Here is a 56,997-nt window from a genome sequence, read left to right on the forward strand (position 1 = left end):
CGTATCCTCGCTACTAGGCTGGCCGCGTAGATCATTTCAAATACACCCTCTCAGGCCAGCGCCGCGCGCGGCGCCGCGGCCGTGGCCCCCGTGCCGCTGGCGATAGGCCGAGGGCGTGCAGCCGAAGGCCGCGCCGAACGTGCGTGTGAAATGCGGAATGTCCTGGAAGCCCCAGCGCAGCGCGATGGCCGAGACCGGCCGCCGGTCCGCGGGGTTCGCGAGGTCCTGCGCGCAGCGTGCCATGCGCTGCGCGCGGATCCACGCGGCCGGCGTGCTGCCCTCGTGCGCGAAGGCCAGGTGCAGGTAGCGCACCGAGACGCCGAAGCGCCGCGCGATCGAGGGCACGTCGAGCTCGGGTGAATCGAGCGCCTCGAGCACATGGGCCTTGACCCGGCGCACCAGCAGCTGCCGGTGCGCATCGCGCATGGGCGGCGCGGCGGCCACGCCGGCATCCGCCGCGCGCGCCGACTCGGCCACCAGTTCGCACAGCAGCACCGCCAGCCGCTCGGCCGCGGGCCCCGCGGGCAGCCCGCCGCCCTCCATCAGCGACTGCATGAAGCCCGAGGTCGCGCGCCCGATGCCGGCCGGCCCGCCGAGCGTGCGCGCGAACAGGGCGCGCGGCTCGCTGACGCGTGGCAGCAGCAGCTCGCGCGGCACGCGCAGCGACAGCACTTCGAAGCGCTCGTCGAAATGCAGCGTGTAGGGCCGCGCCGTGTCGACGATGCTGAAGGCGCCGGGCGTCACGCGCGTCTCGCGGTGGCCCTGGCGCACGATGCCCTGGCCCGCGACCTGCAGGTTGACGAACAGCCGGTCCTGCGGATCGCGCCGGATCTGCGAGAAGTCGCGCACCACGGTGTGGGCCTCGGCGCGGATGCGCGCCACGTTGATGGCGCCGATGCCCTCCATGTCGACCCGGCTCGCGAAGCCCGCGCCGCGCTCGGCCGAGCGCGGATCGAGTGCCGCGAAGGCCTCGCACACCACCTCGCGCCAGTAGGCGAACTGCTCGGGCGCGGCGACGGCTTCGGTGGACCAGGACTTCATGTGCGCACCTGTGGGCGGGCGGTTGGGATACGCATCATCGCGACGGCACGCGGGCCTTGCAAGCCGCGCGCCCGTGCTGCGCGATCCGGCAAGGCGCCGTGCACGAAACGACAAGGCCCCACGAGGGTGGCGCGGCCAGACTGCGGCCCCACCCATCACTCGACCGGATTTCCCATGACCATCGACTTCACCCTCGACCCCGCGCGCCGCGCGCTCCAGCTCGATGCGCGGCGTGCCGCCAGCGAGGTGCTCTCGCAGGTGCGCGCCGCCACGCGCGCGCTGCACACGCCCGGCGAGCGCTTCCGCGCCACGCGCCCGATGTACGAGGAGATCATCCGCCGTGGCTTCCTGCGCCGGCTCATGCCGCAGCCCTTCGGCGGCGAGGGCACGGGCATGGTCGACCTCGCGATCGTGGCCGAGGAGTTCCATGCGGTCGACTGCAATGTCTCGCTGACGCTGTTCGCCAACCTGCTGGGGCTGGCGCCGCTGTTCATCGCCGGCACGCCCGAGCAGCACCGGCGCCTGCTCGCGCCCTTCCTCGCCTGCGAGGGCGCGCCGCTGGCCGCGCTGGCCAACAGCGAGCCCGGCGGCAGCGCGAACTTCGCCGCGCCGCGCCCCGGCGAGGGCGTGCGCACCACGGCCGAGCGTGGCGAAGGCGGCTGGCGCATCCACGGCACCAAGCAGTGGGTGTCGGCCGCCACCGGCTGGGACGGCGAGGGCGCCGACCTGCTCAGCGTGGTCTGCCGCACCGACCCCGAGGCGCCGCCCGAGGCCGCGCTCTCGATCCTCGTGGTGCGGCGCGGCGCGCCGGGCCTGGTGCCGCTGCACGACATCGATGCCATGGGCCACCGCGCGCACCTCGTGCCGCGCTTCCGGCTCGACGGCGTGGCCGTGCCCGACGCCGACGTGGTCGGCCCGGTGGGCGGCGCGCGCGACATCGTCGAGGCCAGCTTCTCGGGCACCGCGGCGCTGGTCGGCATTATGGGCGTGGGCCTGATGCGCGCGGCCTTCGACGTGGCGCTGCGCTTCGCGAAGACCGAGTGCCGCGGCGGCGCGCTGCCGATCGTCGAGCACCAGGCCGTGGGCTATGCGCTGGCCGATGCCAAGACCACCATCGAGGCCGCGCGCGCCCTGGGCTGGAAGGCTTGCGATGCGATCGACCGCCAGCTGCCCGGTGCGCTCGAGCTCGCGCTGCAGTCGAAGATCTTCGGCTCCGAAGCCGCCGTGCGCGTCATCACCGACCTGATGCGCGTGGTGGGCATCGACAGCTACGACCACGAACTGCCGCTCGCGGGCCTGCTGCAGGATGCGATCGCGCTGCCGCTGTTCGACGGCGGCAACATGGGCGTGCGCCGGCGGCAATTGCACGCGCTGCTGCGCGCGGCGGACTACGACCCGCTCACGGCCGCCGGCATCGCCTGACAAGGTGTGAGCGCGCCGGTCAGCTTCGGCTGGGCATGGGGCCGCAGAATCCCGTCACCAAGAAAGCGGGAAGCAAAGCACCATGCCCAATGTCGTCAAGACCGTCCGCGCCTTCAACGCGGACCGCGATCCCGAACGCCTGGCGATGAAATACGCCAACCTGCGTTCGAGCCCCTTCGTCTTCCTGCGCGGCACCTGCCACCTGTTCTACGACCGCCTGCCCTCGGGCGCGCTGTTCGCCAAGGCGCCGCTGGCTTGGCTCTGTGGCGACGCGCACCTCGAGAACTTCGGCAGCTACAAGGGCGACAACCGGCTGGTCTATTTCGACCTCAACGATTTCGACGAGGCCGCGCTCGCGCCCGTGACCTGGGAACTGGTGCGCTTCCTCACGAGCATCCTCGTGGCCGGCGATGGCTTGAGCCGCAGCGCCGCCGAGTCCGCCGCGCTGTGCAGGGTCTTCCTCGACGCCTATGCGGGCGCGCTCGCGCTCGGCAAGGCCCGCTGGGTCGAGCGCGACACCGCGACCGGCCTGGTGCGCGAACTGCTCGACACCCTCAAGGCGCGCACCCGCCCCGCCTTCCTCGACCGGCGCACCGAGCGCAAGGGCCGCCGGCGCCTGATCCGCAGCGACGGCAAGCACGCGCTGCCGGCGAGCGACGCGCAGCGCGAGCGCGTCGTCAAGCTGGTCGATCGCTTCGCGGCCTCGCAGCCCAACCCGGGCTTCTTCGAGGTGCTCGACGTGGCGCGGCGCATCGCGGGTACCGGCAGCCTCGGCGTGGAGCGCTACATCGTGCTGGTCGAGGGCAAGGGCTCGCCCGATGCCAACTACCTGCTCGACCTCAAGCAGGCGCTGCCGTCCTCGCTCGCGCCGCACCTGAAGAAGACGGCGCAGCCCGCCTGGGAATCGGAGGCGCACCGCGTGGTCGCGCTGCAGCGCCGCATGCAGGCCGTGTCGATGGCCTTCCTGCATCCGATCGTCACGCGCAAGAGCTCGTACGTGCTGCGCGGCCTGCAGCCCAGCGAGGACCGCGTGAGCCTCGACGCGCACCGCACGCGGCCCGCCGACATCCGCGCCGTGATCGACGACATGGGGCAGCTCATGGCCTGGGCGCAACTGCGCAGCGCGGGCCGGCAGGGCTCGGCCATCGCGGACGCCCTGGTCGACTTCGGCGCCTCGGCGAAGTCATGGCGCGCGGACCTGCTCGACGCCGCGCAGCAATGCGCCGCGCAGGTGGCGAAGGACTGGGCGGTGTACTGCGAGGCCTACGACGCGGGCGCGATGGCCGTACCATCCTGAGTTCCAACACACGCAGGAACCCGATTCGAGGTTCGGTGCGAAGACGAGAGAGAGGGATCGGAGATGGAGTTTTTCAGCGGTTTTTTCTTCTGGGTGCTGCTGTGCGTGGGGGCTGGCTACTGGGCGTCCCACAAGGGGCGCACCGGCGTGGGCTGGTTTTTCATCAGCGTGATCGTGAGCCCCGTGATCGCATTCATCCTGCTGTTGATCCTCAAGGATCTGCCGAAGGAGGGCAAGGAGTCCGCCGCGGCAAGCGCCGCCAGGCAGCCGCCGGCCGAGCCTCCCGGCCCGACCGACGACGACTATGCCGTGGCGCTCGAAGAGGTGAACGGCGGGCAGCGCAAGGCCGGCATCTGGGCCCGGGCTTTCACGGATGCGGTCGGCGACAACGACCGCGCCGTGGCCTTCTACACGGCGCGCCGCGCGCAGGACCTGGCCGACGAGCGCCACCGCCTGATGGTCGATGAACTGCGGCAATCCGAGGAAGGCCGGGCCCTGCTCGCGAAGCAGGCCTACGACGCCATTCCCAAGGGCACCTGCCCCAATTGCCAGGCGGTGATTCCGCTCGATTCGGCCGTGTGCCCCATGGCCAAGTGCGGCGCCTCCTTCGACGCGCCCGACGGCTGGCGCATCAAGCCACTGAGCCCCTGATGGCTGCACCCGGGCGGGCGCGGCGGTTCACCCGACCAGCCCGACCACCGAGCGCACCACGCTGACCGCCGCCAGCGCGATCAGCAGGTTCAGCACATGCCGCCTGAACTGCTCGGGCGACACCCCCTTGAACGAGCGCTGCCCCCACCAGATGCCGGCCAGCATCGCGGGCGCGAGCCACAGCGCCCACTTGAAGGTGTCGGGCCCGAGCAGCTTGCCGGTGGCATGCGCGGCCGGCATCAGCGCGGCGCTCGCGAGCGACACCACGTCGCTGAACAGCAGCAGTGCGATCAGCGTGGCGCGCAGCGCGGCCGGCGCCATCGCGGTGGTGCTCAGCAGCACGGCGATGGCGATGCCGCCGATGGCCGCCACGCCGTTGATGAAGCCCGAGGCCAGGCCGGCGCCGAAGCGCACCGCGCGCGTGGGCACCAGCGTGGCACGCGCGCCGCTGCGCAGCAGCAGCGCGGCGGCCATCAGCAGCGCGCCGATCAGCAGGCGCAGCGGAGTCTCCGGCAGCCAGGCCAGCAACGCCACGCCGAGCGGAATGAACAGCAGGTTGCCGAGCATCAGCCAGCCCAGCCAGGGCATGTCGACGTCGCGCGCGATGCCGCGCAACTGGCTCAGGCTCGCGAGGATCTCGAGCATGAAGATCGCGGGTACCACCAGCGCGGGCGAGACCACGAGCGACATGCCGGCCACCGTGATGGCCGAGAAGCCGAAGCCCGCGAAGCCGCGCACCACGCCGGCCGCGAACACCACGCACAGGCTGTAGGCGAGCAGCAGCGGCGCCAGCGGCGGCGTCAGTAGGTCGGCCGGGTTCATGCCGCGAACAGCGGCAGCAGCTTGAGCCGCTGCACCTTGCCCGAGGGCCCGCGCGGCAGGTCGGTCACGAAGCGGTAGTGGCCCGGCGCCTTGTAGCGCCCGAGCGCCTCGGCGCTGAAGGCGCGCAGCTCGTCCTCGCCGCAGGCGCAGCCCTCGCGCAGCACGATGCACACGCCGACCTCCTGGCCGTAGTGGCGGTCGGGCACGCCGACGGCCGCGGCCTCGAGCACGGCGGGATGCCGCAGCAGGGCCTCGTCGATCTCGCGCGGCGCGATGTTCTCGCCGCCCTTGATGATCAGTTCCTTGATGCGGCCGGTCACGAAGAAGAAGCCGTCGGTATCGCGGTGGCCGAGGTCTCCGGTGCGCAGCCAGCCGTCGGGCGTGAAGCTGGCACGCGTGGCCTCCTCGTTCTTGTAGTAGCCGCGCATCACGTTGGGCCCGCGGATCGCGAGCTCGCCGGTGCTGCCGTCGGGCACTTCGGCGAGTGCCGCGTCGATCACGCGCGCCTCGCAGCCCGAGGCGCGGCCGACCGAGCCCAGCTTGCGCCGCGCCGGATCCAGCGGGTTCGAGAACGAGGGCGCGGCGGTCTCGGTGAGGCCCATGGTCTCGACGATGCCGATGCCGAACAGGCGCTCGAAGGCGCGGTGGTGCTCGGGCGGCAGCGCGGCCGAGGCCGAACGGCAGAAGCGGATGGCGGCCGTGCGTTCGCGCGCGGGTGCCTCGCCCTCGAGCAGGTACGAGATCATGGTCGGCACCACGTTGATCCAGCTGCAGCCGGCCTGCGCGGCCTGCGCCCAGAAGCGGCCGGCCGAGAACTTCGGCGGCATCGCGAGGCTGCCGCCGTGCGCGAGCGGCGCCAGCATGGTCACGCAGAAGGCGTTGATGTGATAGAGCGGCAGCACCGCGAGCACGCGGTCGGCGCTTCCCAGTTCGTGCTCGGCGCTGATCGCCTGCGCGTTGGCCGCGAGGTTGCGCTGCGTGAGCATCACGCCCTTGGGCTGGCCCGTGGTGCCCGAGGTGTACATCAGCAGCGCGACCGCATCGGGCGAGGGCGCGGGAAGCGACGTCGCTTCGCCTTCCCCGGGCAGCGCGAGTCCGTCGGGATCGGCCACCAGCACCGACACCGGCCGGCCGCTGTCCACGAGCATCGCGCGCACGCGTTCTTCCCACTCGGGCGCCACGCAGACCACGCGGCAGTCGGAGTGCGCGAGCACGTAGCGCATCTGCTCGAGCTGCGACAGCAGGTTGACCGGGTTCACGATCATGCCCGCATGCATGGCGCCGAGCAGCAGCCGCAGCGTCTGCAGTCCGTTGGGCATCACGACCGAAACCGTGTCGCCGGGCCGCGCGCCGGCCGCCTGCAGCGCGCCGGCCACGCGGCGGCAACCGAGCGCGAGCGCGGCGCAGTCGATGCGCGCCTCGCTCTCGGTGGACAGCGCATACACCGCGCCCGGCTGGCGCGCGGCGGCCTGCTCGATCAGGCCATGGACGGTGTCGCTGTCGCCCGCCGCCATGCTCAGTGCGCTCCGTGCTGCGCGAAGAAGGCGCCGAAGATCTGTTCCTCGCTCGGCACCTGCTCGGCGATCGGCCGCGACACGCGCGTGATGTTGAGGTAGTGCCGGTAGTTCATGTTGTCGGAGAAGTTGTTGCGGCCCCAGGTGCCGCAGCCCATCGAGAGCGAGAACGGCAGGCCGTTGTCGAAGCTGCCGCCGGTGGCGATGCAGTGCGCCTGGTCGACGATCACGCGCGACACCGGCAGCGTCAGGCCCAGCTCGAGCGCGCGCTCTGGCACGGCCGAATGCAGCCCCACCGAATGGCCCGCGCCCTCGTAGCCGTAGATGCGCTCGACGATCGAGGCCGCATGCGCGAAGTCGCGCGCCGCATAGATCGCGAGCACCGGGCTGAGCTTCTCGCCCGAGAACGGATGGTCGTGGCCCACGCCGTCCTCGACCACCATCAGGATGCGCGGATCGGCCTCGGCGATCGCCTGCCAGGCCGCGCGGTTGGCGCCGTCGACCTCCGCGGCGCGCTCCGCGATGGCGCGCGCCGACTGGCCGATGACCGCGGCCGAGAGCTTGCCCTCGGGCCACATCAACTGCTGAAGGGTGGCCTTCTGCGCCTCGCCGAGCATCACGGCGCCGCGGTCCTTGAGGGCCGCGAGCAGGCGCGCGCGCACCGCGTCGACGACCACCAGGCTGTTCTCCGACGAGCAGCTGGTCGCGTTGTCGAAGGTCTTCGAGCGCACGATGCGATCGGCCGCGGCCTCGGTATCGGCCGTCTCGTCGACGATGCCCGCGACATTGCCGGCGCCCACGCCGAAGGCCGGCGTGCCGCTCGCATAGGCGGCGCGCACATTGGCCTGCGAACCGGTGGCCACCACCAGGTCGCACAGCCGCATCAGTTCGGCCGTCGACTGCTTGTTGACGGGTGCGGGCAGCAGCTGAACCAGGTCGCGCGGCGCGCCGATGCGGTCGAACTGCTGGTGGATGAATTCGATCAGCCGCGCGGCGGTGCTCCAGCCCTTGGGCGAGGGCGCGACGATCACCGCGTTGCGGCCCTTGAGCGCATTGATGATCTTGTTGGCCGGCGTCGCGCCCGGGTTGGTCGAGGGCGTGATCGCGCACACCACGCCGACCGGCCGCGCGATCTCGACGATGCCGCGCGCCGGGTCCTCGGCGATCACGCCGACCGAGCGCGCGCCCTGCAGGTCGCGCAGCAGGCCGAAGGTCTTGCGGTGGTTCTTGCGCACCTTGTCCTCGACGTTGCCCACGCCCGTGTCGGCCACCGCCAGCTCGGCCAGTTCGCGGTTGCGCGCGGGTTCGATGAGGGCCCAGCCGGCGGCCGTCACCGCCGTGTCGACCTGGGCCTGCGACCAGGTCTCGTAGATGCGCTGCGCCGCGCGGGCGCGTGCCACCAGTTCGACGATGGGGCCCGAGGCTTCTGAGTAGGATGCGGAGGTGTTCATGGAAATCGCTCGGCGCCCGTGGCGCCGTTCATCAAGAAGAGAAGAAAAAACTAGTCGACGCGGATGTTCGCTTCCTTGGCGAGCTTGCTCCAGCGCACGAGTTCGGTCGAGACCACCTTGCCGAGCTGCTCGGGCGTGCCGCCCACGCCTTCGCTGCCCTGGGCCAGCAGCTTGTCGCGGATGTCGGGTTCCTTCACCACCGTGTTGATCACACGGTTGAGCCGGTCGATCGCGGGTTGCGGCGTCTTCGCGGGCACGAACACCGCGTACCAGGAGTCGACGTCGAAGTCGGGAATGCCGGCCTCCTGCATCGTCGGCACCTCGGGGAAGGCGGCGCTGCGCTTGGTGGTCGACACGGCCAGCGCCTTGAGCTTGCCGGCCTTCACGAACTGCGCCGCGGCGGGAATCGATACCCACAAGAGCGGCACCTGGCCGCCCATCACGTCGGTGACCGCCGGGCCGCCGCCGCGGTAGGGCACGTGCGTCATCTGCGTGCCGGTGCGCAGTTTCAGCAGCTCGCCCGCGAGGTGGCCGGGCGAGCCGTTGCCCACCGAGGCGAAGGAGATGCTGTCGGGCTTGGCCTTGGCCATCGCGACCAGCTCGGCCACGGTGCTGGCCGGGAACTGCGGGTTCGCCACCAGGATCTGCGGCAGCGAGGCCACCAGGCCCACGGGCGCGAAGTCCTTCGCGGTGTCGAACGAGAGCTTGTTGTAGATCGCGGGGTTGATGGTGTGCGAGGACAGCGTGAACAGCACCGTGTAGCCGTCGGCCGGCGACTTGGCGACCAGCTCGGTGCCGATCGAGCCGGCCGCGCCGCCGCGGTTGTCGATCACGACCGGCTGGCCCAGCAGCGTCTGGAAGCGCTCCTGCACGATGCGCGCGATCACGTCGGTGCCGCCGCCGGGCGGGTAGGGCACGATCAGCTTGATCGGCTTGCTGGGGTAGTCGCTCCCGTTCTGCGCGAACGCGGCCAGCGGCGATGCCAGCGCCGCGGCGGCCAGCAGCCCCGCGCGCAACCAGGGGGCGGACAAGGACAGTCTCATGCAGGTCTCCTTCTCGTTGGGGTGGCGGGGGCGGTGGCGGGGCGGTAGCCCAGCGTGGCGCTGGCGTCGCGCGCGCAGGCCATGATGCGTTCGGAGAGTTCGCGCGCCTGGGTGCGCGCGAAGCGGATGGAGGGCACGCTCATGCCGACGGCGGCCACGGCCGTGCCGCGCGCGTCGAACACCGGCACGCCGAGGCCGCAGACGCCCAGGCGCCATTCCTCGCGGTTCTCGGCATAGCCGCGCGCGCGGCTGCGCTCGAGCTCGGCCTGCAGCGCATCGAAGTCGACGATGCTGTGCGGCGTGTGGGGTTGCAACGTGCCGAACAGCGCCCGCAGCGCGGTGGCGTCGAGCCGCGCGGCCGCGAGCATTGCCTTGCCCGAGGCCACGCAGCAGGCCGGCGCGCGGCCGCCGATGCGCGAATAGGCGGCCACGGGCAGCGGACTGTCGAACTTGTCGAGGTAGACGATCTCGGCGCCGTCGAGCACCGCGAGATGGATGGTCTCGCCGCTGGCCTGCGCCAGTGCCGCGAGATGCGGGCGCAGCAGCGCGCCGATGTCGGCCGCCTCGGAGACCATGGCGCCGAGCTCGAACAGGCGCAGGCTCGGCCGGTAGGCGCTGGTGTCGGCGTCCTGCACCGCCCAGCCGCATTCCACCAGCGTCTGCAGCGTGCGATGGGCATTGCTGCGCGCCATGCCGAAGGCAAGGGCGACGTCGGTCACGCGGCAGGCGCGTGCCTGGCGTGCCATCCATTCCATGACGGCGAGGCCTTTGGCGAGCGTGGAATCCATGCGTCTCCGTTGTCCCGACGCTTTCTATAGATTCCAAATATTGGAACAGCGTTCGGATAATTGAAACTCAATGTACAAACGCCGATGGCGCTTGTCAACGCGACACTTTCGGCTGACATGGCGCGCGGGCCATGCGGAACTCAGTGCCGGTGCCGCCCCGCCATCAGCGCGATCACCTCGCGGAAGATCGCATTGCCCGTCGAGGCCGCGAGGTCCAGCACGTGGCTGTGGCTGTAGTAGGGGCTCAGGTCCAGCCCCACGCCGATGCCCGCGATCGCGATGTCGCGCTGCTGCTCCTGGCGCGCCAGCACCTCGCGCAGGTGGTGGTCGAGGTAGTGCGGATCGTTGGCGAGATGGGTCGCGCTGTCCATCGGCGAGCCGTCGGAGATCACGAGCAGCAGCTTGCGCTCCTCGCTGCGCGCGCGCAGCCGCGTACAGGCCCAGTCCACGGCCTCGCCGTCGATGCCCTCGCGGAACAGCTCGGGCCGCAGCAGCGCGGCCATCGGCGCGCGCGCGCGGCGCCACGGCGTGCCCGCGGCCTTGAACACCAGGTGGCAGCGCTCGTTGAGCCGGCCCGGGTGCGCGGGCCGGCCCGCGCGCAGCCAGTCGCGCTGCGCGCGGCCGCCGTTCCAGGCGCCGGTGGTGAAGCCCAGCACCTCGCTGGCCACGCCGGCCTGCTCGAGGGCGCGCGCGAGCACGTCGACCAGCATCGCGACCGATTCGGCATGCTCCTTCATCGAGCCCGAGCAATCGATGAGGAAGCTGACCACGCAATCGGCCAGCGGCTCCTCGCGCTCGATGCGGAACAGCCGCCGCTCGGCCGGCGAGGCCACGAGCTGCGCGAGCCGGCGGCCGTCGATGCGGCCTTCCTCCTGGCCGCCGTCCCAGCCGTCGCGCTCGGGCACGGCCAGCAGCGCGCGCAGTTCGCGCGCGAGCCGCGCCAGGTTCACGCCCTGCGCCGCGATGCGGCGGTCGAGCCGTTCGCGCAGCTCGGCCAGCAGCTCGCGGCGCACCAGCGTGGCGGCCTCGTGCTCGCGGTCGTGCTCGGTGGTGAATACGCGGTAGGCGGCACCGGCCTCCTCGAGCAGCCGGCTGCGCCCCGACTGCGCGCTGACGTGCTGCTCGACGATCTCGCGGTCCATCTCGGCGACCAGGCTGAACACGCTGCGCTTGTCGTCGGTGTCGTTCTGGCGCGTGTCGGGCGCTTCGTCATCGCCGCCGGCCTCGTGCAGCATCGCGGCGACCGTGCGCGCGATCGCCAGCGCATGCACGGCATACGCGGCCTGGTCGAAGCGATCGCGCCGCAGCCCGCCGAGCGCATGGCCGATGCGCGGCGCGAGCGCGAAGCGCGTGGCCTCGAGCATGTCCTCGGTTTCCTCGACCACCTGCTCGCCGCTCACGCGGGCACGGCAGATCTGCGCCACCGCGTACAGCAGCAGGCCGCGCGCGGTCTCGGTCAGGCCCGAATGGTGGAAGGCCAGCGACCACTGCGCGTGGCGATGGCGCAGGTTGCGCCGCATGCCGGCCATGGCCTCGGGCACCAGCGCCTCGGCGCGGAACTGCTCGAGCATCTCGAACAGCATGCGCTCCACCGGCTCCTCGGGCTGCAGCGTGCAGTGCAGCGCGGCATCGGAGCCGGCGATGCGCAGGGCGAGGCCGTCGGCCACGCCGCGGAACGATTCGAAGTCGTCGGTCTCGGGCGAGGGATGCAGATGCGGCGCGAACCACGGCAGCGGCACGCGGCCGCGGTGCAGGCGCCGGCCGCGGAAGTGCAGGTCGCGCTCGCCGCTGAAGGCGCGCACCACGCCCGCGCAGAGCTCGGCGACGCGTTCCTCCTGCCGAACCTTGCGGATGTCCTGCTGCGTCATGGCGCGCCGCGCTCAGCCGTCCGCGAGCCGGTGCGATTCCGCGAGCTCGTGGTCGAAGCAGCGCTGGAAGTACTCGGCCACCAGCGGCCGCTCGGCCTCGTCGCACTTGTTGACGAAGGAGAGGCGGAAGGCCAGCGCCACGTCCTTGAAGATCTCGAGGTTCTCGGCCCAGGTGATCACGGTGCGCGGCGACATCAGGGTCGACAGGTCGCCGGCCGCGAAGCCCTTGCGCGTGAGGTCGGCCACCGCCACCATCGCCGCGACCGTGGCGCGGCCCGCCGCGTCGGCCAGCGAGGGCACGCGCGCCTGCACGATCGCGATCTCCTCGGCCGTGGGCAGGTAGTCGAGCGAGGCGACGATGTTCCAGCGGTCGATCTGCGCATGGTTGAGCCGCTGCGCGCCGTGATACAGGCCGTTGAGGTTGCCCAGGCCGACCGTGTTGGCGGTGGCGAACAGCCGGAAGAAGGGATGCGGACGCAGCACCTTGTTCTGGTCGAGCAGCGTGAACTGGCCGTCGCGCTCGAGGATGCGCTGGATCACGAACATCACGTCGGGCCGGCCCGCGTCGTACTCGTCGAAGATCAGCGCCACCGGCCGCTGCAGCGCCCAGGGCACCATGCCCTCCTGGAACTCGGTGACCTGCTTGCCGTCGCGCAGCACCACCGCGTCCTTGCCGACCAGGTCGAGCCGGCTGATGTGGCCGTCGAGGTTGAGCCGCACGCAGGGCCAGTTCAGCCGCGCCGCCACCTGCTCGATGTGGGTCGACTTGCCGGTGCCGTGCAGCCCCTGCACCATCACGCGCCGGTCGCGCATGAAGCCCGCGAGGATCGCGAGCGTCACGTCGGGGTTGAAGCGGTAGACCGCGTCGATCTCGGGCACGTGCGCATCGCGCTCGGCGAAGGCGGGCACCTGCAGGTCGGCGTCGATGCCGAAGGTCTCGCGCACGCCGACGAGGCGCGTGGGGTGGAGGGCGGCGATGTCGTTCATGAGGCGGATGGGTGTGGAGGTGTCAGGCCTGGGCGCGGCGCGCGGGCGTCGCATCGGCGTCGATGCGGCTCAGCGCGAGCGCCGCCCGCTGCAGCGCGGGCAGCAGCGTCTTCGCCTTCGCGATGTCGAGCCGCATCACGGGCGCCTGCACCGCGATGCAGAGGTTCGACGGACTGTCGCCCGTGGTCGGCACCAGCGCGGCGATGCACAGCAGGCCGGGCAGGAACTCCTCGTTGTCGATCGCGAAGCCGTTCTTTCGCACGCGCTGGATCTCGGCCTCGAGCGCCGCGGCATCGGTCAGCGTGCTCGCCGTGTAGGCCTCGAGCGAGGCATTCGCCAGCAGCCGGCGGCGCTGCGCCTGGCCCATCTGCGCGAGGAACATCTTGCCGCTGGCCGAGCAGTGCACCGGCACGCGCGAGCCCGGGTGCAGGTAGAAGCGCAGCGGCGCCGCGGTCTCCACGCGGTCGAGGTAGACCACCTCGCTGCCCGACAGCGCCGTGAGGTTGCAGCTCTCGCCGATCTCCTCGACCAGCTGGCGCAGCACCGTGTGGCGCGCGCCGTGCAGGCTGTCGTTGAACAGCAGGTTCTCGGCCAGCCGGCGCAGCCGCGTGCCCATGCCGTAGTGGCGCCCGTCGCCCTCGCGCTGCAGCAGGCCCGCACCCTCCATCTGCTGCAGCATGCGGTGCAGCGTGGGCTTGGGCAGGCCGGTCTCCTCCACCAGGCCCTGCAGCGAGTAGCGCTGGTCCTTGGCGGCGATCACCTCGAGCAGCGCGAACAGCCGCATCGCCGGGGTGTCGGCGCCCGGGGCCTCGGCGGAAGGCGGGAGCGACTTGACGATCTTCATGGCGGCGGATCATAGTCCTTTTGCAAAAAATAGAACATTCCGTACCGTTTTTTGGAATTTGTTTGACGCCGCACGGCACCCGTCCTATAGTCCGCCCGATTCGCCAACCCCGAAATACGGAACTTCCCGTTCCGGCTTTTTGCAGTCCGCCGTCCAGCCCTTCATCCGCAGGAGACACCGACCCATGAGCAAGCAACCCACCCGCGAAGCCGTCACCGGCGTGCAGAAGATGACGCCCTCCGAGGCCTTCGTCGAGACCATGGTCGCCAATGGCGTGACCGACATCTTCGGCATCATGGGCTCGGCCTTCATGGACGCGATGGACATCTTCGCGCCCGCCGGCATCCGCCTCGTGCCCGTGGTGCACGAGCAGGGCGCGGCTCACATGGCCGACGGCTATGCGCGCGTGTCGGGCCGCCACGGCGTGGTGATCGGCCAGAACGGCCCCGGCATCAGCAACTGCGTGACCGCGATCGCGGCCGCCTACTGGGCGCACAGCCCGGTGGTGATGATCACGCCCGAGACCGGCACCATGGGCATGGGCCTGGGTGGCTTCCAGGAGGCCAACCAGCTGCCGATGTTCCAGGAGTTCACCAAGTACCAGGGCCATGTGAACAACCCCAAGCGCATGGCCGAGTACACCGCGCGCTGCTTCGACCGCGCCATCTCCGAGATGGGCCCGACCCAGCTCAACATCCCGCGCGACTACTTCTACGGCGAGATCACGACCGAGATCCCGAAGCCGATGCGCGTGGAGCGCGGCGCTGGCGGCGAGAACAGCCTCAACGCCGCGGTCGAGCTGCTGGCCACCGCGAAATTCCCCGTCATCCTCTCGGGCGGCGGCGTGGTCATGGGCGATGCCGTGGAAGAGTGCAAGGCGCTCGCCGAGCGCCTGGGCGCGCCGGTGGCCAACGGCTACCTGCGCAACGACTCCTTCCCCGCGAGCCATCCGCTGTGGGCCGGCCCGCTGGGCTACCAGGGCAGCAAGGCCGCGATGAAGCTGATCGCGCAGGCCGACGTGGTGCTCGCGCTCGGTTCGCGCATGGGCCCCTTCGGCACCCTGCCGCAGCACGGCATGGACTACTGGCCCAAGGACGCGAAGATCATCCAGGTCGAGGCCGACCACACCAACCTGGGCCTGGTGAAGAAGATCACCGTCGGCATCCACGGCGATGCCAAGGCCACGGCCAAGGCCCTGCTCGAGCGCCTCGCGGCCAAGACCCTGGCCTGCGACGCCACCAAGGCCGAGCGCGCCGCGAAGATCAAGGCTGAGAAGGAGGCCTGGGAGAAGGAACTCGACGCCTGGACCCACGAGCGCGACCAGTTCAGCCTCGACGTCATCGAGGAAGCCAAGGGCGAGAAGACGCCCACCGGCGGCACTTACCTGCATCCGCGCCAGGTGCTGCGCGAACTCGAGAAGGCGATGCCGCCGCGCGTGATGGTCTCGACCGACATCGGCAACATCAATGCCGTGTCGAACAGCTACCTGCGCTTCGAGGAGCCGCGCTCCTTCTTCGCGCCGATGAGCTTCGGCAACTGCGGCTACTCGCTGCCCACCATGATCGGCGCCAAGTGCGCCGCGCCCGACCGCCCGGCCGTGGCCTATGCGGGCGACGGTGCCTGGGGCATGAGCATGGTCGAGATCATGACCGCCGTGCGGCACGACATTCCCGTGACCGCGGTCGTGTTCCACAACCGCCAGTGGGGCGCCGAGAAGAAGAACCAGGTCGACTTCTACAACCGCCGCTTCGTTGCTGGCGAACTCGAGAGCGAGAGCTTCGCGGGCATCGCCAGGGCCATGGGCGCCGAGGGCATCGTGGTCGACCGGCTCGAGGACGTGGGCCCGGCGCTCAAGAAGGCCATCGACCTGCAGATGAACCAGCGCAAGACCTGCGTGATCGAGATCATGTGCACGCGCGAACTCGGCGATCCGTTCCGCCGCGATGCGCTCGCGAAGCCAGTGCGCTTCCTCGACAAGTACAAGGATTACGTCTGATCGGACGGCGCCGCGCATGACCGACCAGCTGCTCACGCTCAACGCGGGCTCGTCGTCGATCAAGGTCGCGCTGTTCGACGCGGCCGGTGCCGACGGCGGCCTGCCCGCCGCGCACTGGTCGGGCCAGGCCGATGGCCTGGGCGCGGGCCTCGATGCACGGCTGCGCATCCGCGATGCGCAGGGCCGCACCCTGCACGACGCGAAGCTCGAGGGCGATGCGCGCTCGCACCGCGGCGCGCTGGCCGCGCTGCTCGACTGGCATGCGCAACAGGGTGGCGCCGGCCGCATCGCGGGCGTGGGCCACCGCATCGTGCATGGCGGCATGGACTTCGTGGCGCCGGTGCGCATCGACGACGCCGTGCTCGAGGACCTGGCCGCGCTCGAACCGCTCGCACCGCTGCACCAGCCGCACAACCTCGCGGGCGTGCGTGCCGCGATGCACGCCTTCGCCGGCGTGCCGCAGGTGGCCTGCTTCGACACCGCCTTCCACGCGGTGCAGCCCGAACTCAATCGCCGCTTCGCGCTGCCGCGCGAACTGCACGACGCGGGCGTGCGGCGCTACGGCTTCCATGGGCTCTCGTACGAATCGATCGCGCACCAGCTCGCGCGGCAGGCGCCCGAGGTCGCGAACGGCCGCGTGATCGTCGCGCACCTGGGCAACGGCGCCTCGATGTGCGCCATCGCGCAGGGGCGCTCGGTCGCCACCACCATGAGCTTCTCGCCGCTCGACGGCCTCACGATGGGCACGCGCTGCGGCCGGCTCGATGCCGCCGTGGTGCTCTACCTGATGCGTTCGCGTGGCATGTCGGCCGATGCGGTCGAGAAGCTGCTGTTCCGCGAATCGGGCCTGCTCGGGCTCTCGGGCGTGTCGAGCGACATGCGCGCGCTGGAAGCATCGGACGAACCCGCGGCCGCCGAGGCCATGGATCATTTCGTCGAGCAGGTGGTGCAGCACATGGGCGGCCTCGCGGCTGCGCTTCGCGGCGTCGATGCGATCGTGTTCACGGGCGGCATCGGCGAGAACGGCGCCGGGTTGCGCGCGCGGGTGCTCGAGGACTGCGCGTGGATGGGCGTGGAGCTCGAAGCTGCCGCCAACGGCGGTGGGCAGGCGCGGATCTCGACCGATAGCAGTCGCATCAGTGCGTGGGTACTGCGCACCGACGAGGAAGCCGTGATCGCGTGCCACACGGCACGCGTGCTCGCCTAACCCGGCAGCGGCGCCACCGACCCGCGCGGCACGCTCGCGCCGCAATGGCGCAGGAAGTCCGCGGTCGCGCGGCCCAGCAGCTTGTCGCGGTGCATCACGGTCGCGAGCCGCCGCGTGCCCGCGGGCAGCTTCGTGCGCAGCTCGACCAGGTGCCCGTCCTCCAGCGCCTGCGCCACCGTGTAGCGCGAGAGGCAGGCCAGCCCCGTGCCCGAGGCCACCACGCGCTTGATGGCCTCGGTGCTGCCGAGTTCGAAACCCACCTGCACCTGCTCGAGGTTCTGAATCAGCCAGGCATCGGTGACCTGGCGCGTGCCCGAGCCATGCTCGCGCAGCACCCAGGTGGCCTGCGACAGCTGCCGGTGCGTGGCAACCCGGTCGGCCAGCGCATGGCCGGGCGCGGCCACGATCACGAGTTCGTCGGTGCGCCAGGCGCGCACCACCAGGTCGGGATGGGTCTGCGGCCCCTCGATGAAGCCGACGTCGACGTCGAAGCCCGCCACCGCGTCGATCACGTCGCGCGTGTTGGCGATGTGCAGGTGCACCTGGCTCTGCGGATGCAGCGCGGTCCAGGCCGAAACGCGCTCGGGCAGCAGGTACTCGCCGATGGTGAAGCTGGCCGCCACGCGCAGCGGCGCCGCATGCTCGCCGCTGAACAGGGCCTGCACCTCCGCCGCCTGGTCGAGCAGCGCCTGGGCCTTGGGCAGCAGCGCGCGGCCGTTCTCGTTGAGCACCAGCCGGCGGCCGATGCGGTCGAACAGCAGGGCGCCGACCGAGCCTTCGAGGTCGGCCAGCGCGCTGCTGGCGGCCGACTGCGAACGCGCGATGCGGTCGGCCGCGGCGCGCGTGCTGCCGCCGCGCGCGGTGGCCACGAAGACCTCGAGCTGGCGCAGGTTGAGGCGCAGGCGGGTCGAATTCTGCTGATCTGATTTTCCGGTCATCGTGAGCAATATTCTGCGCTTTTCCGTTCGATCGACGCTGCCTACCATCGGCCGGCCACGCTTGAAAACAAAGGACCGCCAGTGTTCAGTTTCCTGTCCCGCGAGCCCGTGCACGATCCGCTGGCGGCGCCCACGCCGACCGACCAGACCGAGGTCAAGACCACCACCTGCTACATGTGCGCCTGCCGCTGCGGCATTCGCGTGCACTTGCGAGAGGGCGAGAACGGACCCGAGGTGCGCTACATCGACGGCAACCCCGACCACCCGCTCAACAAGGGCGTGATCTGTGCCAAGGGTTCCTCGGGGATCATGAAGCAGGTGTCGCCCGCGCGGATCACGCAGCCGCTGCTGCGCAAGCCCGGCAGCGAACGCGGCGCCGGCGAGTTCGAGCCGATCGGCTGGGACCGTGCCTTCGAGATCCTGACCGAGCGGCTCGCGAAGATCCGCGCCACCGATCCGAAGAAGTTCGCGCTGTTCACCGGCCGCGACCAGATGCAGGCGCTCACCGGCCTGTTCGCGCGCCAGTTCGGCACGCCCAACTACGCGGCGCACGGCGGCTTCTGCTCGGTCAACATGGCCGCGGGCATGATCTACACGATCGGCGGCAGCTTCTGGGAGTTCGGCGGCCCCGACCTCGAGCGCGCCAAGCTGTTCGTGATGATCGGCACCGCCGAGGACCATCACAGCAACCCGATGAAGATCGCCATCAGCAAGTTCAAGCGCGATGGCGGCCGCTTCATCTCGATCAATCCGGTGCGCACCGGCTACTCGGCCATCGCCGACGAATGGATCCCGATCAAGCCCGGCACCGACGGCGCGCTGCTGATGGCGCTGCTGCACGAGCTGATCGCGAGCGAGCTGATCGACCACGCCTTCCTCCAGCGCTTCACCAACGCGCCGCAGCTGGTAGTGCTCGACGACTGCGAGCGCGAGGGCCTGTTCGCCTTCGACCCCGAGCGCGGCCCGCCGGGCGACGGCCGCAACCCGCACAACAAGCTGGTGTGGGACCGGGCCAGCGGCACGGTGAAGCCCGCCTATCCCGAGGGCATCGCCGACGGCTGCGATCCCGCGCTCGAGGGCCACTACACGCTGGCCGACGGCACGCGCGTGGCGCCCTCGTTCCAGCTGCTGCGCGAGCGCGTGGCGAGCTGCACGCCCGAATGGGCGCAGGCCATCACCGGCATCGATGCCGCGCGCATCCGCAAGCTGGCGCGCGAGATGGGCGAGACCGCGCTGCGCCAGGCCTTCGAGCTGCCGATCGCCTGGACCGATGCCTGGGGCAAGCGGCACGCCACCACGCAGGCGCGGCCCGTGGCCTTCCATGCGATGCGCGGGCTGGCCGCGCATTCGAACGGCTTCCAGACCGTGCGCGCGCTCGCGATCCTGATGAGCGTGCTCGGCACCATCGACGCGCCCGGCGGCTTTCGCCACAAGGCACCGTACCCGCGCCACATCGTGCCCAACTACCGGGCCTTCAACGACCCCGGGATGATCCAGCCCAACACGCCGCTCAATGCGGCGCCGCTGGGCTTTCCGGCCAGCCCCGACGAGCTCGCGATCAACCCCGACGGCTCGCCGATACGCATCGACCATGCCTTCTCGTGGGAGCATCCGCTGTCGGCCCACGGGCTGATGCACAACGTCATCACCAATGCGGTGAAGGGCGATCCCTACCGCATCGACACCTTGCTGATCTTCATGGCCAACATGGCCTGGAACTCGAGCATGAACACGATGGCCGTGCGCGAGATGCTCAACCGCAAGGACGACCAGGGCGAGTACATGATCCCGTTCCTGGTGGTGTGCGATGCCTTCCAGAGCGAGACCGTGGCCTTCGCCGACCTGGTGCTGCCCGACACCACCTACCTCGAGCGCCACGATGTGATGAGCATGCTCGACCGGCCAATCTCGGAGTTCGACGGGCCGGTCGATTCGGTGCGCATCCCGGTGGTGCCGCCCACGGGGCAGTGCAAGCCGTTCCAGGAGGTGCTGATCGAGCTGGCCTCGCGGCTGAAGTTTCCGGCCTTCACCACGGCCGAGGGTGGCCGCAAGTACGTCGACTACCCCGACTTCGTCGTCAACTTCCAGCCGCAGCCGGGCATCGGCTTTTTGATGGGCTGGCGCGGCAAGGACGGCACCGAGCATCTGCGCGGCGAGCCCAATCCCAAGCAGTGGGAGGCCTACGCGCAGAACAACTGCGTGTTCCAGTACCACATGCCCGAGACCATGCACTACATGCGCAACTGGAACCGCGAGTACCTCGACTTCGCGAAGGACAAGGGCTGGCGCCAGCGCAACGACCCGGTGCAGCTCGCGCTGTACTCCGACACCCTGCAGAGCTTCCGCCTCGCCGCGCAGGGCAAGAGCGCGGGCCGCCAGCCGCCCGAGGGCCTGCGCGAACGCATCGCGACCTACTTCGATCCGCTGCCCTTCTGGTATGCGCCGCTCGAGGAGGCCGCGACCGACACCGCGGCCTATCCGCTCAACGCGCTCACGCAGCGGCCGATGGCGATGTACCACTCGTGGGATTCGCAGAACGCGTGGCTGCGGCAGATCCACAGCCACAACTACCTGCATGTGAATCCCGTGACGGCCGAAGCCGCGGGCATTGCCGATGGCGGCTGGTGCTGGGTCGAGAGCCAGTGGGGCAAGGTGCGCTGCATGCTGCGCTACAGCGAGGCGGTCGAGCCCGGCACCGTGTGGACCTGGAATGCGATCGGCAAGGCCGACGGCGCGTGGCAGCTCGCACCGGGCGCCGACGAGGCGCGCAAGGGCTTTCTGCTCAACCACCTGATCAGCGAGGAGCTGCCGTGCGCGGGCACGGCCAGCGGGCGCATCAGCAATTCGGATCCGATCACGGGGCAGGCCGGCTGGTACGACGTGCGCGTGCGCATCCGGCCGGCCGAGCCGGGCGAGCCCGAGGAAAGCTATCCGCAGTTCGCGAGCATGCCGAGCGCGCCCGGGGTGCTGGGCAAGGCGGCGCAGGTGTTGACGTACTTTGCGGGGAGGGGGCGCAAATGATGCAGTGGTTGAAGGACCTCGTGGCGGGGGGCGCGCAGCCCCAGGCCGTGGCCGGCGCCGCCGGTGCATTCGTGCCGGCCTCCGCGGGCGGGGCGGCGGCGAGCCAGCGCGCCGAGCCCGGCGAGACCCTCGCCAAACAGCTCGCCCTCGTGATCGACCTCAACGTCTGCGTCGGCTGCCATGCCTGCGTGACCTCGTGCAAGCAGTGGAACACCTCGGGCAGCGCGGGCCCGCTCGCGGACTTCGAGCCCTATGGCGCGAACCCCACGGGCACCTTCTTCAACCGCGTGCAGACCTACGAGGCCGGTTCGTTCCCGAACACCGACACCGTGCACTTCCCCAAGAGCTGCCTGCACTGCGAGGACCCGCCCTGCGTGCCGGTCTGTCCGACCGGCGCGAGCTACAAGCGCAAGGAAGACGGCATCGTGCTGGTCGACTACGACAAGTGCATCGGCTGCAAGTACTGCGCCTGGGCCTGTCCCTACGGCGCGCGCGAGCTCGACGAGGAACGCCAGGTCATGACCAAGTGCACGCTGTGCGTCGACCGCATCTACGACGAGCAGCTGCCCAAGGAAGACCGCAAGCCCGCCTGCGTGAAGGCCTGCCCCACCGGCGCACGCCTGTTCGGCGACGTGAAGGACCCCGACTCCGAGGTCTCGCGCGCGATCCGCGAGCGCGGCGGCTATCCGCTGATGCCCGAGTGGGAGACCAACCCCGCCAACCGCTACCTGCCACGCCGCAACATGGCGGCGCCCGCGCAGGGCACGCCGGAGTAGCGCGCATGCATCCCGCCTTCTCGATCCTCTTCTTCACCACGCTGGCCGGTGCGGCGCAGGGCCTGGTGGCCGCGCTCGCGCTGGCCGTGCTGTTCGGCCTCGGGCTGTCGCCGGGCTTCCTCGGCAGCGCGCTGGCGCTGGCCGAGGTGCTGCTGGTCGCGGGCCTCGCGGCCTCGTTCATGCACCTGGGCCGCAAGACGCGCGCCTGGCGCGCGGTGCTGATGTGGCGCACCTCGTGGATGTCGCGCGAGGTGATCGTGCTGCCGGCCTTCATCGCGCTGGTCGCGCTGTGGTGGCTCGCGCTGCGGCTCGATGTCGCGGCGCCGTGGTCGGTGCTGCTGCCGGTGCTGGTGCTAGGGGGCGCCATCGCGCTCTGGTACTGCACCGCGATGATCTACGCCTGCCTTCGCTTCATCCAGGAGTGGGCGCATCCGCTGACCATCGCCAACTTCATGTTGATCGGGCTGTCGTCGGGCCTGGTGCTGGCCTGCGCGCTCGCTGCCTGGGCCGGCGAGGCGCGCTTCGTGCAGGCCTTCGGGCCGTGGGCGCTGGCCTTCACGCTCGTGGCCTGGGCCGTGCGCGCGGTCACGCTGCGCCGCAATGCGCGGCTGCGCCCGCGCTCCACCTTGCAGTCGGCCACCGGCATCCGCACGCACAAGCTGGTGCAGAAGTCGATGGGCATGTCGGCGGGCTCGTTCAACACGCGCGAGTTCTTCCATGGCGCCTCGCAGCTCGCGCTGCGCCAGGTCAAGCTGGGCTTCCTGCTGCTGGCCTTCGCGCTGCCCGCGCTGCTGCTGGCCTGGGGCCTCGCGAGCGCGGCCGCGCTGCCCTGGCTGCTCGCGGTGCTGGTGCAGGCGCCGGGGCTGCTGGCCGAGCGCTGGTTCTTCTTCGCGCAGGCGCAGCATCCGCAGAACCTGTACTACCAGGTGGTGTCGTAGGACCGATGCCCGTCGTCGAGGCCGCTAGGGGTTAGCACGCTGGCCGGATGCCGGGTGGTGATGCAAAAACACGCGTTGCCTTCCGAACGACAGGTTGCCCCCTCCGATGACCGACCACCTGTATTTCTTCAGTGCGAATTCCTACGTCTACGCCTCGCGCAAGGACGACTTCCCCGCCACCTCCAGGCCCCATGCGGTGCTGCTGTTCTCCGTCGACGGCACGCCGCTCACCTTGCGCACGCCGCGGCGCCAGTTCGTGGGCGGCGCGATCGCGGTGGCGCCGCAGACGGTGCGCACGCTGAGCATGTCGAACGCGGGCCTGGTGAGCATCAACCTGCCGCCGTCGTCGCCCTTCTTCAGCGCCTTCAGCAGCATCGTGCCGCCGGGCGCGCACGTGCTCGAGCGCAAGGCCTTCAAGCCCTTCGACGGCTTTCTCGCCGGCATGCACGAGGGCGCGCGCAAGCCCGCGCAGGCCGAGGAGATCTTTCGCGACCTGGTCACGATGGCGGTGGAGCAGCTGCCGCGCGCGCAGCGCATCGACACGCGCGTGCTGCAGGTGCTGCGCTACCTCGACGAGGAACCCGAGGCCTCGCTGGTCGAACTCGCGCGCGCCTTCGAGCTCTCGCCGCACCGCATGTCGCACCTGATCTCCGATTCGCTCGGGCTGTCGTTCCGTGCCTACCAGGCCTGGCGCAAGCAGGTGCGCGTGTGCAAGCTGCTGTACTCGGGCCGCTCGCTCACCGACATCGCGCACGAGGCGGGCCTGAGCGACTCGGCGCATCTCTCGCACTTCTACCGGCACTGGTACGGGCAGAGCCCGTCGTACTCGCGCGACCGCGAGTCGGTGAAGTTCTTCTCCTGAACGCGCCCACCCAAAAAGCCGCCGCGAGGCGAAACCCGCGGCGGCTTTCTTCTTCATGGCGGCGCGTTCAGCGCGGCATCTGCTTCGTCGTCACGGTCGAGAAGCCGGTCTTCACGATCGAGGGAATGCCGATGTCGAGGTACTGGTCGGCATCGTCGTACTTCGGCCAGGTCACGCCGACCTTGGCGACGTTGGGATCGCCTGTGGTGGCGAAGCGGGTCCACATGCTCATCACCTCGTCGCTGAGCTTGTAGTCGCGATCGCTCACGCCCGGATCGGGCGGGATGTCGGGGCTCGCGGGCAGCAGCGAGGTGCCGTAGATGCGCCCGACCGTGGCGAGCGAGCCGTACTGGTAGGACACCTCGAGCCCGTGGTAGGCCGCCACGCCCGCATTGGCCCAGTTCACCGGCACGTGCGTGAAGATGTAGGTGTAGATCGGCGACTTCTGCACCTTCACCATCTGCTTGAGGAAGTTGCCGCGCAGCGGGTTGGCCGCCGTGATCTCGGCGCCGCCGTTGCCCACCATGAAGGGCACGTCGCTGTGCTTGTTGTCGAGGATCAGGTTGCCGATGGTGTCGGGCAGCGACCAGTCGTCAACCGTGAAGGCCGTGGTGTAGCCGCTGCCGCTCGCGAACGAGGCCGCGATGATGTCCTGCCACGGCTTCTTGCGCAGCGCCTCGATGTCGGCCGCGCCCACCTTGGCCATCAGCTTCACGCCGTACTGCTCGGTCTGCGCGAGCGGCGTACCGGCGGTGGTCCAGCCGGCTTCGGCGATGGCGCGGTGGAACAGCCCCTTGGCCAGCGGCGAGGCCACGAGCCAGTTGGTCTTCATGCCGCCGCCCGAGTGGCCCCAGATGGTGACGTTGCCCGGATCGCCGCCGAAGCCCTCGATGTTCGCCTGCACCCACTCGAGCGCCGCGACCAGGTCGAGCTGGCCGTAGTTGCCGGAGGACTTGTGGGCCGACTCGGCGGTGAGCGCCGGATGCGCCATGTAGCCGAGCGCGCCGATGCGGTGCTGCACCGTGACCGACACCACGCCGTGGTTGGGCAGGTTCGGCAGGTTGTCGCTCGCGCGGTTCACCGATCCGGTGGTGAGGCCGCCGCCGTGGAACAGCACCATCACCGGCAGCTTCTCGCCCTTCTTCTTCGCGGGCGTGGTGATGTTGAGGCGCAGCACGTCCTCGCCCATGCCCGACTCGGGCACGGCGTCGTAGACCGGCGACGCGGGGAAGGGCTGCGGCGCCATCTTGCTGTAGCTGGTGGCGGCATAGACACCGTCCCACGCGGCCGGCGGCTGCGGCGGTTTCCAGCGCAGGTTGCCGACCGGCGGCGCGCCGTAGGGGATGCCCTTGTACTGGTGCACCTGCGTGTCGCCTTCGCCGACCGTGCTGCCCGACACCTTGCCCGATGCGGTCTGGATCGGATCGGCGTAGGCGTTCGCATCCGCCGCGGGCGGCGGGTCGCCGCCATTGCCGCCCGATGCGGGGGGCAGCGGAATGAATCCGCTGCCGCCGCCACCACCGCCGCCGCATGCCACCAGCCCCGCGCTCAATGCGAGGGCCATGAGCCACTTCATCCCCGTACCTCTGTCCTGACGTTTCATGTCTCCACACCTGGTTGTTGAGTGAGCTGGCATCGTAGGAACGCAGGTGCGCGCACGCTTGTACCGAGATGCTGTGCTGACGCGGGCGCGACAACAGCAACTCGGTACAAGCGCGAGCGGTGGGAATGTGCTTGCGTGGCGCGCGCCGCGCGCGGACTTCAGGCCTCGTGGTTCAACGCCAGCCCGGGCGTGGGCCAGTCGTCGATCGCGATCAGCCGCCCGCTGCCCGACAGCGTGACGAAGGCGGTGCGCAGGCCGGGGCCGCCGAAGCAGATGTTGGTGGTGTAGCGGTCGGGCAGCGGCAGGTGCTCGACCTGGCCGCCGTCGGGCGCCACGATGCTGATGCCGCCGTGCAGCAGCGTCGCCACGCAGAGATTGCCGAGCGCATCGACCGCCATCGAATCGAAACGCTGGTAGTGCCCGCCCGGCGAGGCGCAGAGCATGCGCCCGCCATGCGGCGACGGCCAGCCGTCCTTGCGCACGCGGCCCGGCGCCACGATGTCGAAGGCCCAGACGCGCGCGCCCTCGGTCTCGGCGTAGTAGAGCGTCTGGCCGTCGGGCGACAGCGCGATGCCGTTGGGCGTCATCACGGGCCGCGCGATCGCATGCGCGGCGGCGCCGTCGGCATGGCCGTAGAACAGGCCGCCGCGGTCCATGTCGCGCTCGCGCACCTTGCCGAGGTCGGTGAAGTAGAAGCCGCCGTGCGCATCGAACACGATGTCGTTGGGCCCGCACAGCGCGCCGCCCTCGACCGTGTCGTAGAGCCGCTCCGCGCGGCCGGTTGAGAGGTTCACGCGCTCGATGCGCCCGCCCGAGTAGTCGTCGGCCTGGCCCACGGGCCGCACGCTGCCGTCGGCCTCGGCATGCCACTTGAAGCCGCCGTTGTTGCAGACGTAGACCGCGCCGTCGGGACCGATCGCGGCACCGTTCGGGCCGCCGCCGAGATCGGCCACCACCTGCACCAGGCCATCGGGCCGCACGCGCGTGAGCGTGCCGCGCGCGATCTCCACCAGCAGCACCGAACCGTCGCGCAGGGCGATCGGTCCTTCGGGAAACTGCAGGCCGCTGGCGATTTCTCGGATCTTCATCGGGTGTCTCCTGGCGCGTGGACGTTGGGCCTCAGCGGTCTGCGAGCGCCTTCTGCATGAACACGCTGAGCGGGTCGTCGGTGTAGCTGCCGAAGGGGCCGCGGCGCTCGTAGCCTAGCGAAGCATAGAGGGCGAGGGCTTCGGGTTGAAACGGCCCCGTCTCGAGCAGAAGCAGCTTGCAGCCCGCGTCGATGGAGGCGGACTCCAGCGCCTGAAGCAACTGGCGCGCGATGCCCCGGCCCCGGAAGCCGGGCGCGACATACATGCGCTTGATCTCGCCCTGCGCGGTGTCGAGCACCACCGCGCCGCAACCCATGGCCCGCCCCGTATCGTCGCGCGCGACGAAGAACAGCACGTTGGCTTGCTTCAACGACGCGAGGTCGAGCGCGTGCCGGCTTTCGGGTGGATAGAGCGTGTCTTGATAAGCGTCGAGCTCGGCGATCAGGGCGATCACCTCGGGCTGATCGGGCGACTCGGGCGCAATGGTCATGGACGAAGGCTACCCCACGGCCTTGATGAGCCGGTCGCGCCCTGCCTTCGCGAGCATCGACGCGACGGCGCACGAGGCGAGCCGTGCCGCTTCCGAATCGGCGCGGCTCGTGAGGATCACCGGCACCTTGGTGCCGAGCACGATGCCGGCCGCATAGGCGCCGCCGAGGAAGGTGAGGCTCTTCGCGAGCATGTTGCCGGCATCGAGGTCGGGCACGATCAGCACGTTGGCACGGCCCGCCACGGGCGAGACGATGCCCTTGATGCGCGCGGCCTCGGCGTCGATCGCGTTGTCCATCGCGAGCGGGCCGTCGAGCTGCGCGCCCGTGATCTGGCCGCGGTCGGCCATCTTGCAGAGCACGGCCGCGTCGAGCGTGGAGGGCACCTTGGCGTTGACCGTTTCGGTGGCCGAGAGGATGGCCACGCGCACGGCCGGCATCAGCAGCGCATGCGCGAGGTCGATCGCGTTCTGCACGATGTCGACCTTCTCCTCGAGCGTGGGTGCGATGTTGATCGCCGCGTCGGAGATGACCAGCGGCTGCGCATGGCCGGGCACGTCCATCACGAAGCAGTGGCTGATGCGGCGCGAGGTGCGCAGGCCGCCTTCGCGGCGCACCACCGCGCCCATCAGCTCGTCGGTGTGCAGGCTGCCCTTCATCAATGCATCGACCTCGCCGCGCAGGGCCATCGCCACGGCCGCGTCGGCCGCGGCATGGCTGTGCGGCGCATCGACGATGGGAATGCCCGAAAGGTCGATGCCGATCTCGTGCGCCGCCGCTTCGATCTTCGCGCGCGGGCCCACCAGCGTGGGCGCGATCAGGCCCAGCGCGGCCGAGGCGAGCGCCGCCTCGAGCGACACGGCATTGGCCGGATGCACCACCGCCACGCGCAGCGGCGGCAGGCCGCGCGCGGTGGCGATCAGGCGGTCGTAGTGCGGATGGGAGGCGGTGGGGGTCGACGAGGTCATGCGGGGCTCCTTCTCTCTCAGCGTGCCGGTGCCGCGGTGGAGCGGCGCACGATCAGTTCGGCGGGCAGCGTGACGCGCGTGGTGCCGGCGTCGACGCCCGCGATCTGCGCCAGCAGCGTGCTGACCGCGGCACGGCCCATGTCGGCCAGCGGCTGCCGCACGGTCGTGAGCGCGGGATGCACCTGGGCCGCGGCCGCGACGTCGTCGAAGCCCACCACCGAGACGTCCTCGGGGATCCGCAGCCCATGCTCCTGGAACACGCCCATCAGGCCGAAGGCGCTCAGGTCGTTGGCGGCGAACACGGCGCTGGGACGTCGAGGCAGCGCGAGCAGCTGGCGTGCCGCGGCGCGGCCGCCCTCGAAGTCGTACTCGCCGGGCACCACCAGCGCCGGGTCGCGTTCCAGCCCGTGCACCGCGATCGCGTCGTCGTAGGCGCGGCGCCGATCGAGCGCCGACTCGAGCTTCTCGGCGCCCGCGACGAAGGCGATGCGGCGATGCCCGAGTTCGGCCAGGTGCTTCATCGCGGCGCGTGCACCGCCGTAGCTGTCGGCCGCGACGCAGGGCAGTTCGCCCGGCTCGCCGGGACTGTCGATCATCACCACCGGGAAGCGCTCCGAGGCCATGTCGATCATCAGGTCGAGCCTGTAGGGCAGCAGGGCCACCACCCCCTCGGTGGACTGCCGCATCAGCTGCAGCACCTCGACCGAAGGCGGCCTGTTGGGCGGGCCCTGCGAATACACCAGGACCTCGATGCCGGCGGCGGCGGCCGTTTCGACCACGCTGCCGACGATGTCGGCAACGAACGGATGGTTCAGGCGCGTGGCGATCAGCCCGATGAGGCGGGGGCGCGTACCGGACTTGGAGGCCGTGCGGTGGCCCTCGTAGCCGAGCTCGGACGCGACCTTGAGCAAGGCGTCTCGGGTCTGCGAGGAAACGCCGGGCTGGTTGTTGACGGCCCGCGAAGCGGTCATGACCGACACGCCGGCTGCCGCCGCGATGTCGGCCAAGGTGATGGTGGTCCGCGCCATGTCCTGGAGGTTGAAGCGTTGTACTCGGGGCATCATAACGTTCGCGTAACGCCCTTCTGTAACGTTATTCACGGTTTCGCTATGGATTACATGGTATTTACCAGTATTGAGATAATTAACGTTAACAATATCGTTATGACGTCTGAACCTTCAGGAGTGGGCACGGCAATGAAGCCTCGGTCTTTCGCCGGCGGATGGGCCATTTCCGCCGGCTGCATCTTCGGCTATGTCGCGGCGCAGGGCGCCCCGACCATCACGGCATGGGACATCCAGACCCAGCCGGGCGTTTCGCGGGTGCTGCAGGACGCCGGCAAGCGCTTCGAGAACAGCCATGCCGGCTACACGGTGCAGCGCTCGCCGATCGCCAACGAGGCCTACAAGGTCAAGCTCAAGATCGCCTTCGGCGCCAACCAGCCGCCGTGCGTGTTCGCCAACTGGGGCGGCGGCCTGCTGCGCGAGTACGTGAAGGCCGGGCAGGTGCTCGACCTCTCGCCCTACCTGGCCCGCGACGAGGCCTTCCGCGCGCGCTTTCTTCCCGGGGCCTTCGACGCCACCACCGTCGACGGCAAGGTCTATGGCCTGCCCGGCGAGGAGACCTCGGCGGCGGTCATCTTCTACAACACCGAACTCTTTCGCCGGCACGGCCTGAAGCCGCCGCGCACCTGGCCCGAGCTGATGGCGCTGGTGGGCACGCTCAAGGGGCTGGGCATCGCGCCCTTCGCGCTGGCCAACAAGTCCAAGTGGCCCGGCTCGATGTACTTCATGTACCTGGTCGACCGCATCGGCGGCCCCGATGCCTTTCGCAAGGCGGCGGCGCGCACGGGCGGGGAGGGCTTCGCCGCGCCGGCCTTCGTCGAGGCCGGCCGCTACCTGCAGGAGCTGGTGCAGGCGGGCGCCTTCGCGCCGGGCTTCAACGGGCTCGACTACGACGCCGGCGCCTCGCGCCGCCTGCTCTATGCCGGCAAGGCCGCGATGACGCTGATGGGCAGCTGGGAGCTCGGCAACATCCAGAACGAGAACCCGGCGTTCCGCAAGAAGGTCGACTTCTTTCCCTTTCCCACCGTGCCGAACGGCAAGGGCGCGGGCGATACCGTCATCGGTTCGATGGGCACCAACTTCTACAGCATCTCCAGCGCCTGCAAGTCGCCCGAGGCCGCGTACGCGCTGATCAAGACCATGGTCGACGACGAAGCCGTGCGGGCCCGGCTGGCCAACAGCCGCATGGTGCCGGTCAAGGGACTGCAGCTCGCCGATCCGCTGCTGCAGCGGCTGATGAGCACGGTGGTGAGCGCGCCGTCGGTGCAGCTGTGGTACGACCAGGAACTGCCGCCGCAACTCGCCGAGCTGCACAAGGACACGGTGCAGGCGCTGTTCGGCCTCTCGATGACGCCCGAGCAGGCCGCGCGGAAAATGGAGGCGCTGGCGGCGCGGATGCCGCGCTGAGCACCGGCCCGTGCCCGGACCAGGAGCCTTCATCGTGAGTTCGCGCGTCTCCGTCTTCGCATCGACGCCACGGCGCCGCGCCGCGCTGGCGCGGCGGCTCGCGCCGGTGGTGTTCCTGGCGCCGGCCGTGCTGCTGCTGCTGGTCTTCCTGGTCTATCCGCTCGTCGACAGCTTCCGTCTCTCGCTGTTCGAATGGAACGGCCTGGGCGCCGGCCGCGTCTTCGTCGGCCTGCGCAACTGGATCGAACTGCTGCACGACACGCAGTTCCGGCGCGCGCTGTGCAACAACCTGCTGCTGGCGCTGCTCTCGGTGCTGATCCAGCTGCCCGTCGCGCTGGCGCTGGCCCTGCTGCTCGACCGCGCGGGCCGCGGCTCGCAATGGCTGAAGCTGCTCTACTTCCTGCCGCTGCTGTTCTCGAGCGTTGCGCTGGGCGTGGTCTTCAAGAACATCCTCGACCCCAACTTCGGCCCGCTCAACACGCTGCTGCAGGCCATCGGCCTGCCGGGGCTGGCGCAGGACTGGCTCGGCGACACGCGCCTGGCCCTGCTGTCCGTGGCGCTCGTGGTCTGCTGGCAGAACATCCCGTTCCACATGATCCTGTTCCTGGCCGGCCTGGCCTCCTTTCCGCGCGAGCTCGCCGAGGCCGCGCGCCTCGACGGCGCGCGTCCCTCCATAGTGTTCTGGAGCATCAAGCTGCCCTGGCTGCGGGGCACCATCCGCATCGCCGCGATGCTCGCCGTGATCGGCTCGCTGCGCTACTTCGACCTGGTCTACGTGATGACCGGCGGCGGTCCCGAAGGCGCCTCGGAGCTGATGGCGACCTACATGTACCGCACCGTGTTCTCGTCCTACCAGCTCGGCTACGGCAGCACCATCGCTTCGGCGATGTTCCTGGTCGTGACGCTGATCGCCGCCTTTGGCCTGCGCCTGACGCGGCGCTTCTCGACCCCGGTGTGAGATGACTGGCGCCGTGCGCTTCCGCTCTCGTCCGCTGACACGCGGCCTGGTCTGGCTGCTGGCCCTCGGCTGGCTCGCGGTCACGCTGCTGCCGATCGCCTTCATGCTGGTGACCAGCCTCAAGTCGCAGCAGGACATGTTCTCGGGCAGCCTGTGGGCCTGGCCCGAGCGCTTCGACTGGAGCCACTACCTGTCGGTGCTGCGAGGCGGCTATGCGGGGTATCTGCGAAACAGCCTGCTGGTGGTCAGTGCTTCGGTGCTGCTGATCGTCGCGACGTCGACGATGGCGGCCTACGCGCTCGCGCGCCTGCGGTTCCGCTTCAACCACGCGCTGATCGGGCTGATCGTCGCCGCGATGGTGGTGCCGCTGCACGTCACGCTGGTGCCCGTCTACCTGATGACGCGCAACCTCGGCCTCTACGACACGCTGTTCGCGCTGATCGGTCCTTACGTCGCCACCAGCCTGCCGGTCTCGATCGTCATCCTGACCGAGTTCATGCGCCAGATCCCGCGTGAACTCGAGGAGGCCGCCGAGATCGACGGCAGCGGTCCGTTCACCATCTTCCGGCAGATCTTCCTGCCCCTGTCCGGCCCTGGCATCGCCACGGTGGCGATCTACAACGGCATCCACCTGTGGACCGAATTCATCTTCGCCTACGTGCTCACCAGCTCGCCCGGCATGCGCACGCTGCCCCTGGCGCTGTGGGACTACCAGGGCGAGTTCTCGTCGAACATCCCCGCGATGCTTGCGGTGGCGACGCTCACCTCGCTGCCCTTGCTGGCCGCCTATGCGGTCGGGCAGGAGCGGATCGTCAAGGGAATGATGGCGGGCGTGCTCAAGGGCTGAGACGGGCCCGCGCTCCCAAGGCATCGAACGTGCGATGCAGACCTCGTGCATTGCTACGCCAAAATTTTTTCGATCGATGTGTTGACGGCGGAGTAAAGACTATTTACAGTCCGACTCCTTCGCGCAGCAGACTGCGCATCTTTCGATTTCACACACAGCACCACAGGACCCATCGTGACCACCGCAGCCCGCATTTGCATCGACAGCCTCCGACCCATGCCGGTCCGGCCGCTCGTGCGCGCTCTGCTGGCCGTCACGGTCGCTGCATGGCTGAACGAGAACCACAGATTGCATCCGGGTGGAGGACGCGCTTAGGCGACGACCTCCCAAGCGCTCTTTACCAAGAGGCCCGGATACCGAAAGGTTCCGGGCCTTTTCGTTTTGGGCCTGTGCAACGAACCCTTGACCCATGCAGCGATCGTGCTGCAGCGCATGAAGCCAGGCGGCCCATGCACGCTCCTTAAAAATTCGAAACGACGAGGCGGGGCCGCGATGGCGCGGCCCCTCACCTCGGCAAGCAAGAGAAAACACATTCAGCCTCGGTGACGCAATCGGTAGACGTGTCCGCCTTAGAAGCGGAATTCTGGGAGTTCGAGTCTCCCCCGAGGCACCAAATTTCTCTGGGTTTAGGGTCTGTCATCAATCAAACGCCCTCGCGCTGGCCCCGCCATGCGGTGGATACGCGAAGGACGGCTTGCCCATGGTCACCCATGGGCAAGCCGGCCGACAAAGTAGCCACCGCATGGCGGGGCCAGCCCGGAGGGAAGCCCTGTTGCGCGGTGCATTGCGGCGTTGCCCTTCGCTTACGTAGCGCGCTACGCAGCGCTCAGGGCGCCTTGCACTGCCCCGCGCAACAGGGCTTCGCGAGGGCGTTTGATTGATGACAGACCCTATGTCAATCAGGTAGACGGCCTGCCCTGGAAGCAGGAGGCTGCAGGTTCGAGTCCTGCCACCCAGACCATCTTCGTTCTTATCGTGCGTGTGTAGCTCAACTGGCAGAGCACTGGTCTCCAAAACCAGCGGTTGAGGGTTCGATTCCTTCCGCGCGCGCCACCTCGTTTTTTCTTTCTGCGTCTCGTTCGTCTAGCGGTGAGGACGCCGGACTTTCACTCCGGAAATCGCGGGTTCGAATCCCGCACGAGATGCCATCCTCATCCCGCGTTAGCTCAATGGATCAGAGCACCTGCTTACGAAGCAGGGGGTTGCACGTTCGAGTCGTGCACGTGGGGCCATTCTTTTTTCCCCGGTAGCTCAGCTGGTAGATGCGGCGCACTGTTAATGCGCAGGTCACACGTTCGAACCGTGTTCGGGGAGCCATTCAATTCATGCAGGCCTGACCGGCTCGCGCACCAGCGCCCGCGCCACCCGCCACGCCATCCACAGCAGCGCGATCGGCAGCACCACGGTCTGCAGCGCGAACAGCGCGATCAGCTTCACGATGCGCTCGGCCCAGTCCGAGGCCGAGCGAATGATCTGGTCGTAGGTGGCCTTGAGGTTCGGCAGCTTCGGCAGCCAGCGCTCGATGCGTTCCTTCCAGCCCTCCTGCGCATTCGGCTGCGCCTCTTGCGTGGTGTCGACCACGGCGGCCGGCGACTTCTCGATCAGCGCGAGCGCCGACTGGTACTCGTCGGCCATGAAGACGCGGTACAGCCCCTCGTTGGCCATGGCCGACAGCGGCACCGCGAAGCGCACCAGCAGCAGCCCGATCAACAGCGACTGCAGCCAGCGCGGCGAACGGCCGCTTTGCCAGCGCCAGGCGATCCATGCGAGCGCTACCGCGCAGACCAGCACCGACATGTAAGCATGCGCGCCGATCTTCAGCAGCACGAGCTGGATGCCGAAGGACACGCTGGCCGCCAGCATGATGGCCGCGAACTGTTCGATCAGTTCGTTGAGCGGCTTGAGCGCCTGGCCCGGTGCGAGGCTCACGCCGATGCCGCCGGGCGTGGCGTCGACCTGCGTGCCCTGCGCCACCGACACCACCGCGCCGAGCGCGCGTGCCGCGGCGAAGGTGGTCAGGGCGCGCTTGAGTCCGTCCTCGACCTGCGCGCGCGCGGGCGTGTCGATCGGCGCGACCCAGCAGCCGAGGAACACCACGATGGCGACGGCGAGAAGGTAGAAGCGCTGCAGCGGTCGGTTGGAGGTGGTGGTGCTGGTCATGGCTCGTGGTCGGATGCGTGCGCGCGGTCGCGTGAAGGGCCGCGGCGGGCTTCTGGCATTCTCGCGGCGCTCGGTCGCCGCTCGAAAAGAATCCCGCATGGCGGGGTCGGTCGGGGTGTGCGTTCGACGCCGCCCCGGGTTTCTTGTTCCCTTCGGAGTCCTCTTCATGACAACCACCGTTCAACCCCGCAAGATCGTCGTGCTCTCGGGCTCGGGCGTGAGCGCCGAAAGCGGCCTGCCCACCTTCCGCGACGCCAAGGGCCTGTGGAACAACCATCCGTGGCAGGAGCTCGCGAGTCCCGAGGGCTGGCAGCGCCATCCCCAGACCGTGCAGGCCTTCTACAACGAGCGCCGCCAGAAGGCCTGGGCGGCCCAGCCCAATGCGGCGCACGCGGCCATCGCCTCGCTCGAGCCGGTCTACGAGGTGGTCATCGTCACGCAGAACGTCGATGCACTGCACGAGCGTGCGGGCTCCACGCAGGTGCTGCACATCCACGGCGAGCTCGCCTATGCGCGCGGCACCTCGGAGCGGCGTCATCGCTACCGCATCGACGGCGCGGCGATCGAGATGGGCCAGCTGTGCGAAGATGGCACGCAGCTGCGGCCCGACATCGTGTGGTTCGGTGAATCGGTGCAGCACTTCGACGAGGCGCTGATGCACGTCACCACCGCGGCGCGCGTGCTGGTGGTGGGCACCTCGCTCGCGGTGCAGCCGGCCGCTTCGCTCGCACGGTACGCGCACGCCAGTGCCGAGAAGGTGCTGGTGTCGCTCGAGATGGAGGAGGTGCCGCGCGGCTTCGTCTTCATGCGCGGCAGGGCGACCGAGCAGGTGCCGACGCTCGTCGCGCGATGGATCGCGGAAGCGGAGCGAGCGGGCGCGTAGCGTTCGCCAACGCGGGCCCGTCATCGTGAGATGACGGGCTTTTTTTGTGTCGCCTTGTTTCGGCCTTCGCGCCCAGAGCCCCTGAAAGAACCGATTGTTCCTAAGGTTGCGGGCGGGTAGTGCTTTTTTCGCCGTGACCTTCTGCACTGGCGAGCCCATCGCGCATCACCTACCTTCCAGGCGGTTTCAACGCAACACGGGAGCAGCTCATGGCGGTAGACATGTTCATGCGCGTCGAAGGCGCGAATGGCGAATCGAAGGACGCGAACCACAAGGACTGGACGGACATCAAGTCCTTCGCATGGGGCGCGACCCAGCCCGGCAACATGGTCAGCGGTGGCGGCGGTGGCGTGGGCAAGGCCAGCTTCAACGACCTGCAGGTGCTCGCGCGCATCGACAAGGCGGCACCGGCCGTGCTGAAGAACTGCGCCAGCGGCAAGCACCTGGGCAAGATCGAAGTGTCGGTCTGCAAGGCCGGCGGCTCGCAGATCGAATACACGCGCGTGACGCTCGAGGAGGTGCTGGTCACTTCGGTGCAGTACACGGCCGAGCAGGGCAGCGACGCGGTGTTCGTGCAGTACGCGTTCCAGGCCGCCAAGGTCAAGCAGCAGTACTGGGAACAGACCGACAAGGGCGGCAAGGGCGCCGAAACCCAGCTCGGCTGGAACATCAAGGAAAACCGGGAAGCCTGAGCACCGCGCGTGCAGGCCGGCGTGCGATGCGCGCCGGCTCGTGCGCGCCCGTGCGTTGCATCCGCTTCGTCGCTGAGTCCCCGGCCCCATGACCCGCAGCTTCATCGCCCACAGCGCGCTGGGCGAGCGCCTCAAGTTCCGTTCGATGACGGGGCAGGAGCGCATCTCCACGCTGTTCGAATCGCGCGTGCGGCTGGTCAGCGAGCTGCCCGGCATCTCCGCCAGGCAGATGCTCGGCGAGGACATGACGATCGAGGTCAACCTCGCCACCGAGCTCGGCGGCGCGGGCCAGCGCTTCATCAGCGGGCAGGTCACGCGCTTCGCGCGCGTGGGCAAGGACGACGGCGACATGCATGTCTACGAAGCCCAGCTGCGCCCCTGGCTCTGGTATGCCACGCGGCGCTCGGATTTCAAGATCTTCCAGTTCAAGTCCGTGCCCGACATCGTGCAGGAGGTGCTCGCGCCTTACGGCTTCGGCATCGATGCGCGGCTGAGCGGCAGCTACCGCAGCTGGGACTACTGCGTGCAGTACGGCGAGACCGACTTCGATTTCGTGAGCCGGCTCATGGAGTCCGAGGGCATCTACTACTTCTTCGCGCATGCCAGGGGCAGCCACCAGCTCGTGCTGTGCGACGGCCCGGGCTCGCATGCGCCGCTGCCCGCGGGCCCGGTGAAGGTGCCGTACCACGCGGGCGTGCTCGCGGCGCAGATCCTCGAGCAGGATTTCATCGACAGCTGGCATCACGCCGAGGACATCGCCTCGGGCCACTTCGCGACCGACGACTACGACTTCAAAAAGCCCCACGCCGAGATCGACACGCTGCGCCGTCAGCCCGCGGGCCACAGCCGCGACAGCTACGAGATCTACGACTGGCCCGGCGGCTACACCGAACTCGGCGACGGCGAGAACTACGCGCGGCTGCGGCTCGAGCAGCAGACCGGCCGGCGCGAATCGATCGAGGCCGAAGGCAACCTGCGCCACATCGCGCCGGGCTACCTGTTCGACCTCGCGCGCCATCCGAACGCCGAGGACAACCGCCGCTACCTGATCGAGGCCGCGAGCTACGACTTCCAGGAGAACGCGCTGCGCGTGGCCGCCGCCGGTGCCGCCTACGGCGAATCGACCAGCAGCACCAGCTACCGCCAGGCCTTCGCGGTGGTGCCCGACAGCGCCCCGTATCGCGTGCCGCGCCTCACGCCGCGCCCGCGCACCACCGGCCCGCAGACTGCCGTGGTGGTGGGCCCCGCGGGCGAGGAGATCCACACCGACGAGTACGGCCGCATCAAGGTGCAGTTCCACTGGGACCGTTACGGCCAGCGCGACGAGAACGCCTCGTGCTGGATCCGCGTTTCGCAGACCTGGGCCGGCGGCGGCTACGGCAGCATGCAGATCCCGCGCATCGGCCAGGAGGTGATCGTCGACTTCCTCAACGGCGACCCCGACCACCCGATCGTCACCGGCTGCGTCTACAACGCCGCGCAAATGCCGGCCTGGGAGCTGCCGCGCCACAAGACGCAGTCGGGCATCCAGACCCACTGGAGCAAGGGCGGCGGCGGCAAGCACATGCTGCGCTTCGAGGACAAGCGCGGCAGCGAGCACATCGAGCTCTCGACCGACCATGGCGCCACCCACCTGCACATGGGCTACCTGATGAACCAGGGCTCGGAGGTGCAGCGCAGCTACGGCTTCGAGCTGCGCACCAACGAGTGGGGTTCGATCCGCGCCGACAAGGGCCTGCTGCTGACCACCTACACGCAGGACTTCACGCAGCGCGTGTCGCGCGACAACCCCGATGGCCACGAGCACATGGGCGCCGCGCTCGCGCAGAGCGGTGCGCTGATGCAGTCGGCCGGGCAGGCCATCGCCGCCACCAAGGCGCTGGTCGGCGCCATGGCCAAGAGCAAGGGCCAGCAGCTCATGGGGCTGGCGCAGGGCGTGCAGTCACTGGCCGGCGCGGCGCGGGCGGTGAGCGCGCTGACGGGAGGCGATGCTTCCGACGAGGCCGGTGTCTCGGGCGATGCCGACCCCGCCATGGCCGATGCGCAGCGCATGCTCGACCTCTCGCGCAGGATCGACAAGCCCGTGGTCTCGATCGTGAGCCCCGAGGGCCAGACCATGATCAGCCCCAAGCCCATCGTCGTGAGCTCGGGCCAGAGCGTGTCGATGCGCTCGCAGTCGGCCATGACGCTCACCACGGGCGCGCAGCTCACGCAGCTGGTGGCGGGCGGCATGCTGACGCAGATCGCCAAGGGCGGGCAGGTCAACGTGGTCTCGGGCGGCGACATCGTCTCGCATGCGAGCGAGGGCGCGATCAACCTCGTCGCCAAGAGCGATGCCTCGGTGACCTCGACCGAGAGCAACGCCAACCTCGTGGGCCGCAAGTCGGTGCTGGTGCAGGCGGTGGACCAGGACGTGTTCGTGATGGGCAAGACCAGCATCTCGCTGATCTGCGGCAAGTCGTCGATCGTGCTGCTCGAGGACGGGACGATCCGGATCAGTGGCGTGAAGGGGCTGGTGAACTTCACGGAGGATCTGGATCAGCGGGGCGGGAAGATCTTTTTGAACTGCGAGGCGCCGGTGGGTGCGGCGCCGCCCGAGTCGGAGGAAGAAGCCGTCTCCGCCCCGGCCGTGCCAGGCGCCGCCGCGCCGGCGGCACCGCCACCCGGCACCAGGGTAGCGAAGCCGGCCTTCGCGCCGGCCGTGGCCGAGGAGCCGCCGGCCACCGCCGCTACCCTCGCGGTGCCGAGTTCTCCGAACATGTCGCCCGCGCAGGTGAACCTCGGCGAACTCAACTGCGACTTCACGCACCGCTGGAACAAGAGCTTTCCCAACGGCGTGCCGACCGAGCAGGCCAACACGCTGGTGGCGAACAGGCAGGGCGAGCTCTCGCTCGTCAATCCGGTGTCGGGCACGTCCGCGCACGCAGCGCCCGACCTCGACGTGTCGCGCAACCAGGAGGTGCTGGGCGTCTTCCATTCGCATCCCCAGATCGCCAACAACACCGTCTACACCGGTGTCTCGCTGAGCGGCGGCGACGCGGGCTACCTGATCAACACGCAGCAGAACGTGATCGTTGCCCAGAGCGGCGCCGACCAGTTCATGTACATGCGCACCGCCCAGACGCCCGCCAACATCAACAGCGACCTGCTCAACAAGGCACAGAACGCGCGGATCAACGAACTGGTGAACCAACCCTCGGCCAGCCCCATGAGCTATCCCACCGCGACGCGCATCGCCGCGCGCGAGACGGCCGAGAAGCTGAACCTGGCCTACTACCAAGGCAACGGCGGCGTGCTCAACCGCGTGTGGCCCTGACACGCATGAATGCAGCGAGCGACCACCCCATGCCCAACGACGAAGCCCTTGCCAACGAGGCCGAAGCCCTGCTGCGCGCCGCCGACGAAGCCATCGCGCGGCAGGACTGGTCCGCCGCCGGTCGCCACATCGACCGCGCGCTGCAGCTCGTTGGCGACCACTACCTCTCGCCGCGCGCCATCGACTCGAGCGGCCAGACACTGGTGCTCGCCGACATCGAGGCCGCGCAGGGCCGCGAGTCGTCGGCCATCGCGGTGCGGCGCGGCGTGCTGCATTCGCGCACCGTGCAACTGCGCGAGAAGCTGCGGCCGCCATCGACTCCGTCGACCTTCCCCATTCCTGGCCCTTCGCGCTGAAGCGGCCCGCACACTCATGCGCTATCACATCCAAGAAGGCCACTTCGACCTCCCCGACGACGGCCGCATCGACCGCTCGATGAACGTGCTCGCCATGCCCGACGGCAGCGGCGTCACCTTCATCGTGAGCCGCGACGCATTGCGCGCGCAGGAGACCCTGGCCGCCTTCGTCGAACGCCAGATGAACGACCTCAAGCGCCAGGTGAGCCAGCTGCAGGAGACCTCGCGCAACCCCATCGGCGTGGGCCCCGCGATGCGCAGCCTGGCGGCCATCGAGATCGCCACCCGCTTCAAGCAGAACGGCCAGGCGCTGCACCAGCGGCAGGCCGTGTTCCAGCTGCCCGACGGCCGCGCGGTGCTGATCCTCACCGCGAGCAGTCCCGAGCCCTTCGGCGAGAGCGAGCTCGCGCTGTGGCAGCGCACGCTCGCGAGCTTCCAGCCCAGGGGCTGACGCGGCACCGCGCCTGCGTGCCTCGCCATCGACCATGCCCGGCCAACCCGCAGCGCGCCTGCACGACCCCATTGCCCACACCAACGCGCATGCGCGCTTCTGGGCCAAGTTCGCCGGCGGACTGATCGGCGGCATCGCCGTGGGCTTCGCGGCCGGCGTGGCCGTGGCGGCCGTGGTCGGTACCGGCGGCCTCGCGGGGCCGCTGGTTGCGGGCGCGGTGGTGGTCGGCGCGCGCATGGCCGGCGGCTACGTGGGGGCGAGCCTCGGCGAATCGATCGCCGATGCGCTGGTGCCCGAGACGCTCACCGTGACCGGCGCCATCACCAGCGCCTCGTCGGACGTGTTCGTCAACAGCAAGGCCGTGGGCGCGGCGCGCGCCTCGCCCGACATTCCGATGGACACCGTGAGCTGCTCGCGCGACTCGCCGCAGATTCTGCTGGCCGAGGGCGCCGAGACCGTGTTCATCAACCGCGGCGTGGCTTCGCGCAAGGACGACCACACCGAGTGCGGCGCCAAGGTCAGCGAAGGCTCGCCCAATGTCTTCATCGGCGGGCCGACCGCGCGCGTGCGCGAGGTGGCCGACGAGGTGCCGCTGATCTCGCGCATTGCCGTGACCGTGTTCAACCTCGTGATGATCTACAAGGGCCTGCGCTGCCTGCCGAAGCTCGCGCGCCAGGGCCGCAAGGCGCTGCCCTGCCTGATCGAGGGCGCCATCGGCGTGGGCATGGGCATCCATGGCCTGGTGAGTTCCTTCGGCAACCCGGTGCATGCGGCCACGGGCGGCAAGTTCCTCGGCGGCGAGGCCGAGCTCGACTTCCGCCTGCCGGGCGCGCTGCCCATCGAATGGCAGCGCTTCTACAGCAGCCACGACCTGCGGCGCGACGGCGCGCTGGGGCAGGGCTGGAACCTGCCCTATGGCTCGCAACTGCGGCTCGATGTCGGCGCCACGGGCGAGCCCGTGGTGGTGCTGATCGACACGCAGGGGCGCGAGGTCGAGCTGCCCGATCTCGAGCCGGGATCGCGCCAGCTGTGCCTGCGCGAAGGGTTGGACCTCTGCCGCAGCGAGGGCGGCCACTACTTCATCCACGTGCCGGGCGGGCTCTTCTACCTGTTCGAACCGCCGGCCGACGCAGCGCGCAACGGCCAACTGCTGAAGCTCGCGCGCGTGGAAGACCGCAACGGCAACTTCATCGACCTGCGCCACGATGCGCTGGGCCGCCTCGTCGCGATGACCGACGGCACCGGCCGCCTGCTCGCACTCGACTACATCGGCGAGAGCCCGCGGCTCGATGCCGTGCGCATCGCCGTCGGCGCGCCGGGCGAATCGCCGGGCCTGCTGGTGCGCTACCGCCACGACGACCACGGCCGCCTGGCCGAGGTGACCGACCGCAACGGCGTGGTGGCGCGGCGCTTCGCGTACGACGCGCAGGGCCTCATGTGCCTGCATGCCGACGCCGCCGGCCGCGAGTGCCGCTACGAATGGACCGGCACGGGCGCCGAGGCCCGCGTGGCGCGCCACTGGACCAGCGACGGCGAGCGTCACGAGGTCCGCTACCTGCGGCTGCGGCCCGACGACGCGCCGCCGCTCGACGACCCCGGCGTGGCCGTCGGCGAGACCCATGTCGTCGACCAGCTCGGCCGCGGCTTCACCTGGCAGTGGAACGACGAACACCAGATCCTCGGCTACACCAATGCCGAGGGCCAGTACTGGCGCGCCCGCTACAACGCGCTGCGCCAGCTCGTCGCCATCACCGAGCCCGACGGCGCCACCACGCGCTGCGACTACGACGCGCAGGGATTTCCCAGCAGCCGCATCGACGCGCTGGGCCGCACCCGCGGCATCGGCTGGACCGACTTCGGCCTGCCCTGGCGCGAAACCGAGGCCGACGGCAGCGCCCACGTCTACGCCTATAGCGACGAGGGCAACCTCGTGCGCGAGACCGATCCGCTGGGCCGGACCCGCAGCTACAGCCACGACCGGCGCGGCCTGCCCATCCTCGTGACCGATGCGCACGGCGGCCACAACCGCCTGCGCTGGAACGAGCGCGCGCTGCTCGTCGCCTTCACCGACTGCTCGGGCAAGACCACGCGCTACGACTACGACGGCTGGGGCCACCTGAAGACCGTGACCGATGCCGCCGGCCAGCAGACCCGGCTCACGCACGATGCCATGGGCCGGCTGCTCGCGGTGTCGCTGCCCGACGGCAGCCACCAGGGCTTCGAGCGCGACGCCGCCGGCCACCTGGTCGGCGCCACCGATGCGCTGAGTCGCGCCACCCGCTTCGCGCTCGATGCGCGCGGCGAGCCGCTGTGGCGCCAGGACGCCGAGGGCCGGCGCTTCGCCTGGCAGCGCGACAGCGCGGGGCGGCTGCAGGCGCTGGTCAACGAGAACGGCCTGCGCTTCGAGTTCGTGCGCGACCGCGCCGACCGCATCGTGGAGGAGCGCCGCGTGGGCGGCACGCGCGTGCGCATCGCCTACGACGCCAATGGCCGGCCCGTGGCCATCACGCACTTTCCGGGCATCGGCGACGACGACCTGAAGCCGCGCGATGCCGGTGCACAGGGCGAGGCCCCGCCGCAGGGCGCGCAGCCGCTGCGCACCGAGCTCGTTCGCGATGCCGTCGGCCGCCTGATCGAGAAGCGCACCGCGAGCCACCACTACCGCTATCGCTACGACCTGCGCGACCGCCTCGTCGAGGCGCTGAAGCTCGAGGTGACGGGCACCGGCGACGCCACCGCGTTGCAGCCGCTGCACCGCACGCGCTTCACCTACGACCTGCTCGGCCAACTGACGAGCGAGACCGCCATCGACGAGTGCACCGGCGAGCAACACACGCTGCGGCACGAGCACGACGCGCTCGGCAACCGCACGCGCACCGAGCTGCCCGCGCTCGCGGGCGACCGCGACACCGTGCGCGCCTTCAACTACCTGCACTACGGCTCGGGCCACCTGCACCAGGTCAACGTCTCGCGCCAGCACGGCGATGCGCCGGCGCTGCACCAGCTCGTGAGCGACATCGAGCGCGACGACCTGCACCGCGAGATCGCGCGCAGCCAGGGTGCGCTGTCGACCCGCTTCGCGCTCGATCCGCTCGGGCGTCGCGCGGCCGCATGGTGCCGCCCCTCGTCGCTGGCGGCCGCCTTCACGCCCAACGACCCGGCTTGGCGCCAGGCCCTCGAGCGCGCCGGCACGCCCGAGGCCGGAGCGCTCGACGGTCTCGCGAAGGACTACGGCTACGACCCCGTCGGCGAGCTGCGCCGCGGCCGCCATTCGCTGCAGGGCGCCTTCGCCCACCGCTACGACGCCACCAGCCGCATTGAGGAGAGCGTGCGCGTGCCCCTGGGCACGGGTGCGCAGGCGCCGCGCGGCGCCGCCAGCCACGAGCGCTTTGCCTACGACCCCGCCGGCAACCTGCTCGATGCCTCGCTCGCGAACGAGGCCGCGCAAGGCGCCGTCGGCGGCCGGGTGCACGACAACCTCGTGCGGGTGTTCGAGGACAAGCGCTACAGCTACGACGGCCATGGCCGGCTCGTGCGCAAGCGCGCGGGTCGCCACACCGAGCAGCATTTCGAGTGGGACGACGAGAGCCGCCTCGTCGCCGTGCGCACCACGCGCCGCCCCGGCACCGAGCACGCCACCACCCAGACCACCCGCTTCGACTACGACGCCCTGGGCCGCCGCGTCGCGCGCCACGACGCCTTCGGCAGCACGCGCTTCATCTGGGAAGGCATGCAGCTCATCGAGGAGCGGCGCGGCGCTCAGGTGCTGAGCTACGTCTACGAGCCCGGCAGCCACGCGCCCATGGCCCGGATCGAGGAGCGCGCACCGGCATCGAACGGGGAGGGCGGCGACGCGCACAACACGAGCCGCTGCGAGATCTGCCACTTCCACACCAACCAGGCCGGCCTGCCCGAGGAACTGAGCGGCCCCGACGGCACCCTGCGCTGGCGCGCCAGCTACCGCACCTGGGGCGCCACCGTGTCGGAGCACTGGGAGGCCAGCACCCTCGACGGCCGCCCCGTGCTGCGGGCGGCGGCGCATGGCGACGAGGGACACGTATCGCTGGCCGAGCAGAACCTGCGTTTTCAGGGCCAATACCTCGACCGCGACACCGGCCTGCACTACAACACCTTCCGCTTCTACGATCCCGACATCGGCCGCTTCATCAGCCCCGATCCGATCGGGCTGGCGGGTGGGGCGAACCTGCATCTGTATGCGCCGAATCCGGTGTCGTGGATCGATCCGTGGGGGTGGAGCTGCGGCGACCAGAAGATCAACTGGAAGAGCGTCAAGCAGTTCGGCCACGCCTTCTCGCGCCACGGTGCCGGCGCGAAGATCGCCAAGCAGCTCACCGACCGCGCGCGCGGCACCGGGCAGTCGCAAGGCCAGTGGCGCGACAACGCCGCGGCCGCCGAGCTGCTGTCCGGCGTGAAGGCCACCGAACCCACGCGCATCGCCATCCCCGAAGGCATGGGGCAGGTGATCCGGCCCGATGGTTCCGTCGTGCCGGCCCAATGGGCTATGGTCGTGCCCCGAGGCGACGCGATACGCACCGCCTTTCCCGTCGAATGAACGCTGGAAGCAAAGAGATTCGCCCGATGCATATCGAACTCAGAGTGGCGCCCGACCTGCCGCCAGGCGCGCTGGCGGCTCGCACCTACGACCCGAACGACGACGACGTGCGCTCGATCCTCGCGGATGCCTGCGAGGCGCTCGAGGGGCATGCGGAGTTTCTGATCGCCGGCTTCGGCCAGGATCGCTGGCCCGTGGATGTGCGCACCGATCTGGCCGTGTTTCTCGAACAGCTGCCCGATGCGTTGAGGGCCGTGCGAAGCGGCGAGGAGGCCGAGATCGACCTCTACGAACAAGGCATCGAGCGAACGCTCGAGCTGCAGCCGCAAGGCTCGGTTTATGCCGTGCGCTGCGTCAGTCGCACCGACTGGCAGCCCGTGCCCGAGGTCGAGGCGTTCGATGGGCAGGCCATCGAGACCATGCTGCTCGGCGTGCGCGACGCCTTCCTGCAGGCCTTGGCGCGGCTGGCGCCCGAGCTGCGCGCGCATCCGTGGATCGTCGAGTGGCAGGCCGCCGAATGACCGCCGCGCGTATCCTGGCTGAAGCGAAGTGAGCTCCGACACAGGCAAGCCGCCGAGTGGATCGGGCCGAACCGTCGAGGTCGCGCGCGAGAACCTGCGCAACAACAAGAACGAAGAGATCGAAGGCACCTTCTGCCACGCGCTGTTCGAGGACCGCGTGTTCGACGAGGCGCTGCTCGTGCCGCTCATCGCCGACATCGAATGCGTGCTGGGGCAGGACGCGGTGAGCCCCGAGGACCGCAGGCTCGCGCACTGGGTGATGCTGGGCACGCTACGCTGCCTGTTCTCGCACTTCGATGCGAACGATCTCTACAAGATCGAGAACCTCGATGCGGAGGTTTATGGGCGGTGGAGTGGAGACTACTTCGAGCGGTTTCGGGCGTTGATGTCGGGCTGAGCTGCGCGCTTGTCACGACCGCGCCAACCAAATCGCCGGGTCCACAATTGTTCACCCCAAGGGCCTAGCCGATCCCTCGTTCTCTCCCTACATTCCAAGGGGCCACGCCCCGCGCAAGCATCCCTGGCAAGCGCGAAGGCGAGGCACAAAAGGCGACGGCCGAGGTGCGCTAACACCCCGGCCGTCTAACCAAGTGACGTGCAAATCTTTGGAAAGCGAGCACACCAAATGGCTGAAGAGATTATGGCCGGCGCCCCCGCGCCCTCCGCGTTCATCCCGCCCACCACGCCGGATGCATTCGATCTACTCGAGAACAAGTTGTCCCAGTTGCACGCGCTGCTGAGCAGTTGCTACGGCATGGGCAGCGACTGGTTCGAGGAAATAGGCCCGAGGCGGCGCGACATGATGATGTGGATCGCCTCGGACCTCACGCGCGACGCCGAAGACCTGCTGCAGGAGGTGGCGCCTCAGGTGCTGCGCGGCCCGGGCGCATTCAGCAGCCCAGGCGCTGCTTGATCTCGCGCAAGCGCAGCGAGTGGGCCGAGAGAAATTCCGGCCCCGAATCTTCTTCTTTGGATGCGCCGCGATAGCTGATCGGCCCGATGTCGTCGTTCGACGCGCGCGGCCCCGTGTGGCAGGCCGGCGAGCAGTAGCGGCAGCCGTTGACCTGCCGATAGAACGCCCGCGCCGTCTGCATCGCCGAACGGCAGTCCTCGTGCCAGTCGAGCGACAGCGTGTTCACCGGATGCGGCCAAAAAATGCACCCCTGTGCGTGTACCTCATGGTCGCCATTGAGTTGTGCGGTCTTGTTGACGCAGTACTGTGGCATTTCGATCCTCTTGGCCCCTTTGCTTGGGGGGATCGTAGGAGGGCGAGGGCGGGAGGTGAACGTCACTCCGGGTGATTGACATTTGTTGCCCGCCTCCATACGGGTCAAGCAAACGCCTTCAGTGTCTGGAAATTCGAGATCTAAAGTATTCAGTCGTCTCGGCGTCGCTGCAGTAGATGTAGCAGCCCTTCATGCCACGCGTCATGAGCGTACGGTAGGTGTTCTTGATGATCAGAGCAGCCAAGGCCTTGGCCTTTTCGGGCGTGGCTTTCACCTGTGTCTTGTAGCCGCGCAACGTCTTGTCGTGACGGTCCCGCGCTTCAGGCACGGTGACGATTTCGCCATCTCGCACGATGAGGTCGGGGCCGATGATCACGCCGATGTACTCGACTTCGAGGCCTTGGCAGGTATGGATGCAGCCGACTTCGTTGATCGAGTTGGGCGCGACGATCCACAAGCTGCCATCGACATCCAGGTTCCAGCGCCTGCGGTAGTCCGAGCCGATCACGATGTCGAAGGATTGCGGGCTCTTCTTGCTGGTCCAAGGCCAGCAGTAGCCGGCAACCACGCGGGCGGCATTCGTCGAGTTCTTTTGCTCGATGGCGGCGTGGAGCGTGCCGGGTATCGAAGAATCGGAAATTGACTCTCGTATTCGCGAGAGTCTTGTTTTCACGGAGGTCAGGTTCCGCCCCACTGCTGCAGGGCGGTGATGATCAAGGCCAGGCCGATAAGCGTAGTTGGCGTCGCAACCAGTGCCATGTAGGCACGCAGTCCCTCCGCGCGACATTGTTGCCAGATGCGTTTGGCCATCGCTTGCTCTTTGATGGCGAGACCGGCGAAGTAGAGTGCGGCGGGAACAATGGTTACGGTAGCTGCCGCAAGAACGATCAAAATCCATCCTTTCAAATGATGCAAATTGATCGCTGCGCTGGCCAGCAGTCCCAGCCATGCAAGAAAAAGTAGCCCAGAGAAGAGGTAGTACAGGATCGAGTTGCCGATTGCGCCGTTGAGCTTGATCTTTCGGCCTGCCTTTGGTCGTGCATAGCTTACTGTTTTCGTGAAATCGCGCGAGATGGAGGCAGTCAATTTTCGACCTTTCTCAACCATCCAAGCAAGTTGCTCGCTACGAAGAAAATCGATGCTGATTTTCAGCGTTTTTGCTATTGCCGCGACAAGCTTCCCACCAACCAGCATCAGTGCGAGCGCGGCACTGACATACATCCAGAAACTGTTTGTAGTGATCCCATTTAGGTAGCTCAAGATCGACATTCTTCATCTCCTCAGACCCAGTATTGGGTACGGTTCGATAAATCGAACCATGTGCCCATGGGATGATCCTTGCAAGCCACTCCGATGGCTTCGCATCTCTATTGCTTGAATAGCTTGGAAACGGCGTCCGCGACAGCGCGGCCGAGAGCGAGAGGCACGCCATTCCCGATCTGACGAGCGATTGAGGATCTGTCGCCAAAGAACTGCCACTCGTCGGGAATGCCTTGCAAGCGGGCGCCTTCCCGCAGCGTCAAAACGCGATGCTCTGTCGGATGAACGTATCGGCCCTTTGATGCATTCTGGAAGGAGCAGCGCAAAGTATTGGCGGGTGCGTCCAGTTCCATACGTCCCCATACGTCGGTTGCCTGCGCACCCATTCGGAGCCACGAAGGCGGACAGAGTTCAGGTGCGTTGCGCATCACGTCACGCTTGTCTCCGTTCCGAGGAATGACTTTGAAGCGTGCTAGCGCGAGGTCCCCTGGGGGTGGGGCGACGTGGAGATCCTGACCGCTAGGCTTCGCGGGGAGGCCATCGAACGCTTCGCGCACCGTTCGATGACGCTTCGCCGTCGGGGTTGGGCGTTCAGGAAGGCCGATGCGCGAGAAGATTGCGAAGGCTCGCACGCGTAGCTGAGGTGCGCCGAAGTCCGCTGAATTCAGCACCCAATGCGTGGACTTGTAGCCTTGGCGATGCATCCGGCGCCGCAGTGTCTCCCAGTAGCGGGATTCCAAGAATGGTGGCACGTTCTCGACAACTACGACATCCGGCTTGCTGGATGCAGCCCAATCAGCGACGCAGAGAGAGAGAGAGTTCCGCTCGTCGAAATGATCGCGTTTCCCTAGTGTGCTGAAACCCTGGCAAGGGGGGCCTGCAAGCAAAATGCTGCATGGGATGTCCTTGCAAACTTCCCTGGCATCTGTGTGCATAGCATCTGCGCCCACGTTCGCTGCATAGCTGGCGCGTGCGCGTGCGTCTGCTTCGACGGCCAAGCGGGCATGAAACCCGAACTCTCGAAATGCGTGGCCCAGCAATCCTGCGCCTGCGAAGAGTTCGATCGAGCGAAGTGGGGCATGATGATTCACAAAATGAATCATATGCCCTATGCTTCAGGCATGCAACAAGTAAAGCCCATGGAGGCTGCCAACATCGTTTTGGAGGCTCGTACCTGTATGGGAGAGAGTCAGCGGACATTCGCTGCGCGTTTAGGTACGGCGCAATCTCTCGTTTGTAAGTACGAGCGTGGGGACGTGTCGCCCCCTGCTGTAATTTTGATTCACTGTATGAATCTGCTTCAAATGCGACCGGGAAGTGTGAGTCCCGATGAGTTGGTGGCGCTGGTCAAGACTCGGCTGAGCGGCGATCAGATGGCTGCCGCGCGCCAAGCCGTTGCAAAACTCATTCAGTGCCTTCCTGGGCGCTGACCTCTGCCCGGCCTTGGTGCGGCCGCTCCACGTTCTCTGACAAGAACTGTTCGGTTACTTGATGTCGATGACGATGGGTTCCATGGGCGCTGCGGCTGGTGTGGGCGGTGAGGCAACGGCAGCGTCCGCCTCGGTCTCTTTCAGTTCGCGCTCGAACGCGTCAATAGCGTCGGAATGAATCGTCTGGGCACGCTGCAATAGATGCTCAAGGCCTAGTACCTCCCAGGCTGTTTGGGCTGTCCATTCGCGGTCGATGGAATAGAGCAAATCTAATTCTCCTGTGGCCTTTGTGTTCGGGTCAGGCATCGCTCCAATCAGGTAGCCGTGGACTGTGACCTTCTGTTTTAGTTCGCTTTCAATGAACGCTTCGACGCGGCGCATATAACCCTTCAATTGCGCCAGATGGTCCGCAGTCAGAGGAATCGTGGGCGACTTGAACTCCACGATGGTGACGACATGCGGTGATGCCGTATCCGACATGACGAACACAAGGTCAGGTCGGTCAAGCCCCTTCTTGCCGGCGTCATCCTCCAGCGCTGAATATGTGTCGACTTTGAGCAGCTTGGCGAGCTTGCTGGCCAGCTTGTTCAGGTCCTCGTCACTGGTTAGATACTTCGAATATTCCGGCTTAATCAGCCAAGGCTCGTTCTTGAATAGTTGATGCAGTTCGGCCTCGATGCCTTTCTGCTTCCATAGGTCCTCGCCCTTCTCGATCAGCTTGCGCAAGCTGATGATTCCGGACTTTCTGCCGCGATAGAGCTTGAGGGCGTCGCTACGTTCGATGTCAGCAAGTTCCAGCAATTCGCTCGCGACCTGGTGGACGGTTTTCGGGTCAGTCTGCAGTTCGATTAGTCGGATCAGGACTTCGCCGGCATTGACAGAATTGACGACTAGCGGCGCCAATTCCTTGAACTCAAGGCTTTCGATGCCATGGCGCAATGCGATGGTGCGCAAAAGTTTGCCCGCTGGTGCACGGCTACGCTTGGGGAGGTGCTCGATGATCTTGTTCATCCGAGAACCTTCTTCGTTGGCCTTGATCTCCGCGTCGACCTTCGCTTCCCGATGTTTTGCATGTGCCGCAAGTGCGGTCTTCATCAGGTCGGATACATGGGACAAGATTGCTTCGACTACGTCATTGTCTTCTCGAAGCTGTGTGCGATTGGTGTTCACGAAATCAACACCGAGCTGATCCAGGGTGTCGGCAACGACAACACATTCCAGGTAGTCCTGGGCGTGGAAGTTGTGCATGCCCGTGCCGAGCTTGAACAGCGATGGCCCCGCAGCAAGCCGCTTGTTGCAATAAATTCGGGCACCGCGCTTTCCGGCTGGCAAATGCTGACCAGGCTTGCGAAACCTCACTGCGTACTGAATGGGGAGGGTGCCGACGTCCGGAATATTGACAAAGTCAGAGACGAGCTTGCCGGAAGTGGCTGCCGTCTCGGGAAATACGAAGTCGAACTCCACCACTTGCGGCGCAACTGGAGTGCCGTTCAACGAGATAAGAAAGTCCTCGGGCTCGATGCCGTAGAAGGCTTCGGCGAGCGTCGCAATGATCTTGTCTGCCGACGAGCGCACGGCGTCTGGCTTGAGGCCCTTGAGCGTAATCGTTGTTCCTGATGCGTCCTGGTCGGGGTCGTCCTCATAGGTGGCCGGAATCTTGATCTCGCCAAGGTTCGGGGCGTCAGCCAACTTGACAGAATCAAGCGTGAAGATCGTGGCGAAGTTATCGCCAGCACGCTTGGTCTTGACAATGACTTGGCCGGCGATTCCGAAGCCGGCGAGCTTGCCTAGGCCCTTGCGGCCCATCACTGCGCGTTTCCCGCCTTCGGATTTGAGATTTGTTTCTTGGCCGGCCGCGTCTGCTCGACGATGCCGGTTAATTGGCAGAAACTTTTGGGCAACGTCGGCAGGGCTCATGCCGTGGCCATAGTCGCGAATCTCGATGGACAGTTCGCCGGGCAGAGTCTTCTTATAGAGCGACACATCCGGAGGCGCGATGCTCGTGCCAGATGCCGCCGCGGAAGACGCCTCGGACGCCGTAGGCGTACTCGATGGTGCATCAGTGCTGGCCTTCTTTGCTTCCGCGTCAGCTTTCTTCGCTTCAGCCTTCGCCTTCTTGTCCGCTTCTTTCAGGGCGAGCCGTTGTGCCTCGATTTCATCAAATGGAATGGTGATCTCGACCTTCGGGGCATTGCTGTCGTAGGCATTCGCCACGAACTCGACGAGGCACTTGCCCAGCGTCGTATACATGTTGATGCCGAGGGCCTCCAACATGCCCCCTTGAATAGCCAGATTGAATTCGTCAGGTTTTTGGATTGTCGTCACTATGAATCTCCCCTTTTCGCCGCCGTAGTTGATCCCGATGAAGGGCGTTGCGCGATTGTGTTAAACCCGAGTGCAGCATCCTGCCGCGTGATGACAACGCAGCGGGCGCAGGCGTGCCTGCCCCATGGCGAGTGGGGCATCCTACAGCGAAGTGTGATGGGTTCTCAGCAGGGCGCAGGCGCGCCAACTACTTCGCCTGGCGTGACGGCCCGAACAACCTTGACTGGTCACTGAACGCGTGCGACATGCTTCCTATTACCGACTGAGCGCTCAAGTTTGCCTTCACGCATAAGGATGCCGAGCACGCTATATGAGAGGTAATCCTTTGAGCCGCCACCATAGTCGCTGCGAAGGCCAAGAAGGCTGGCAGCATCTGAATTCGAAATTCCGGTCGGATTGGCCCGTGCAAGCTCAAGTACGGCATCTTTCAGCAGTGCGAGCGCGATTTGCGCTTTCTCTTTGACGCCCGAGGGGATTACGACTGCTGTGCGCACCTTCTTCGAGAGGCCCGAAGGAAGAACGTTGTTGAGCAGGCGTCCACCTGTATCGACGGTGCCAAACGATGCGATCAGCTCGGCTTCAAGTCGGATGGCCTGGGGCTCAGTTAGCGAGTCAACCAAGCGAGCAACAAGGACATGATGCCCGGCTGCCTCAATTTCCTTGATCTTCGAGCCTTTCCGCGAATCGTCGGGCTTGACGAGGTGATCGTGTGATCGCGTGCCCGTTCCCTTGCCAATATAGAAGGGCAGAGCCGGTGACTCCCGGGGGTCCTTGAGGGCGTACACGTAGTAAGAGGTATCGAGAGACATAAGCTTGTGCAATCTCCGAGCTGACAGACCGGTCTTAGACCAGCTCTTTAGGTGGCCGGACATTCGGGCCGCATCGGGCTTCCACAAGCCCGCGCTTCATCGAACTGACGGGAGATTGTCATCTTCAAGCGGTTGCCCCGCGAGCGACGGGCTCGCGCTCTCCGATTTGCTCCAAAAAGCCGGCACAAATTTGGCACAAGCAAGGAGGGAAAAAATCGGGAAATCGCGGGAAATCGACAGACAACAAAAAGCCGCCCCGAGGGGCGGCTTTCAGAGGGGAGTTCCCTTTTTTTTGGTGCCGGAGAGATGAATCGAACACCCGACCTTCTCATTACGAATGAGCTGCTCTACCGACTGAGCTACACCGGCGAAGCCTTCGATTATAACGAGGTTTTCAGGGCTTTTGAGCGTGGTACTGGGTCAAACGCTCGACTTCGTTTCGCGAACCCAACATCACGCTGACGCGCTCGTGCAGCTTGGTGGGCTGCAGGTCGAGGATGCGCTGCTTGCCGTTGGTGGCGGCGCCGCCGGCCTGTTCCACCAGCCAGCTCATGGGGTTGGCCTCGTACATCAGGCGCAGCTTGCCGGCCTTTTCGGGCTCGCGCTTGTCCCACGGGTACATGAACACGCCGCCGCGCATCAGGATGCGGTGCACGTCGGCCACCATGCTGGCGATCCAGCGCATGTTGAAGTCCTTGCCGCGCGGGCCTTCCTTGCCGGCCAGGCATTCGTCGATGTAGCGCTTCACGGGCTCGTCCCAGTGACGCATGTTGCTCATGTTGATCGCGAATTCCTTGGTGTCGGGCGGAATCTGGATGTCTTCCTGCGTCAGCACGAAGCTACCCTGCTCGCGGTCGAGGGTGAACATGGCGACGCCGTTGCCCACGGTCAGCACGAGGGTGGTCTGCGGGCCGTAGATGCAGTAGCCGGCGGCCACCTGCTGGGTGCCGGCCTGGAGGAAGTCGCCCTCCTGCACGCCGGGGTGCTCGTCGGGCTTCTTGAGCACGCTGAAGATGGTGCCGATGCTGACGTTGACGTCGATGTTGCTGCTGCCGTCGAGCGGGTCGAACATGAGCAGGTACTCGCCCTGCGGGTAGCGGTTGGGCACGACGTAGATGCTGTCCATCTCCTCGCTGGCCATGGCGGCGAGGTGGCCGCCCCATTCGTTGGCCTCGATCAGCACCTCGTTGGCGATGATGTCCAGCTTCTTCTGGATCTCGCCCTGCACGTTCTCGCTCTCGGCGGTGCCGAGCACGCCGCCCAGGGCGCCCTTGTTGACGGCCTGGCTGATGCTCTTGCAGGCACGGGCAACCACTTCGAGCAGCAGCCGCAACTGGCCGGGGATGAGGCCGTCGGCGCGCTGCTGTTCGACGAGGTAGCGGGTGAGGGAAATCTTCTGTTGAGCCATGAGGGTTCTTCGGTTTCTCTTCGATGCGTTGCTTGGGTGCGGATCAGCTGCCGGCCAGGGCGCGGGTCACGACTTCGTGGGTGTCCTTGCTCAGGTCGGGCTTGGCGGCCACGCGCGCGATGGCTTCGCGCGCGGCGCTGCGGTAGGGCTCGGCGAGCTTGCTCCAGCGGTCGAGGGCGCGCGCGAGGCGGGCGGCCACCTGGGGGTTGAGGGCGTCGAGCTCGATGACGCGCTCGCTCCAGAACACGTAGCCGGCGGCGTCGGGGCGGTGGAAGGCACCGGGGTTGGCGCTGCAGTAGCTGAAGATGACGCTGCGCGCGCGGTTGGGGTTCTTCAGCGAGAAGTCGGGGTGCTTCATGAGCTGCTTCACCAGCGGCAGGATGTCGCCGCCGCGGTCGCTGGCGCCGGCCTGCAGCGAGAACCACTTGTCGATGACCAGGGCCTCGTTCTTGAACAGGGCATGGAAGCGCGCGAGCGCCTGCGCGGCCAGGGTGTGGCCCGAGGAGACGAGGGCGTTGAGCGCGTTGAAGCGGTCGGTCATGTTGCCCGCGTCCTTGAAGCGCTGCAGGGTCTTGCCGGGCCAGACGGTGTCGCCCGACGAGCGCGCGGCCAGGCACAGGAAGTTGAGCGCCATGCCGGCCAGGGCGCGGCGGCCCGAGCTCAGCGGATCGGGGCTGTAGGCGCCGGTGTCGTGGTGCGCCTCGTAGGCCTGCTGCCAGTCGCTGAACAGGGCGGTGGCGAGCTGGGCGCGCATGGCTTCGCGCACGAGGTGCACGCGCTGCGGATCGACCACGTCGAGCTGCTCGGCGATGTAGGTTTCCGACGGCAGGGTGAGCACCAGCTCCTTGAAGGCCGGGTCGAGCTGCGGATGGCGCAGCACGCTGCGCATGGCCTCGAGGTAGGCCTCGCCGAGCACCGGGGTGGTGTCGGTGGCCAGGGCAGCGATGCCCTGCAGCGCGGCGCGCAGGCCCAGGCGCTGGCCGGCTTCCCAGCGGTTGAAGGGATCGGGGTCGTTGGCCAGCAGGGTCAGCAGCTGGGCGTCGCTGTACTCGAAGTCGAGGATCACCGGCGCGCTGAAGCCGCGCAGGATCGAGGGCACGGGCTCGGCGTCGAGGTTGGTGAAGGTGAACTGCTCGCCGGCGCGCGACAGCACCAGGGTGCGGGTGCCGGCGCTGCCTTCGGCCTCGCCCTCGAGCTGCACGGGCAGCTCGCGGCCGCTGGCGTCGAGCAGGCCGAGGTTGAGCGGAATGACGAACGGGTCTTTGCTGGGCTGGCCCGGGGTGGGCGGGCAGCTCTGCAGCACGCTCAGGGTGTAGCTGCGGTTGGCGCTGTCGTACACGCCGCTGGCCTTCAGGCGCGGAGTGCCGGCCTGGCTGTACCAGCGCTTGAACTGGGGCAGCAGGCGCGCGAGTTCGGAGTCGGGGTTGGCGTCGGCGATGGCCTGGGCGAAGTCGTCGCAGGTCACGGCCTGGCCGTCGTGGCGCTCGAAGTAGAGGGTGATGCCCTTCTCGAAGCCCTTGCGGCCCACCAGGGTCTGCATCATGCGAACGACCTCGGCACCCTTCTCGTAGATGGTGACGGTGTAGAAGTTGCTGATCTCGATGTAGCTGTCGGGCCGCACCGGGTGGGCCATGGGGCCGGCGTCTTCGGGGAACTGGGCGGTGCGCAGCACGCGCACGTCTTCGATGCGCTTGACGGCGCGCGCCGAGGCGTCGGCGCACAGGTCCTGGCTGAACTCCTGGTCGCGGAAGACGGTGAGGCCTTCTTTCAGCGAGAGCTGGAACCAGTCGCGGCAGGTCACGCGGTCGCCCGACCAGTTGTGGAAGTACTCGTGGCCGACCACGCTCTCGATGTTGCTGTAGTCGGCGTCGGTGGCGGTGGCCTGGTTGGCCAGAACGTACTTCGTGTTGAAGATGTTCAGGCCCTTGTTCTCCATGGCGCCCATGTTGAAGTCGCTGGTGGCCACGATCATGAAGCGGTCGAGGTCCAGCGGCAGGCCGAAGCGGGCCTCGTCCCACAGCACCGAGTTGATCAGCGAGTTCATCGCGTGCTCGGTCTTGTCGAGGTCGCCGGCGCGCACGTACACCTGCAGCAGGTGTTCCTTGCCGCTGCGCGCCTTGATGCGCTGCTCGCGCGCCACCAGCTTGCCCGCGACCAGCGCGAACAGGTAGCTGGGCTTCTTGAAGGGGTCGACCCACTTGGCGAAGTGGCGGCCCTCGGGCAGGTCGCCGTGCTCGACCAGGTTGCCGTTCGACAGCAGCACCGGGTAGGCGGCCTTGGCGGCGCGCAGGGTGACGGTGTACATCGCCATCACGTCGGGCCGGTCGAGGAAGTAGGTGATGCGGCGGAAGCCCTCGGCCTCGCACTGCGTGAAGAAGGTGTCCTCGCTCACGAACAGGCCCATCAACTTGGTGTTCTTGATGGGGCAGCAGGTGGTGAAGAGCTCGAGCTCGAACGAGCCTTCTTCCGCGGCGGGCAGGCCGTCGAGCACGAGCTGGTCGCCTTCCATGCGGAACGAGGCGCCCTGGCCGTTGACCAGCACGCGCGCGAGGTTGAGCTCGTCGCCGTCCAGGCGCAGCGGCTGCGCCGGCACGTCGGGGTTGCGGCGCAGGCGCATGCGGTTGAGCACGCGGGTCTTGGCCGGGTCGAGGTCGAAAGTGAGGTCGACGGTGTCGATCCAGAAGGCCGGCGGTGCGTAGTCTTCGCGGCGGATGGCGTTCGGTGCGGCTTGGGCACCGCTGAAATCAGGCAGCAACGGCATCGAGGGTCTCCAGAAAATTCGAATGGGCGAGTTCGTTGTAGTCGCGCACGGCGGCGATCACGTGGGGGCCGGCGAGTTCGGCGGCGCTGTGGGTGCTGCACACGGCCACGGCGCGCATGCCGCCACGGCGCGCGGCCTCGATGCCGAAGGGGGCGTCCTCGAACACGATGCAGCGTTCGGGCGCCACGCCGATGCGGCGCGCGGCCTCGAGAAAGATGGCGGGCGTGGGCTTGCCGCTGAAGCCTTCGTCGCCGCCGACGATGGCCAGCGGCAGCGGGTCCATCTTCAGGCGCGACATGGCGAACTCGATGTTGTGGCGATCGCCCGCGGTGCCCACGGCCACCTTCAGGCCGCGCGCGACGGCGGCCCTGGCGAAGGCGGTGAAGCCTGCGACTTCGGTGAAGTTGTCGCTGAACATCGCGCGGTAGATCTCTTCCTTCTCGTGCACCAGCGCCAGGCACTCGGCGTCGGACAGCTCGCGCTCGAACAACTCGCGCATGCACTCGGCGCCGGTGCGGCCCGTGGTGCGCGCGAGGATGTCGCTCACGTCGAGCACCAGGCCGTGGCGCGCCACGAACTCGACCCACGAGCGCGCATGCCAGGGCATGGAGTCGATCATGGTGCCGTCCATGTCGAAGATCAGGGCTTCGACCTTGCCGTTGAGGTTCATGCGGGGCTGCGCGGGTGGTTGCGGTGGTGACGAAAAGGAAGAGGCAGGATCAGACGCCCTGCTTGAGCGAGGCTTCGATGAACACGTCGAGGTCACCGTCGAGCACCTTCTGGGTGGCCGAGATCTCGACGTTGGTGCGCAGGTCCTTGATGCGGCTGTTGTCCAGCACGTAGCTGCGGATCTGGTGGCCCCAGCCCACGTCGGTCTTGCTGTCCTCGAGCTTCTGCTGCTCTTCCTGGCGCTTGCGCATCTCGTGGTCGTACAGGC

48 protein-coding genes and 6 tRNA genes (1 of these 54 only partly in view) are annotated in these 56,997 nt (G+C 68.2%); 27 read left to right on the forward strand and 27 right to left on the reverse strand.

All coding sequences use genetic code 11. The features are described from left to right. Positions 1-36: 36 nt before the first annotated feature. Complete coding sequence (locus AC07RV_RS43510) at positions 37-1,041, reverse strand: AraC-like ligand-binding domain-containing protein (RefSeq protein ID WP_296774490.1); 1,005 nt, start codon at positions 1,039-1,041, stop codon at positions 37-39. 174 nt (positions 1,042-1,215) lie between these two features. Here AC07RV_RS43510 and AC07RV_RS43515 point away from each other — a divergent pair, with 174 nt between their 5' ends. The 3 genes from AC07RV_RS43515 (at position 1,216) to AC07RV_RS43525 (ending at position 4,411) form a co-directional block, all read left to right on the forward strand. Continuing rightward, positions 1,216-2,463: an acyl-CoA dehydrogenase family protein gene (locus AC07RV_RS43515; RefSeq protein ID WP_296774488.1), complete on the forward strand. Its 1,248-nt coding sequence runs from the start codon at positions 1,216-1,218 to the stop codon at positions 2,461-2,463. Positions 2,464-2,545: 82 nt separating this feature from the next. Beyond that, positions 2,546-3,760, forward strand: a complete 1,215-nt coding sequence (locus AC07RV_RS43520) for a DUF2252 domain-containing protein (protein WP_296774486.1) — start codon at positions 2,546-2,548, stop codon at positions 3,758-3,760. Positions 3,761-3,823: 63 nt separating this feature from the next. After that, on the forward strand, positions 3,824-4,411 hold the full coding sequence (locus tag AC07RV_RS43525) for a zinc ribbon domain-containing protein (RefSeq protein ID WP_296774484.1): 588 nt from the start codon (positions 3,824-3,826) through the stop codon (positions 4,409-4,411). Positions 4,412-4,438: 27 nt separating this feature from the next. Here the strand turns inward: AC07RV_RS43525 and AC07RV_RS43530 are convergent, their stop codons facing one another. The 8 genes from AC07RV_RS43530 to AC07RV_RS43565 all read right to left on the reverse strand — a co-directional run bounded on the left by AC07RV_RS43530 (position 4,439) and on the right by AC07RV_RS43565 (position 13,728). Beyond that, positions 4,439-5,233 (reverse strand): sulfite exporter TauE/SafE family protein, encoded by a 795-nt coding sequence (locus AC07RV_RS43530; protein WP_296774482.1) that lies wholly within the window; start codon positions 5,231-5,233, stop codon positions 4,439-4,441. Beyond that, positions 5,230-6,747, reverse strand: a complete 1,518-nt coding sequence (locus AC07RV_RS43535; protein WP_296774480.1) for an AMP-binding protein — start codon at positions 6,745-6,747, stop codon at positions 5,230-5,232. Before AC07RV_RS43535 ends, AC07RV_RS43530 begins: the two co-directional genes overlap by 4 nt. A 2-nt stretch (positions 6,748-6,749) precedes the next feature. Next, positions 6,750-8,198, reverse strand: coding sequence for an acylating sulfoacetaldehyde dehydrogenase (gene sauS / locus AC07RV_RS43540; RefSeq protein ID WP_296774478.1), 1,449 nt, complete (start codon positions 8,196-8,198; stop codon positions 6,750-6,752). Between the two features lie 50 nt (positions 8,199-8,248). Continuing rightward, positions 8,249-9,241: a tripartite tricarboxylate transporter substrate binding protein gene (locus AC07RV_RS43545; RefSeq protein WP_296774476.1), complete on the reverse strand. Its 993-nt coding sequence runs from the start codon at positions 9,239-9,241 to the stop codon at positions 8,249-8,251. Further along, complete coding sequence (locus AC07RV_RS43550) at positions 9,238-10,029, reverse strand: IclR family transcriptional regulator (RefSeq protein WP_296774475.1); 792 nt, start codon at positions 10,027-10,029, stop codon at positions 9,238-9,240. Before AC07RV_RS43550 ends, AC07RV_RS43545 begins: the two co-directional genes overlap by 4 nt. A gap of 140 nt (positions 10,030-10,169) precedes the next feature. Beyond that, complete coding sequence (locus tag AC07RV_RS43555) at positions 10,170-11,897, reverse strand: cobaltochelatase CobT-related protein (RefSeq protein ID WP_296774473.1); 1,728 nt, start codon at positions 11,895-11,897, stop codon at positions 10,170-10,172. 12 nt (positions 11,898-11,909) lie between these two features. Next, complete coding sequence (locus tag AC07RV_RS43560; RefSeq protein WP_296774471.1) at positions 11,910-12,884, reverse strand: AAA family ATPase; 975 nt, start codon at positions 12,882-12,884, stop codon at positions 11,910-11,912. A gap of 22 nt (positions 12,885-12,906) precedes the next feature. Beyond that, complete coding sequence (locus tag AC07RV_RS43565; protein ID WP_296774469.1) at positions 12,907-13,728, reverse strand: IclR family transcriptional regulator; 822 nt, start codon at positions 13,726-13,728, stop codon at positions 12,907-12,909. A 184-nt stretch (positions 13,729-13,912) separates the two neighbouring features. Here AC07RV_RS43565 and xsc point away from each other — a divergent pair, with 184 nt between their 5' ends. Together xsc and AC07RV_RS43575 are read left to right on the forward strand one after the other, a co-directional pair. Beyond that, positions 13,913-15,724 carry a sulfoacetaldehyde acetyltransferase gene (gene xsc, locus AC07RV_RS43570; protein WP_444852678.1) on the forward strand — a complete coding sequence of 604 codons (1,812 nt, stop codon included), beginning with the start codon at positions 13,913-13,915 and terminating at the stop codon, positions 15,722-15,724. 16 nt (positions 15,725-15,740) lie between these two features. Continuing rightward, on the forward strand, positions 15,741-16,931 hold the full coding sequence (locus AC07RV_RS43575) for an acetate/propionate family kinase (RefSeq protein ID WP_296781442.1): 1,191 nt from the start codon (positions 15,741-15,743) through the stop codon (positions 16,929-16,931). On the opposite strand, the gene AC07RV_RS43580 is transcribed toward AC07RV_RS43575, so the two are convergent. Then, entirely contained in the window at positions 16,928-17,869 is a 942-nt protein-coding gene (locus AC07RV_RS43580) for a LysR family transcriptional regulator (RefSeq protein WP_296781441.1), read from the reverse strand. The two genes, AC07RV_RS43575 and AC07RV_RS43580, sit on opposite strands and share 4 nt — an antisense overlap. An 81-nt stretch (positions 17,870-17,950) precedes the next feature. On the opposite strand from AC07RV_RS43580, the gene AC07RV_RS43585 reads away from it, so the two are divergent. The 4 genes from AC07RV_RS43585 (at position 17,951) to AC07RV_RS43600 (ending at position 23,466) form a co-directional block, all read left to right on the forward strand. Continuing rightward, on the forward strand, positions 17,951-20,890 hold the full coding sequence (locus AC07RV_RS43585; RefSeq protein ID WP_296781440.1) for a molybdopterin oxidoreductase family protein: 2,940 nt from the start codon (positions 17,951-17,953) through the stop codon (positions 20,888-20,890). Next, positions 20,887-21,666 carry a 4Fe-4S dicluster domain-containing protein gene (locus AC07RV_RS43590; RefSeq protein ID WP_296781439.1) on the forward strand — a complete coding sequence of 260 codons (780 nt, stop codon included), beginning with the start codon at positions 20,887-20,889 and terminating at the stop codon, positions 21,664-21,666. Before AC07RV_RS43585 ends, AC07RV_RS43590 begins: the two co-directional genes overlap by 4 nt. A 5-nt stretch (positions 21,667-21,671) precedes the next feature. Next, on the forward strand, positions 21,672-22,604 hold the full coding sequence (locus AC07RV_RS43595; RefSeq protein WP_296781438.1) for a dimethyl sulfoxide reductase anchor subunit family protein: 933 nt from the start codon (positions 21,672-21,674) through the stop codon (positions 22,602-22,604). 106 nt (positions 22,605-22,710) lie between these two features. Further along, positions 22,711-23,466 carry a helix-turn-helix domain-containing protein gene (locus tag AC07RV_RS43600; protein ID WP_296781437.1) on the forward strand — a complete coding sequence of 252 codons (756 nt, stop codon included), beginning with the start codon at positions 22,711-22,713 and terminating at the stop codon, positions 23,464-23,466. A gap of 67 nt (positions 23,467-23,533) precedes the next feature. Here AC07RV_RS43600 and AC07RV_RS43605 read toward each other — a convergent pair whose 3' ends face one another. The 5 genes from AC07RV_RS43605 to AC07RV_RS43625 all read right to left on the reverse strand — a co-directional run bounded on the left by AC07RV_RS43605 (position 23,534) and on the right by AC07RV_RS43625 (position 28,674). Beyond that, positions 23,534-25,030 (reverse strand): carboxylesterase/lipase family protein, encoded by a 1,497-nt coding sequence (locus AC07RV_RS43605; RefSeq protein ID WP_296781436.1) that lies wholly within the window; start codon positions 25,028-25,030, stop codon positions 23,534-23,536. A 197-nt stretch (positions 25,031-25,227) separates the two neighbouring features. Beyond that, the gene (locus AC07RV_RS43610; RefSeq protein WP_296781435.1) at positions 25,228-26,157 is read right to left on the reverse strand and encodes an SMP-30/gluconolactonase/LRE family protein; all 930 of its coding nucleotides are present in this window, start codon (positions 26,155-26,157) and stop codon (positions 25,228-25,230) included. Positions 26,158-26,188: 31 nt separating this feature from the next. Next, the gene (locus AC07RV_RS43615) at positions 26,189-26,647 is read right to left on the reverse strand and encodes a GNAT family N-acetyltransferase (protein ID WP_296781434.1); all 459 of its coding nucleotides are present in this window, start codon (positions 26,645-26,647) and stop codon (positions 26,189-26,191) included. Between the two features lie 9 nt (positions 26,648-26,656). Next, entirely contained in the window at positions 26,657-27,613 is a 957-nt protein-coding gene (locus tag AC07RV_RS43620) for a phosphate acetyltransferase (protein WP_093340280.1), read from the reverse strand. 17 nt (positions 27,614-27,630) lie between these two features. Beyond that, positions 27,631-28,674: a LacI family DNA-binding transcriptional regulator gene (locus AC07RV_RS43625; RefSeq protein WP_296781433.1), complete on the reverse strand. Its 1,044-nt coding sequence runs from the start codon at positions 28,672-28,674 to the stop codon at positions 27,631-27,633. Positions 28,675-28,809: 135 nt separating this feature from the next. On the opposite strand from AC07RV_RS43625, the gene AC07RV_RS43630 reads away from it, so the two are divergent. From AC07RV_RS43630 to AC07RV_RS43665, 8 genes are all read left to right on the forward strand, one after another. Beyond that, a complete protein-coding gene (locus AC07RV_RS43630; RefSeq protein ID WP_296781432.1) occupies positions 28,810-30,084 on the forward strand; it encodes an extracellular solute-binding protein in 1,275 nt (424 codons plus the stop codon). A 34-nt stretch (positions 30,085-30,118) separates the two neighbouring features. Next, complete coding sequence (locus AC07RV_RS43635) at positions 30,119-31,042, forward strand: carbohydrate ABC transporter permease (RefSeq protein WP_296781431.1); 924 nt, start codon at positions 30,119-30,121, stop codon at positions 31,040-31,042. A 13-nt stretch (positions 31,043-31,055) separates the two neighbouring features. Then, complete coding sequence (locus AC07RV_RS43640; protein ID WP_296781430.1) at positions 31,056-31,889, forward strand: carbohydrate ABC transporter permease; 834 nt, start codon at positions 31,056-31,058, stop codon at positions 31,887-31,889. Positions 31,890-32,425: 536 nt separating this feature from the next. Beyond that, positions 32,426-32,502 (forward strand) — tRNA-Leu (locus AC07RV_RS43645). 364 nt (positions 32,503-32,866) lie between these two features. Continuing rightward, positions 32,867-32,942, forward strand: a tRNA-Trp gene (locus AC07RV_RS43650). A 19-nt stretch (positions 32,943-32,961) separates the two neighbouring features. Next, positions 32,962-33,037, forward strand: a tRNA-Glu gene (locus AC07RV_RS43655). A 7-nt stretch (positions 33,038-33,044) separates the two neighbouring features. Beyond that, positions 33,045-33,121: transfer RNA gene (locus tag AC07RV_RS43660), tRNA-Arg, on the forward strand. A gap of 8 nt (positions 33,122-33,129) precedes the next feature. Next, positions 33,130-33,206, forward strand: a tRNA-Asn gene (locus AC07RV_RS43665). Positions 33,207-33,212: 6 nt separating this feature from the next. Here AC07RV_RS43665 and AC07RV_RS43670 read toward each other — a convergent pair. Beyond that, positions 33,213-34,049 carry a hypothetical protein gene (locus tag AC07RV_RS43670; protein ID WP_296781429.1) on the reverse strand — a complete coding sequence of 279 codons (837 nt, stop codon included), beginning with the start codon at positions 34,047-34,049 and terminating at the stop codon, positions 33,213-33,215. Positions 34,050-34,215: 166 nt separating this feature from the next. Between AC07RV_RS43670 and AC07RV_RS43675 the strand changes: the two genes are divergently transcribed. The 9 genes from AC07RV_RS43675 to AC07RV_RS43715 all read left to right on the forward strand — a co-directional run bounded on the left by AC07RV_RS43675 (position 34,216) and on the right by AC07RV_RS43715 (position 45,754). Beyond that, positions 34,216-34,932, forward strand: a complete 717-nt coding sequence (locus AC07RV_RS43675; RefSeq protein WP_296781428.1) for an SIR2 family NAD-dependent protein deacylase — start codon at positions 34,216-34,218, stop codon at positions 34,930-34,932. A gap of 209 nt (positions 34,933-35,141) precedes the next feature. Then, positions 35,142-35,624: an Hcp family type VI secretion system effector gene (locus AC07RV_RS43680; RefSeq protein ID WP_057597029.1), complete on the forward strand. Its 483-nt coding sequence runs from the start codon at positions 35,142-35,144 to the stop codon at positions 35,622-35,624. Positions 35,625-35,712: 88 nt separating this feature from the next. Further along, a complete protein-coding gene (locus AC07RV_RS43685) occupies positions 35,713-38,940 on the forward strand; it encodes a type VI secretion system Vgr family protein (RefSeq protein ID WP_296777698.1) in 3,228 nt (1,075 codons plus the stop codon). Between the two features lie 29 nt (positions 38,941-38,969). Beyond that, positions 38,970-39,296, forward strand: coding sequence for a hypothetical protein (locus AC07RV_RS43690; protein WP_296777701.1), 327 nt, complete (start codon positions 38,970-38,972; stop codon positions 39,294-39,296). 16 nt (positions 39,297-39,312) lie between these two features. Further along, complete coding sequence (locus tag AC07RV_RS43695; RefSeq protein WP_296777704.1) at positions 39,313-39,747, forward strand: DcrB-related protein; 435 nt, start codon at positions 39,313-39,315, stop codon at positions 39,745-39,747. Between the two features lie 34 nt (positions 39,748-39,781). After that, positions 39,782-44,320 (forward strand): RHS repeat-associated core domain-containing protein, encoded by a 4,539-nt coding sequence (locus AC07RV_RS43700; RefSeq protein ID WP_296777707.1) that lies wholly within the window; start codon positions 39,782-39,784, stop codon positions 44,318-44,320. A gap of 26 nt (positions 44,321-44,346) precedes the next feature. After that, complete coding sequence (locus tag AC07RV_RS43705; RefSeq protein WP_296777710.1) at positions 44,347-44,841, forward strand: hypothetical protein; 495 nt, start codon at positions 44,347-44,349, stop codon at positions 44,839-44,841. 28 nt (positions 44,842-44,869) lie between these two features. Then, entirely contained in the window at positions 44,870-45,238 is a 369-nt protein-coding gene (locus AC07RV_RS43710) for a hypothetical protein (protein ID WP_296777712.1), read from the forward strand. Positions 45,239-45,466: 228 nt separating this feature from the next. Then, positions 45,467-45,754: a hypothetical protein gene (locus tag AC07RV_RS43715; RefSeq protein ID WP_256222279.1), complete on the forward strand. Its 288-nt coding sequence runs from the start codon at positions 45,467-45,469 to the stop codon at positions 45,752-45,754. Here AC07RV_RS43715 and AC07RV_RS43720 read toward each other — a convergent pair. The 4 genes from AC07RV_RS43720 to AC07RV_RS43735 form a co-directional block, all read right to left on the reverse strand. Further along, positions 45,732-46,067: a hypothetical protein gene (locus tag AC07RV_RS43720; protein ID WP_296777717.1), complete on the reverse strand. Its 336-nt coding sequence runs from the start codon at positions 46,065-46,067 to the stop codon at positions 45,732-45,734. The genes AC07RV_RS43715 and AC07RV_RS43720 overlap by 23 nt on opposite strands. Before the next feature lie 118 nt (positions 46,068-46,185). Then, positions 46,186-46,740: a DNA/RNA helicase domain-containing protein gene (locus tag AC07RV_RS43725; RefSeq protein ID WP_296777719.1), complete on the reverse strand. Its 555-nt coding sequence runs from the start codon at positions 46,738-46,740 to the stop codon at positions 46,186-46,188. Between the two features lie 5 nt (positions 46,741-46,745). After that, positions 46,746-47,336: a hypothetical protein gene (locus AC07RV_RS43730; RefSeq protein ID WP_296777721.1), complete on the reverse strand. Its 591-nt coding sequence runs from the start codon at positions 47,334-47,336 to the stop codon at positions 46,746-46,748. Between the two features lie 98 nt (positions 47,337-47,434). Next, the gene (locus AC07RV_RS43735) at positions 47,435-48,430 is read right to left on the reverse strand and encodes a DNA cytosine methyltransferase (protein ID WP_366928987.1); all 996 of its coding nucleotides are present in this window, start codon (positions 48,428-48,430) and stop codon (positions 47,435-47,437) included. Between AC07RV_RS43735 and AC07RV_RS43740 the strand changes: the two genes are divergently transcribed. Continuing rightward, entirely contained in the window at positions 48,332-48,757 is a 426-nt protein-coding gene (locus AC07RV_RS43740) for a helix-turn-helix domain-containing protein (protein ID WP_296777722.1), read from the forward strand. The two genes, AC07RV_RS43735 and AC07RV_RS43740, sit on opposite strands and share 99 nt — an antisense overlap. 54 nt (positions 48,758-48,811) lie before the next feature. On the opposite strand, the gene AC07RV_RS43745 is transcribed toward AC07RV_RS43740, so the two are convergent. The 7 genes from AC07RV_RS43745 to prfB all read right to left on the reverse strand — a co-directional run. Then, on the reverse strand, positions 48,812-51,082 hold the full coding sequence (locus tag AC07RV_RS43745) for an ATP-binding protein (RefSeq protein ID WP_296777725.1): 2,271 nt from the start codon (positions 51,080-51,082) through the stop codon (positions 48,812-48,814). A gap of 227 nt (positions 51,083-51,309) precedes the next feature. Next, on the reverse strand, positions 51,310-51,891 hold the full coding sequence (locus tag AC07RV_RS43750; RefSeq protein ID WP_296777727.1) for a GIY-YIG nuclease family protein: 582 nt from the start codon (positions 51,889-51,891) through the stop codon (positions 51,310-51,312). 293 nt (positions 51,892-52,184) lie between these two features. Continuing rightward, a tRNA-Thr gene (locus AC07RV_RS43755) sits at positions 52,185-52,260 on the reverse strand. A 25-nt stretch (positions 52,261-52,285) separates the two neighbouring features. Continuing rightward, the gene (locus AC07RV_RS43760) at positions 52,286-53,299 is read right to left on the reverse strand and encodes a class 1 fructose-bisphosphatase (protein ID WP_296777730.1); all 1,014 of its coding nucleotides are present in this window, start codon (positions 53,297-53,299) and stop codon (positions 52,286-52,288) included. A gap of 43 nt (positions 53,300-53,342) precedes the next feature. Further along, positions 53,343-56,060, reverse strand: coding sequence for an aminopeptidase N (gene pepN / locus AC07RV_RS43765; protein WP_296777733.1), 2,718 nt, complete (start codon positions 56,058-56,060; stop codon positions 53,343-53,345). After that, complete coding sequence (locus tag AC07RV_RS43770; protein ID WP_296777737.1) at positions 56,044-56,730, reverse strand: HAD family hydrolase; 687 nt, start codon at positions 56,728-56,730, stop codon at positions 56,044-56,046. The genes pepN and AC07RV_RS43770 overlap by 17 nt, the downstream gene beginning before the upstream one ends. Before the next feature lie 49 nt (positions 56,731-56,779). Next, the gene (gene prfB / locus AC07RV_RS43775) for a peptide chain release factor 2 (protein ID WP_143129059.1) occupies positions 56,780-56,997 on the reverse strand (it continues 887 nt past the right edge of the window). Within the gene, positions 56,780-56,997 belong to an annotated coding region that runs on past the window's edge; the region does not span the whole gene.

This window comes from Variovorax sp. GW821-FHT09B01 (assembly GCF_059418345.1).

Bases quoted from the DNA above. Each gene is read 5' to 3' on its own strand.
- AC07RV_RS43715 (WP_256222279.1), top strand. From the start codon at position 45,467: ATGGCTGAAGAGATTATGGCCGGCGCCCCCGCGCCCTCCGCGTTCATC.
- AC07RV_RS43705 (WP_296777710.1), top strand. From the start codon at position 44,347: ATGCATATCGAACTCAGAGTGGCGCCCGACCTGCCGCCAGGCGCGCTG.
- AC07RV_RS43680 (WP_057597029.1), top strand. From the start codon at position 35,142: ATGGCGGTAGACATGTTCATGCGCGTCGAAGGCGCGAATGGCGAATCG.
- AC07RV_RS43600 (WP_296781437.1), top strand. From the start codon at position 22,711: ATGACCGACCACCTGTATTTCTTCAGTGCGAATTCCTACGTCTACGCC.
- AC07RV_RS43630 (WP_296781432.1), top strand. From the start codon at position 28,810: ATGAAGCCTCGGTCTTTCGCCGGCGGATGGGCCATTTCCGCCGGCTGC.
- AC07RV_RS43625 (WP_296781433.1), bottom strand. From the start codon at position 28,674: ATGCCCCGAGTACAACGCTTCAACCTCCAGGACATGGCGCGGACCACC.
- AC07RV_RS43555 (WP_296774473.1), bottom strand. From the start codon at position 11,897: ATGACGCAGCAGGACATCCGCAAGGTTCGGCAGGAGGAACGCGTCGCC.
- AC07RV_RS43575 (WP_296781442.1), top strand. From the start codon at position 15,741: ATGACCGACCAGCTGCTCACGCTCAACGCGGGCTCGTCGTCGATCAAG.
- AC07RV_RS43740 (WP_296777722.1), top strand. From the start codon at position 48,332: ATGAAACCCGAACTCTCGAAATGCGTGGCCCAGCAATCCTGCGCCTGC.
- AC07RV_RS43685 (WP_296777698.1), top strand. From the start codon at position 35,713: ATGACCCGCAGCTTCATCGCCCACAGCGCGCTGGGCGAGCGCCTCAAG.
- AC07RV_RS43690 (WP_296777701.1), top strand. From the start codon at position 38,970: ATGCCCAACGACGAAGCCCTTGCCAACGAGGCCGAAGCCCTGCTGCGC.
- pepN (WP_296777733.1), bottom strand. From the start codon at position 56,060: ATGCCGTTGCTGCCTGATTTCAGCGGTGCCCAAGCCGCACCGAACGCC.
- AC07RV_RS43530 (WP_296774482.1), bottom strand. From the start codon at position 5,233: ATGAACCCGGCCGACCTACTGACGCCGCCGCTGGCGCCGCTGCTGCTC.
- AC07RV_RS43590 (WP_296781439.1), top strand. From the start codon at position 20,887: ATGATGCAGTGGTTGAAGGACCTCGTGGCGGGGGGCGCGCAGCCCCAG.
- AC07RV_RS43510 (WP_296774490.1), bottom strand. From the start codon at position 1,041: ATGAAGTCCTGGTCCACCGAAGCCGTCGCCGCGCCCGAGCAGTTCGCC.
- AC07RV_RS43545 (WP_296774476.1), bottom strand. From the start codon at position 9,241: ATGAGACTGTCCTTGTCCGCCCCCTGGTTGCGCGCGGGGCTGCTGGCC.
- AC07RV_RS43595 (WP_296781438.1), top strand. From the start codon at position 21,672: ATGCATCCCGCCTTCTCGATCCTCTTCTTCACCACGCTGGCCGGTGCG.
- AC07RV_RS43695 (WP_296777704.1), top strand. From the start codon at position 39,313: ATGCGCTATCACATCCAAGAAGGCCACTTCGACCTCCCCGACGACGGC.
- AC07RV_RS43700 (WP_296777707.1), top strand. From the start codon at position 39,782: ATGCCCGGCCAACCCGCAGCGCGCCTGCACGACCCCATTGCCCACACC.
- AC07RV_RS43720 (WP_296777717.1), bottom strand. From the start codon at position 46,067: ATGCCACAGTACTGCGTCAACAAGACCGCACAACTCAATGGCGACCAT.
- AC07RV_RS43730 (WP_296777721.1), bottom strand. From the start codon at position 47,336: ATGTCGATCTTGAGCTACCTAAATGGGATCACTACAAACAGTTTCTGG.
- AC07RV_RS43770 (WP_296777737.1), bottom strand. From the start codon at position 56,730: ATGAACCTCAACGGCAAGGTCGAAGCCCTGATCTTCGACATGGACGGC.
- sauS (WP_296774478.1), bottom strand. From the start codon at position 8,198: ATGAACACCTCCGCATCCTACTCAGAAGCCTCGGGCCCCATCGTCGAA.
- AC07RV_RS43520 (WP_296774486.1), top strand. From the start codon at position 2,546: ATGCCCAATGTCGTCAAGACCGTCCGCGCCTTCAACGCGGACCGCGAT.
- AC07RV_RS43525 (WP_296774484.1), top strand. From the start codon at position 3,824: ATGGAGTTTTTCAGCGGTTTTTTCTTCTGGGTGCTGCTGTGCGTGGGG.
- AC07RV_RS43735 (WP_366928987.1), bottom strand. From the start codon at position 48,430: ATGATTCATTTTGTGAATCATCATGCCCCACTTCGCTCGATCGAACTC.
- AC07RV_RS43615 (WP_296781434.1), bottom strand. From the start codon at position 26,647: ATGACCATTGCGCCCGAGTCGCCCGATCAGCCCGAGGTGATCGCCCTG.
- AC07RV_RS43580 (WP_296781441.1), bottom strand. From the start codon at position 17,869: ATGACCGGAAAATCAGATCAGCAGAATTCGACCCGCCTGCGCCTCAAC.
- AC07RV_RS43535 (WP_296774480.1), bottom strand. From the start codon at position 6,747: ATGGCGGCGGGCGACAGCGACACCGTCCATGGCCTGATCGAGCAGGCC.
- AC07RV_RS43560 (WP_296774471.1), bottom strand. From the start codon at position 12,884: ATGAACGACATCGCCGCCCTCCACCCCACGCGCCTCGTCGGCGTGCGC.
- AC07RV_RS43750 (WP_296777727.1), bottom strand. From the start codon at position 51,891: ATGTCTCTCGATACCTCTTACTACGTGTACGCCCTCAAGGACCCCCGG.
- xsc (WP_444852678.1), top strand. From the start codon at position 13,913: ATGAGCAAGCAACCCACCCGCGAAGCCGTCACCGGCGTGCAGAAGATG.
- AC07RV_RS43670 (WP_296781429.1), bottom strand. From the start codon at position 34,049: ATGACCAGCACCACCACCTCCAACCGACCGCTGCAGCGCTTCTACCTT.
- AC07RV_RS43550 (WP_296774475.1), bottom strand. From the start codon at position 10,029: ATGGATTCCACGCTCGCCAAAGGCCTCGCCGTCATGGAATGGATGGCA.
- AC07RV_RS43760 (WP_296777730.1), bottom strand. From the start codon at position 53,299: ATGGCTCAACAGAAGATTTCCCTCACCCGCTACCTCGTCGAACAGCAG.
- AC07RV_RS43565 (WP_296774469.1), bottom strand. From the start codon at position 13,728: ATGAAGATCGTCAAGTCGCTCCCGCCTTCCGCCGAGGCCCCGGGCGCC.
- AC07RV_RS43515 (WP_296774488.1), top strand. From the start codon at position 1,216: ATGACCATCGACTTCACCCTCGACCCCGCGCGCCGCGCGCTCCAGCTC.
- AC07RV_RS43605 (WP_296781436.1), bottom strand. From the start codon at position 25,030: ATGGCCCTCGCATTGAGCGCGGGGCTGGTGGCATGCGGCGGCGGTGGT.
- AC07RV_RS43675 (WP_296781428.1), top strand. From the start codon at position 34,216: ATGACAACCACCGTTCAACCCCGCAAGATCGTCGTGCTCTCGGGCTCG.
- AC07RV_RS43610 (WP_296781435.1), bottom strand. From the start codon at position 26,157: ATGAAGATCCGAGAAATCGCCAGCGGCCTGCAGTTTCCCGAAGGACCG.
- AC07RV_RS43620 (WP_093340280.1), bottom strand. From the start codon at position 27,613: ATGACCTCGTCGACCCCCACCGCCTCCCATCCGCACTACGACCGCCTG.